This window comes from Adlercreutzia muris (genome assembly GCF_041223505.1).
GTDB lineage: Bacteria > Actinomycetota > Coriobacteriia > Coriobacteriales > Eggerthellaceae > Adlercreutzia > Adlercreutzia muris.
Map to the genome: position 1 here is coordinate 57,672 of NZ_JBCLQK010000008.1, position 57,671 is coordinate 115,342.

39 protein-coding genes and 2 tRNA genes (2 of these 41 cut by a window edge) are annotated in these 57,671 nt (G+C 63.9%); 31 read left to right on the forward strand and 10 right to left on the reverse strand.

What is annotated here, in order from left to right:
* Nucleotides 1-302, reverse strand: the start of a protein-coding gene (locus tag AAK988_RS08510; protein ID WP_160324354.1) for a TraX family protein. The gene continues 421 nt to the left of window position 1, outside the view; only the first 302 of its 723 coding nucleotides appear in the window; it begins with the start codon at nt 300-302; its stop codon lies off the left edge, out of view.
* Between the two features lie 52 nt (nt 303-354).
* On the opposite strand from AAK988_RS08510, the gene AAK988_RS08515 reads away from it, so the two are divergent.
* From AAK988_RS08515 to AAK988_RS08545, 7 genes are all read left to right on the forward strand, one after another.
* Nucleotides 355-1,077, forward strand: coding sequence for a CPBP family glutamic-type intramembrane protease (locus AAK988_RS08515; RefSeq protein ID WP_135970163.1), 723 nt, complete (start codon nt 355-357; stop codon nt 1,075-1,077).
* 10 nt (nt 1,078-1,087) lie between these two features.
* Nucleotides 1,088-1,702, forward strand: a complete 615-nt coding sequence (locus AAK988_RS08520) for a J domain-containing protein (RefSeq protein ID WP_135970152.1) — start codon at nt 1,088-1,090, stop codon at nt 1,700-1,702.
* Between the two features lie 109 nt (nt 1,703-1,811).
* Entirely contained in the window at nt 1,812-3,623 is a 1,812-nt protein-coding gene (gene typA, locus AAK988_RS08525; protein ID WP_369880611.1) for a translational GTPase TypA, read from the forward strand.
* 247 nt (nt 3,624-3,870) lie between these two features.
* Nucleotides 3,871-5,229 carry a peptidylprolyl isomerase gene (locus tag AAK988_RS08530; RefSeq protein WP_369880612.1) on the forward strand — a complete coding sequence of 453 codons (1,359 nt, stop codon included), beginning with the start codon at nt 3,871-3,873 and terminating at the stop codon, nt 5,227-5,229.
* Nucleotides 5,230-5,483: 254 nt separating this feature from the next.
* Nucleotides 5,484-5,575, forward strand: a tRNA-Ser gene (locus tag AAK988_RS08535).
* Nucleotides 5,576-5,663: 88 nt separating this feature from the next.
* Nucleotides 5,664-5,756 (forward strand) — tRNA-Ser (locus tag AAK988_RS08540).
* Between the two features lie 132 nt (nt 5,757-5,888).
* Nucleotides 5,889-6,680, forward strand: coding sequence for an amidohydrolase family protein (locus AAK988_RS08545; RefSeq protein WP_369880614.1), 792 nt, complete (start codon nt 5,889-5,891; stop codon nt 6,678-6,680).
* Between the two features lie 182 nt (nt 6,681-6,862).
* Here the strand turns inward: AAK988_RS08545 and AAK988_RS08550 are convergent, their stop codons facing one another.
* Both AAK988_RS08550 and AAK988_RS08555 read right to left on the reverse strand, forming a co-directional pair.
* Nucleotides 6,863-7,324, reverse strand: coding sequence for an FAD-binding protein (locus AAK988_RS08550; RefSeq protein ID WP_369880615.1), 462 nt, complete (start codon nt 7,322-7,324; stop codon nt 6,863-6,865).
* A 1,309-nt stretch (nt 7,325-8,633) separates the two neighbouring features.
* The gene (locus AAK988_RS08555) at nt 8,634-9,944 is read right to left on the reverse strand and encodes a hemolysin family protein (protein WP_016310092.1); all 1,311 of its coding nucleotides are present in this window, start codon (nt 9,942-9,944) and stop codon (nt 8,634-8,636) included.
* A gap of 392 nt (nt 9,945-10,336) precedes the next feature.
* Here AAK988_RS08555 and AAK988_RS08560 point away from each other — a divergent pair, with 392 nt between their 5' ends.
* Together AAK988_RS08560 and AAK988_RS08565 are read left to right on the forward strand one after the other, a co-directional pair.
* Nucleotides 10,337-12,289, forward strand: a complete 1,953-nt coding sequence (locus AAK988_RS08560) for an MDR family MFS transporter (RefSeq protein WP_369880618.1) — start codon at nt 10,337-10,339, stop codon at nt 12,287-12,289.
* Nucleotides 12,290-12,566: 277 nt separating this feature from the next.
* Complete coding sequence (locus tag AAK988_RS08565; RefSeq protein WP_135970146.1) at nt 12,567-13,508, forward strand: serine O-acetyltransferase; 942 nt, start codon at nt 12,567-12,569, stop codon at nt 13,506-13,508.
* Between the two features lie 86 nt (nt 13,509-13,594).
* Here the strand turns inward: AAK988_RS08565 and AAK988_RS08570 are convergent, their stop codons facing one another.
* From AAK988_RS08570 to AAK988_RS08580, 3 genes are all read right to left on the reverse strand, one after another.
* Nucleotides 13,595-14,794: a Fic family protein gene (locus tag AAK988_RS08570; RefSeq protein WP_151429738.1), complete on the reverse strand. Its 1,200-nt coding sequence runs from the start codon at nt 14,792-14,794 to the stop codon at nt 13,595-13,597.
* A 177-nt stretch (nt 14,795-14,971) separates the two neighbouring features.
* Nucleotides 14,972-17,146 (reverse strand): YhgE/Pip domain-containing protein, encoded by a 2,175-nt coding sequence (locus tag AAK988_RS08575; RefSeq protein ID WP_151429739.1) that lies wholly within the window; start codon nt 17,144-17,146, stop codon nt 14,972-14,974.
* Nucleotides 17,143-19,893, reverse strand: a complete 2,751-nt coding sequence (locus tag AAK988_RS08580; RefSeq protein WP_160324360.1) for a YhgE/Pip domain-containing protein — start codon at nt 19,891-19,893, stop codon at nt 17,143-17,145. Before AAK988_RS08580 ends, AAK988_RS08575 begins: the two co-directional genes overlap by 4 nt.
* A gap of 203 nt (nt 19,894-20,096) precedes the next feature.
* On the opposite strand from AAK988_RS08580, the gene AAK988_RS08585 reads away from it, so the two are divergent.
* From AAK988_RS08585 to AAK988_RS08625, 9 genes are all read left to right on the forward strand, one after another.
* Complete coding sequence (locus AAK988_RS08585; protein ID WP_369873530.1) at nt 20,097-20,693, forward strand: hypothetical protein; 597 nt, start codon at nt 20,097-20,099, stop codon at nt 20,691-20,693.
* A gap of 309 nt (nt 20,694-21,002) precedes the next feature.
* Nucleotides 21,003-25,337, forward strand: coding sequence for a hypothetical protein (locus tag AAK988_RS08590; RefSeq protein WP_369873531.1), 4,335 nt, complete (start codon nt 21,003-21,005; stop codon nt 25,335-25,337).
* Between the two features lie 495 nt (nt 25,338-25,832).
* Complete coding sequence (locus AAK988_RS08595) at nt 25,833-26,741, forward strand: homocysteine S-methyltransferase family protein (protein ID WP_242369719.1); 909 nt, start codon at nt 25,833-25,835, stop codon at nt 26,739-26,741.
* Between the two features lie 408 nt (nt 26,742-27,149).
* Complete coding sequence (locus AAK988_RS08600; protein WP_160325144.1) at nt 27,150-29,483, forward strand: anaerobic ribonucleoside triphosphate reductase; 2,334 nt, start codon at nt 27,150-27,152, stop codon at nt 29,481-29,483.
* A gap of 169 nt (nt 29,484-29,652) precedes the next feature.
* Complete coding sequence (locus tag AAK988_RS08605; protein ID WP_160325143.1) at nt 29,653-31,248, forward strand: helix-turn-helix transcriptional regulator; 1,596 nt, start codon at nt 29,653-29,655, stop codon at nt 31,246-31,248.
* A 121-nt stretch (nt 31,249-31,369) separates the two neighbouring features.
* The gene (locus tag AAK988_RS08610) at nt 31,370-33,868 is read left to right on the forward strand and encodes an FAD-binding protein (RefSeq protein ID WP_160325142.1); all 2,499 of its coding nucleotides are present in this window, start codon (nt 31,370-31,372) and stop codon (nt 33,866-33,868) included.
* A gap of 239 nt (nt 33,869-34,107) precedes the next feature.
* Nucleotides 34,108-35,148, forward strand: coding sequence for a Na/Pi cotransporter family protein (locus tag AAK988_RS08615; RefSeq protein ID WP_242369721.1), 1,041 nt, complete (start codon nt 34,108-34,110; stop codon nt 35,146-35,148).
* Between the two features lie 158 nt (nt 35,149-35,306).
* Nucleotides 35,307-36,038, forward strand: a complete 732-nt coding sequence (locus tag AAK988_RS08620) for a response regulator transcription factor (RefSeq protein WP_135971343.1) — start codon at nt 35,307-35,309, stop codon at nt 36,036-36,038.
* Nucleotides 36,035-37,144, forward strand: a complete 1,110-nt coding sequence (locus AAK988_RS08625; protein ID WP_135971344.1) for a sensor histidine kinase — start codon at nt 36,035-36,037, stop codon at nt 37,142-37,144. The genes AAK988_RS08620 and AAK988_RS08625 overlap by 4 nt, the downstream gene beginning before the upstream one ends.
* 125 nt (nt 37,145-37,269) lie before the next feature.
* Here AAK988_RS08625 and AAK988_RS08630 read toward each other — a convergent pair whose 3' ends face one another.
* Nucleotides 37,270-37,896, reverse strand: coding sequence for a 4Fe-4S cluster-binding domain-containing protein (locus AAK988_RS08630; RefSeq protein WP_160325140.1), 627 nt, complete (start codon nt 37,894-37,896; stop codon nt 37,270-37,272).
* 312 nt (nt 37,897-38,208) lie between these two features.
* Here AAK988_RS08630 and AAK988_RS08635 point away from each other — a divergent pair, with 312 nt between their 5' ends.
* The 11 genes from AAK988_RS08635 to AAK988_RS08685 all read left to right on the forward strand — a co-directional run bounded on the left by AAK988_RS08635 (nt 38,209) and on the right by AAK988_RS08685 (nt 52,297).
* Nucleotides 38,209-39,078: an FHA domain-containing protein gene (locus AAK988_RS08635; protein WP_160325139.1), complete on the forward strand. Its 870-nt coding sequence runs from the start codon at nt 38,209-38,211 to the stop codon at nt 39,076-39,078.
* 39 nt (nt 39,079-39,117) lie between these two features.
* Complete coding sequence (locus AAK988_RS08640; RefSeq protein WP_135971346.1) at nt 39,118-39,531, forward strand: FHA domain-containing protein; 414 nt, start codon at nt 39,118-39,120, stop codon at nt 39,529-39,531.
* Nucleotides 39,531-40,634, forward strand: a complete 1,104-nt coding sequence (locus AAK988_RS08645; RefSeq protein ID WP_160325138.1) for a Stp1/IreP family PP2C-type Ser/Thr phosphatase — start codon at nt 39,531-39,533, stop codon at nt 40,632-40,634. Before AAK988_RS08640 ends, AAK988_RS08645 begins: the two co-directional genes overlap by 1 nt.
* A gap of 7 nt (nt 40,635-40,641) precedes the next feature.
* Nucleotides 40,642-43,428 (forward strand): FtsW/RodA/SpoVE family cell cycle protein, encoded by a 2,787-nt coding sequence (locus AAK988_RS08650; protein WP_160325137.1) that lies wholly within the window; start codon nt 40,642-40,644, stop codon nt 43,426-43,428.
* Nucleotides 43,429-43,528: 100 nt separating this feature from the next.
* A complete protein-coding gene (gene pknB / locus AAK988_RS08655; protein ID WP_160325146.1) occupies nt 43,529-45,496 on the forward strand; it encodes a Stk1 family PASTA domain-containing Ser/Thr kinase in 1,968 nt (655 codons plus the stop codon).
* Nucleotides 45,497-45,738: 242 nt separating this feature from the next.
* On the forward strand, nt 45,739-46,101 hold the full coding sequence (locus tag AAK988_RS08660; RefSeq protein ID WP_236650763.1) for an FAD-binding protein: 363 nt from the start codon (nt 45,739-45,741) through the stop codon (nt 46,099-46,101).
* A gap of 164 nt (nt 46,102-46,265) precedes the next feature.
* Nucleotides 46,266-47,138, forward strand: coding sequence for a mechanosensitive ion channel family protein (locus tag AAK988_RS08665; protein WP_135970385.1), 873 nt, complete (start codon nt 46,266-46,268; stop codon nt 47,136-47,138).
* Nucleotides 47,139-47,609: 471 nt separating this feature from the next.
* Nucleotides 47,610-49,262 carry an ABC1 kinase family protein gene (locus AAK988_RS08670; RefSeq protein WP_369880621.1) on the forward strand — a complete coding sequence of 551 codons (1,653 nt, stop codon included), beginning with the start codon at nt 47,610-47,612 and terminating at the stop codon, nt 49,260-49,262.
* 199 nt (nt 49,263-49,461) lie between these two features.
* Nucleotides 49,462-49,932: a universal stress protein gene (locus tag AAK988_RS08675; RefSeq protein WP_369873534.1), complete on the forward strand. Its 471-nt coding sequence runs from the start codon at nt 49,462-49,464 to the stop codon at nt 49,930-49,932.
* Between the two features lie 307 nt (nt 49,933-50,239).
* Nucleotides 50,240-51,478, forward strand: coding sequence for a hypothetical protein (locus tag AAK988_RS08680; protein ID WP_369880622.1), 1,239 nt, complete (start codon nt 50,240-50,242; stop codon nt 51,476-51,478).
* A gap of 135 nt (nt 51,479-51,613) precedes the next feature.
* Nucleotides 51,614-52,297 carry a PspA/IM30 family protein gene (locus tag AAK988_RS08685; RefSeq protein WP_369873536.1) on the forward strand — a complete coding sequence of 228 codons (684 nt, stop codon included), beginning with the start codon at nt 51,614-51,616 and terminating at the stop codon, nt 52,295-52,297.
* Nucleotides 52,298-52,406: 109 nt separating this feature from the next.
* On the opposite strand, the gene AAK988_RS08690 is transcribed toward AAK988_RS08685, so the two are convergent.
* Nucleotides 52,407-53,294, reverse strand: coding sequence for a LysR family transcriptional regulator (locus tag AAK988_RS08690; protein ID WP_369873537.1), 888 nt, complete (start codon nt 53,292-53,294; stop codon nt 52,407-52,409).
* Between the two features lie 294 nt (nt 53,295-53,588).
* Here AAK988_RS08690 and AAK988_RS08695 point away from each other — a divergent pair, with 294 nt between their 5' ends.
* Nucleotides 53,589-55,337, forward strand: a complete 1,749-nt coding sequence (locus AAK988_RS08695; RefSeq protein WP_369873538.1) for an FAD-dependent oxidoreductase — start codon at nt 53,589-53,591, stop codon at nt 55,335-55,337.
* A gap of 127 nt (nt 55,338-55,464) precedes the next feature.
* On the opposite strand, the gene AAK988_RS08700 is transcribed toward AAK988_RS08695, so the two are convergent.
* Entirely contained in the window at nt 55,465-55,743 is a 279-nt protein-coding gene (locus AAK988_RS08700) for a helix-turn-helix domain-containing protein (protein ID WP_369873569.1), read from the reverse strand.
* Nucleotides 55,706-57,271 (reverse strand): response regulator transcription factor, encoded by a 1,566-nt coding sequence (locus AAK988_RS08705; RefSeq protein WP_369873539.1) that lies wholly within the window; start codon nt 57,269-57,271, stop codon nt 55,706-55,708. The genes AAK988_RS08700 and AAK988_RS08705 overlap by 38 nt, the downstream gene beginning before the upstream one ends.
* 246 nt (nt 57,272-57,517) lie before the next feature.
* Between AAK988_RS08705 and AAK988_RS08710 the strand changes: the two genes are divergently transcribed.
* A protein-coding gene (locus AAK988_RS08710) for an FAD-dependent oxidoreductase (protein WP_369873540.1) crosses the window boundary here: on the forward strand, nt 57,518-57,671 show its start. Its footprint extends 1,640 nt past the window's final position; only the first 154 of its 1,794 coding nucleotides appear in the window; its start codon is at nt 57,518-57,520; the stop codon falls past the right edge of the window.

The window sequence follows — 57,671 nt, forward strand, 5'->3', positions numbered from 1 at the left end:
CCGATGAGCAGGGTGAACAGCACGTTCAGCGACGGGCCCCACAGCAGAAACCACGGCACTTCGGCGGCGACGGCGAACAGCGCCAACCGGGTGGCGTAGCGTCGGATGCTCGAAGTGTGGCGATAACCCTCGCACAGGAGGAAGGCCATGATGGGGAAGGTAAGGCCTCCCAGCGTAAAGAGGATCATCGTAGCCGCCGGAGCCATGACGTCGCCGAAGACATTGGCCACGTGATTGCAGCTCATGCCCGCAATGGCGGCCATTTTCAGGGTGAAAGCCGAGGTTCCGCGCGATAGGGCCACGGGACTCCCTTCCAAGAAGTCGGGTATTGCGGCACCATTATAATGAAGCCCTATGAAATGCTTGCGACATAATGGATGGCCCGCGATCGTCATTCTCGTTCTCTTGGCCGGCGCGTGCGGGGGCTTAGCCTCGCTCGCCGCGCAGGTGCAGCTGGAGTTGGCCGCTGGTTGCAACGGCGCCGCCCTGCCATCCTTTTCTCTGGCTGGCCTTGGTGCCGCCCTCGTCGTGTCGCTCGAAGCGGCCGTAGGTGAAGAGCTGCTGTTTCGCGGGCCGCTGCTATGGGGTTTGGCTGCGATGATCCCTTGGCTGGCCCGGAAGAACATGCCTTTGGCTCGCGCACTGGTCCGGCGCTGGGGCCCGCACGGGGCCACCGTGTTCGCGGTCGCGGTCAGTGCTCTGCTCTTCGGCATCGCCCACCTGCTCCCCTCCCCTGAAACTCCGCTTCCTGCCCTCTCACCAGCTGTCGCGGTCCAGGCGATGCTCAAGGTGGTAGAGGGAACGGCCTTCGGCTCCCTCATGGGCTCCCTGGTCGTGAACAGCCGCTGGTTCGCCGCTCGCGACGGGGCCATATTGCGCTCGCTGGGATTTCCCATGCTGCTGCACGCTGCCTTCGATCTGTTGTACTTCGCTCCTACCTTGGGACTCGGCCTTCCTTTGCCCGACACCTATCTGACGGGGAACGTCCTGGACGAGCTGGGCATGGCGGCGAGCACACTGCTGTTGATTCTTGCGGTATTCGTGGCCGCGCGGTCGAAGAAAGCCCGTTCGTGCTAGGATGGCCCGCATGAACAGAAACGAAGCCCTCAACATACTCGGCCTGGAGGACGACGCCTCGGCCGATGACATCAAGGTTGCCTACCGCGAAACGGTGCAGATCCTGCATCCCGATAAGTTCGCCGGTAACGAGAAGCTCCAGAGTCGCGCCACCGAGCAGTTCAAGCGGCTCCAGGAAGCCTATGAGCTGTTGACCTCGTCGCATGGTGGCCGGCGCGCCCGCGGCTCCTCCGCAAGTAGCAGCGCTCCTCGCTCGTCCGGCGCCGCTCGTTCGTGGACCGAGACCGAGGGCGACGTGGAAGTGGAGTACCTCACCGAGGCTGAGATTCGGGCGCGCCTGTCCGGTATCGCCGCAGCCCGGGCCCAGCTGGTGGCCCAGCGCGACACGGTGACCGACGAGCGCCGCAACGGCCTGGCCATGGCAGGTATCGGCGCCGTGGCCGCCTTCTTCACCATTCGCCGGCCCTTCGGCATCTTCGGGTTCATCGCCGCCATGGCGGTGCCCGCGGCTATTTGGGGGGTTGTGCAGGCTATCAGCGCCCAGCGCAACCTGAACACCCTGAACGAGCACCTTGCGAAGCTAACCGAGGAACGTAAGGAATACGAGGCTCTGCTGGACGAGTGACCGCCCTCACGGCGGGTGGCTTCCCTGCACCGTCTGCGCCGATCATCATTGATACACGCTGCAAAGCGCTATAATTTCTAGGCCCCAAACCGAATAAGAAAGAAGATTCATGAAGCAAGAGAACATCCGCAACGTTGCCATCATCGCCCATGTTGACCACGGCAAGACCACCCTGGTGGACCGCCTGCTGTGGGCGTCGCACGTGTTCCGCGACAATCAGCAGGTGGAAGAGCGCGTGCTGGACTCCAACGACCAGGAGCGCGAGCGCGGCATTACCATCCTTTCCAAGAACATTTCCATCAACTACAAGGGCGTGAAGATCAACGTCATCGACACGCCGGGCCATGCCGACTTCGGCGGCGAGGTGGAGCGCGTGCTCAACATGGCCGACGGCGCCCTGCTCATCGTGGATGCCTACGAGGGCCCCAAGCCCCAGACCCGCTTCGTGCTGTCCCATGCCCTGGAGCGCGGGTTGCGCATCGTAGTGGTGGTAAATAAGATCGACCGCCCCAACGCCGATCCGGAGGGCGCGGTGGACAAGGTGTTCGACCTTATGGTGGAGCTGGGTGCCACCGACGAGCAGCTGGACTTCCCCGTGGTGTACGCCTCGGCCGTGAACGGTTACGCGCGCCTGGCCCCCGATGACGACAACATGGACATGGTGCCGCTGCTGGATACCATCGTGAGCGAGATTCCCGCCCCCGAGGTGGACGTCGATGGCCCGGTGGCCCTGCAGGTGTGCACGGTGGATCATTCCAGCTACGAGGGCCGCATCGGCGTCGGCCGCCTGGTGAGCGGCACGCTGCACGAGAAGGAGCAGGTGCTCGTGGTGAAGGCCGACGGCACCGAGCGCCGCGCCCAGATCCGCAAGGTGTACACCTTCGAGAACCTCGGCAAGGCGGAAGTGACCGCTGCCGACGCCGGCGACATCGTGGCTGTTATCGGTATCGAGGATGCCGATATCGGCGACATCATCACCTGCCCCGACAACCCGGTGGAAATGGCCCCCATCGCCGTGGAAGAGCCCACCATGGCCGTCGTCTTCGAGGCATCTTCTAGCCCGCTTGTGGGCCGCGAGGGCGAGATCGTGGGCGGCCGCCAGCTGAAAGAGCGCCTCATGCGCGAGAAGGAGAGCAACATCTCCATGCGCATCAACGAGCTGGAGGACAAGACCGGCATCGAGGTGGCCGGTCGCGGCGTGCTGCACCTGTCGGTGCTCATGGAGACCATGCGCCGCGAGGGCTTCGAGTTTCAGGTGGGGCGCCCCCGCGTGGTGTACAAGACCGCCGAGGACGGCAGCAAGCTGGAGCCCATCGAGGAAGCCACGGTGGACGTGCCCAACGAGTACGCGGGCAAGGCCATCGAGGTCATGGGCACCGCCGGCGGCATCATGGAGGACATGTCCTCTGACGAGACCATGACGCACCTCACCTTCCGCATTCCCTCTCGCGGCACCATGGGCCTGAAGACCCGCATCCTGAACGCCACCCGCGGCGAGGCCATGCTGTTCCATCACTTCAAGGAGTACGGCCCCTATTCCGGCGAGATGGCCGGCCGCAAGAACGGCGGCATGATCGCCATGTCCACGGGCAAGGCCGTGGCCTACGCCCTGGACACCCTGCAGGAGCGCGGGCGTTTGTTCGTGAGTCCGGGCGATGAGTGCTACGAGGGCATGATCGTGGGCGAGTCCGCCAAGGAAGGCGACATGGTGGTGAACGTCGAGAAGGCGAAGTCGCTCGGCAACCAGCGTTCCAGCTCGGCCGACAAGGCCATTCAGCTGACGCCTCCCATCACCTTCACGTTGGAAGAGGCCCTGGAGTACATCGAAGACGACGAGCTGGTGGAGGTGACCCCGCAGTCCATCCGCCTGCGCAAGCGCCTGCTCTCGGCCACAGATCGCAAGAAGGCCGCGAAGAAGTAGCATCCCTGCTTCGTATCTCGCCCTGCTGCGCTTCCTTATCCAAACCCCGCGTCAATTCATCAGTGTTGACGTGGGGTTTGTCTTTTTCGTAATTGACGAACCGTGAATCAAAAGTGGGCAAATTGTGCGGCGGTTGTTACCGTGCGCGTCCCCATGGGAAAATGCCTTATGAAATCATCTGGGACTGTCTCAAAACGCACCCGCGAAACGAATCCGACGGCCCAGTCACCTATGAGGGAAGGTATGTATGAAGAAGCTGACCTTTGCGAAATCGCTTGCCACCATGGGCCTTGCGGCTGCGTGCATCGTGGGCGTTGTGGGCTGCGCTGAGAATTCCTCCAGCGATGCGCCCGTGTACACCGGTGGTGTGGCCGCAACCGTCAACGGCGTGGAAATCCAGGAGGATATGGTCACCCAGGCCATCCAGGACATTCGCGCCCAGATGAGCCTGACCGATGAGCAGGCGTGGGGCGAATGGCTGGCCGAGAACGACTACACGCCGGAGACCGTCCGCGAGGAAATCATCAACGGCTACGTCGATCAGGAACTCGTGAAGCAGGGGAGCGAAGCCCTGGGCGTGACCGCGAATCCCGATGAGGTGAACGAGTACGTTGATGCCATGAAGGGCCACTACGATTCCGATGAAGCTTGGGGCGAGGCCCTGTCCGCTGTGGGGCTGACCGAGGACGAGTACCGCGAGAACATCGAGCTGTCGCTTGTGTCCCAGCAGTTGAAGACCAAGGTGGCCGAAGAGGCCGCCGAGGCCACCGATGAGGACGCCCTGGCCCTGGCCAACGAGCAGAATTACCTGTCTTCCTTTGACGGCGCGAAGAAGTCGTCCCACATTTTGTTCGATTCCAGCGATGAGGCTACGGCCCAGCAGGTGCTCGAGAAGATCAACGCCGGCGAGCTGGACTTCGCCACGGCGGCTGAGTCCTACTCCAAGGATACCGCCTCTGCGGCCGACGGCGGCAATGTGGGTTGGAACAACCTGAGCAACTTCGTGACCGAGTACAGCGACACCCTGGCCACGCTGAACGTGGGTGATGTGAGCGGTCTGGTGCCGAGCACCTATGGCATCCACATCATCACCTGCACCGAGCAGTTCGATGCCCCTGAGAAGCTGGATAGCCTCGACCAGCTGCCGGCGGAGTTCCAGGATGCCCTGCGCAACGCCGTGAAGACTTCCAACGAGTCTCAGGCCTACTACACCTGGCTCGAGGGTCAGCGCGAGTCGGCCGACATCGTCATCAACGAGATGCCTGAGGGCCTGCCCTACTACGTCGATATGGCGAACTTCCCGAAGGACGGTGCCGACGACGCGGCCGCGACCGCCGTTGACGGCGAGGGCAATCCCGTGACCATCGAGCCCGAGGTCGTGGATGGCGAAGGCGCTGCCGAGGGAGATCAGCCGGCCGAGGGCGATCAGCCTGCGGAAGGCACTGAAGGCGGCAACGCCGGTGATCAGCCGACTGCCGGCGCCGAGGGCGATCAGGCCGCCGAGGGCGAGGCCGCTGAGGACAATCAGCCCGCTGAGGCTGATGGTGACGGCACCAGTCAGCCGGCCGAGGTCGACCAGCAGCCCGAGGAGGGCGCCGCGGAGTAGCGAGCCTCTCTGAACCGAGCGGCGATCCTCACGATTGCAAGCAAGAAAAGCGCCTGCCGGCTTTGCCCGCAGGCGCTTTTCCCATGGGTCGGCCGGGATTATCGGGCCAGTCGGCGCTGCGAGGCTTTGGGTATATTTGACGATGTGGTGAACAGCGGCCCCTCTTGGCCAGACTTCCGCAAAAACTTCTTGCTTGGGACCGTTCCCTGCGCTATACTCCTTAGACGCTTCGCCTTTGCGGGGCATGGCTATGTGGAGAGGTGTCCGAGCTGGCCGAAGGAGCACGATTGGAAATCGTGTATGCGCCAAAAGCGTATCCGGGGTTCAAATCCCCGCCTCTCCGCCAGAGTTAATTCGCGAGCCGTTAAGGCTCGCTTCTATATACGTCCCTATGCGACGTTTGCTATGGCACCGATTCGGTGCATCGCCCCTGCGGAGGGGTGGCAGAGTGGTTGAATGCGGCGGTCTCGAAAACCGTTTCACCGGTAACCCCGGTGACGAGGGTTCGAATCCCTCCTCCTCCGCCAGTTTATTCTCAGGCAAAGAACGAGTCTGCCGTTCGCTGATTTTGGCAACAGAATGAGCAGGTTGGCCATTTTTCCGCAGCTTCCCCTTCCTTACAATAGAGAAAGCAAGACACTCGTCGAAGGATGGCTCCCATGCCGGTTGTTGATGCCCATTCCCATATCTACCCTGCGAAGATCGCCTCAAAGGCCTCGGCTGCCGTGGGCGACTTCTATCGCGTGACCATGGCCGCGCCCGATGCCTCGGCTGAGGCTTTGCTCGCAGCCTGCGAGGGTACGCCTATCACCCATCATATCGTGCACTCGGTGGCCACGTCTCCCGGTCAGGTGGAGACTATCAACACGTTCATCGCCGATCAGTGTTTCATGCACCCCGAGTTCATCGGCTTTGCCACTATGCACCAGGACTATGTGGATGTGGAAGGGGAGATCGACCGCGCTATTCAATTGGGCTTGAAGGGCGTGAAGATACATCCCGACACTCAGATGGTGAACATGGACGATCCGCGTCTCATGCGGCTGTACGAGGTGATCGAGGGCCGGCTGCCCATCGTCATCCACACGGGAGATTACCGTTACGACTACTCGCACCCGCGCCGGTTGCAGCGTATTCTGCGCACCTTTCCACGCCTGAAGGTGGATGCGGCCCATTTTGGCGGCTGGTCCATCTTCGATTATGCCTTGGAGTACCTGGAAAACGAGAACTGCTTCGTGGATACCTCCAGCGCCCTGGAGTTCCTCGGGCCCCGTCGCACGGTGGAACTGGTGCGTGCCTATGGGCCCGACCGCGTCATGTTCGGTAGCGATTTCCCCATGTGGAGCCCCGCCACTGAGTATCGCATGCTGGCGGCCATGCCCTTCACCCCCGAGGAGTTCGAGGCCATCACCTGGAAGAGCGCCATGCGTTTTATCGGGGAGGAGTCTTAGAATTCCGATGGCCCTCGAGGGGAGCTACCCCGGCGGCTTACGCTTTTCGATGGTGGAGCCAGTCAGTGGAAAAGGGAGAACCCCGGCACTTTGCCCAGGCCGGGGTTCTTTACTGTTTGGGCCAGAGGGATCGATTGGCGCGCGGGAAATTCTGAGGGTCCCGCGCGCCAAAATGACGCCGTTTAGGCCTGCTCGGCGAGATATTTGCCCGTCAGATACCCGTAGGTGAGGGCCGCGGCGTGGCTGGCTCCCGACAACGTGAAGGGGTAGTCCTCTACGAAGCGTCCGCCTTGCACGTTGCCAACGGCAAACAGGCCGGGAATGGGCTCCATGTCGTCGTTGAGCACGCGAGCATCGTCGTCGGTTACGAGGCCGCCCATGGTAACGAGCAGTCGCATGCAGCTCACATCTTCCACCGACGTGTGCTTGAGCATATCGTAGGTGATCGCGTAGAAGGGAGGATCGACCACGGGGAACATCTTCTCTGCTGCCTTGCCGAAGTCTTCGTCGACTCCTTTTTCGCACAGCTCGTTGTAGCGCGCGACCGCTGCGGTTAAATTCTGGGTGGCATCGGCGCTGAGCTCCAGCTGGGAAGCAAGCTCTGTAGGGGGCGCTTCGTCCGACGATATAGAGATTGAACACATCGCGTTCGCGAGCAGTCAGGCCCATGCTGTCGCTGAATGATTCAAGGGGACGACCCGAGAGCGAGGTGAGCTTCGCGCCGCCGCTTGCGGACAACAGCAGCGACATGGTTCGATCCTCCAGAATCCAAATGGATGCCACGACGAGCAGAAGGGCCATGAAGAGCATGGCGACCCTGCTTGCGATGTGGGGTCCGAAAAAAGCGGAAGCCAGCAGGGGGAGGGATCCTAAAGTCCCCACACACCAGGCAGTGGCTAAGATTCTCACGCGAGTACCAGGATACAGCCGCCCCAGGAGCAATCCCATGTAGAGGGCGCCGCATTCCAAAAGAGAGTATGCGATGCCGGCCAACACGTAGGCAAGGTAGGTGAGAGTCGATGAGAACAGCACTAAGATAAGAGCGACCAGCGAAAGGGTCGCAACTACTTTCGTCCATACCGACAGATTGAAGTCTCGCCCGTGGTTAAAGAGCCAGAGCACGAGTGCGAGCGATATGGCGGTAATGATGACGGGGAACATCTCGCCTTCTGCCTGCTGCAGGAAGACCGAGTACTGCAAGGATCCCACCACCAGTCCGATAACAAAGAAGCTGCAGAGGATTTTCGCCAGCGAAGACGGCTCGAGGGTAAAAGACCGCTCGGCCTCCGATGCGGAAGGCGCGGGGCGCTGGAAGAGGCAAAGTGCCACCGCAGAGGCTGCCACGCTCATGCCGGCGAGGGCTTGGCACCATGACGCAGACAGAAGCGAGGGGAGAATTGCCGCCGCCGATGCGAGCACCTCGACCTCTATCATCAGCTCGGCAATGCCGATATCGCGCTGGGCACAGACTGCCGCCAGCCAGCAGAAGAGGAGAACGGTTCCCCCGGCAGACATGAGGATGAGTCCGAAGATGGAGAGGGGCTCTCCCGTGCCTTGTACGGCCAGGCCCATTAGGCAGCATGAGGCGCTTGCTATGGCGAGGGGAACACTCGCGAGTGCGCGTCCCCCTCGGTTGCCCGCGATGATCAAAGCGCAAGAAACGAGGGAGGCGACGGCTACGTCTACAATGGTCGCCGGCACGCTGCCTTGTCCCAGGGGAAGATACCAGGAAATCTCGCAGGGCGCCTCAAATGACTGGGCCGCCAGAAGGGCGGAGATACCCGCCACAGCTATCAGGAGATTTCTGCCGAGCCACCGCCCATGATTGCGCTGCAACGGTATGCCCCTTCCTGTTGTGGCCCTGGATCATACGGGGACATTATACATGGGGCCGTCGCTCGGTCGAAGGGCGGCCCGAAGACCGCCCGGATACGAAGCTCTCAGGGCCGCCCGCTACTCCTCGTCGGGGCGGTCGATGGCCATGCAGATGCGGTCGATGCGCAGACGGTCCATGGACAGCACGGTGAAAGTCACCTTGGTGCCGCGATGCTCCAGCACCGCCACGTCGCCCTCGGCGGGAATGCGGTCGAACAGCTTCAGCAGCAGACCGCCGGCCGTTTCCACCTCGTCGGCTTCCTCGGGCTCGAAGCCGAGCAGCTCCACCAGGTCGTTGATGGCCAGGGTGCCGTTGATCTGGTAGGTGCCGTCGGGCAGCTCCTCCACGTCGTCATCGGTGTCATGGACGTACTCGTCGTCGATGCGGCCCACGATCTGCTCCATGATGTCGCTCATGGTGACGATACCGGCCGTGCCGCCGTGCTCGTCTACCACCACGCAGATCTTCGTGCAGCGCTCCTGCATGGTTTCCAGCAGCTTCGCGATGGGAATGCTCTCGGGCACGGCGGGCAGCTCGCGAACGTTCCACTCGCTCATGGGCGTGTCCAGCGCCGTGTCCACGAGGTCCTTGGTGTGCACGAAGCCCACGATGTGGTCCTTCGAGCCGTGGCACACGGGGTAGCGGGAGTACTTGTACTGGCGGATGAGATCAAGGTTCTCCTCCAGCGTGTCCTCGGTGTCCAGGCAGATGACGTCGGTGCGGGGGGTCATGATGCCCTCGGCGTCCTTGTCGCCCAAATCGAAGATGTTGTCCACGAACTCGTTCTGCTCGGGGTCGATAAGGCCGTTTTCCGTGGACTCGTCGATGAGCAGCTTGATCTCGTCGCCGGTGTACACCTCGTGCTCGTCAGCCGGATCATGGCCGAAGAGCTTCATCACGGCGTTGGTCACGCCGTTGAAGATGACCATGATGGGGTAGGTGATGCGGTAGAACACGCGCAGGGGCCCGGCGGTATGCAGGGCGTACTTCTCGGTGGAGAAGATGGCGAAGGACTTCGGGATGAGCTCGCCCACCACCACGTGCAGGGCTGTCACGATGAAGAAGCCTACGGCCACGCAGATGGGATGGATGGCGGCTTCGGGCAGGCCCAGGGCCAGCAGCGGGCCTTCCAGCACGGCGGACACGGCCGGTTCGCCGAGCCAGCCGATAGCCAGGGAGGCCAGGGTAATGCCCAGCTGGCAGGCGGACAGGTAGGCGTTGATGTGGGTCGTCACATCGCGGGCCGCCTCGGCTCCCCGGCGCTTTTCGGCCACGGCCATATCGATCTGGCTGCGGCGCACGCGCACCAGCGCGAACTCGGCCACGACGAAGAACGCGTTCATCAGCAGGAACAGGACAACGAGCAACAAGCAAAGTGCGGTATACATACCGTCATGCACCCTTTCGGTGGATTTCAGGCCGCTTCCCCTTTGGAAGAGCCCCTATCCGTCGACTAAATTACGGGACATATCCTAGGCGATTTCCCGCCGCATCCGCCGAACTGACACCGCTTTACCGTGAACTTTCATAGTGCTGTTGCTTTTCTCCCGCCCGGTCGCGGCCCTTCCGTCCTCTGGCGCTTCGGTTCGGCTTTTAAGTCAGAGTTCCCAAAGGGCTGCGGGCAAGTTGCCAGCCCCGCAACCGTTCGGCGCGGTTCGCGGCGACGCGGGGCCTTGCAGTGGTACAGTAGGTCGGCCCACAGAACGCATATGGCGAAGCGCAGGCAAGAGACGAGTAGCAGACGAGGTAGAAGATGAAATTGTCCCGTAAGCAATGGCTGATGTTGGCGGTGTTGGTGTTCGGCGCCTTCGTTACCGTGTTGAACCAGACGCTAGTTACGCCGGCGCTGCCGTCCATCATGGCGGAAATGGCCGTCGATCAATCCACGGCCCAATGGCTCACCACGGGATTCACCCTGGTGAACGCCATCATGATTCCCATCACGGCATTTTTGCAGGATCGCTTTTCCACGCGCAAGCTGTTCGTGTTCTCCATGGCCACCTTTGCCGTCGGCACGCTTATGGCGGGCGTCGGCCCGAACTTCCCGGTGCTTTTGGGCGGCCGGCTCGTGCAGGCCATGGGCGCCGGCATCCTCATGCCCGTGACCATGACCGTGCTCATGCTGGTGTTTCCCGTGGATCGCCGCGGGTCGGCCATGGGCATCTTCGGCCTTGTGATCGCTTTCGCGCCGGCTATCGGGCCCACGGTGGCGGGTTTCGTCATCGACCAGGCCGACTGGCACATCCTGTTCTACATCATCTTCGCGCTGTCGCTGGTCATCATTGCTGCATCGCTGTTCCTCGTGGACAACAAGGCCCCGGCGAACAAGGGCGACTCGGTGCTCGATCCGCTGTCGCTGGCCCTGTCCACCCTGGGCTTCGGGCTCATGCTCTACGGCTTCTCGGCTTTGGGCTCGGCCGGGCTGACCCTGGTGCCCGTGGCCACTACCGTGGTCGGCATCGCCGGCGTGGTGTGGTTCTTCATCCGCCAGACGCGGCTGCCCCACCCCATGCTGCGGGTTGATGTGCTGAAGAACCGCCGCTTCCTTATCGGCACCATCATCGGCATGCTCGTGCAGGGGGCCCTGCTGGCGGCCGGCATCCTCATGCCCATCTACGTGCAGTCGCTCCACGGGCTGTCGGCTACGGTGTCGGGCCTCGTGCTCATGCCCGGCGCCATTCTCATGGGGGTCATGAATCCCATCGCCGGCAAGTGGTTCGACCGCCACGGCCCGCGCCGCATGGCCATCGTGGGCATGAGCCTGCTGACGCTCACCACCTTCGCCTTCGCCATTTTGAACCTGACGTCGAGCATCATCTACCTCACTATCGTGTACACCGTGCGCATGTTCTCCATGGCGCTCGTGAACATGCCTATCACCACCTGGGGCATGAATGCCCTGGACAACAAGGTGATGAACCACGGCACCTCGGTGAACAACACCCTGCGCCAGGTGGCGGGATCCCTCGGCACGGCCATCATCATCGCCGTATCTACCCAGGTGCAGAATTTCGCCACGCCGGACTTCGGCGCGGCCCAGGGCACCATGTTCGGCATCAACGCCGCCTTCCTCGTGTGCACGCTGCTGTGCCTGGTGGGCCTGGTCATGACCATTATGTTCGTGAAGGACAAGCCCGGCGAGGAAGCGGCCGTGGACGAGGGCGGCACGCGCAAGTCGCTGCTCACCTCCATCATGAAGACCGACGTGTACTCCCTTTCCCAGGACGCCACCGTGGAAGAGGCCATGCGCCTGTTCGTGGAGAAGAACATCTCGGCCGCCCCCATCGTGGACGCCTCGGGCGAGCCGGTGGGCTTCATCTCCGACGGCGACATTCTGAAGCGCCTGAGCCCGCGCCGCAACTCGTTCACCGATCCTATCGTGCTCATCAACCGCACGGTGCCCGACGAGGAAGGCTACGATGAGAAACTGGCGAAGGTGATGCAGATGCGCGCCAGCGAGATTGGTGCTGCGAGCCCCATCTGCGTGAGCGTGCACGCGAATCTGACCGACGTGTGCCGCGTGCTGGCCGAGAATCACCTGAAGAAGGTGCCGGTGCTGGAGGAGGGTCACATCGTGGGCATCATCAACCGCAGCGACATCACCCAGTACTCCATGGCCGCCTATCTGGCCGGCAATCCCGACCGCGCCGTGTACTGCGGCGATGGGCCGAGCGGCCAGCACGAGTGCGTGGAAGAGAAGCAGTGCGATTGCGGTTGCGAGGAGGGGAAGTAGGTCTCGTGGAAGTGCAAGCAGCCCCGGCGAGCGAAGGCAACGGGGCTGCTTGGCTTGGGAAGCCGCATGGCCGGCTTCCGTGCGAGGCAAAGACGCCAGGTGCGCGGGCTGCGATTCGGCGTCGAACGAGCATCTAGTATCTTCGCCTTCGATAGTAGCCCTTTCGCCCCCGGCCGCTGTGTTCAGCGGCGAACCGTCGCCTTTCTGCTATCCTATCGAAAACCGCGGACGGCCGCCTGGGAAGGCGGCCCGTGCCGCCGATCTGCGAGGAGGCCCTATGTTCGGAGACAATCTGGAGCGCATCGTCGCCGCTATCGAGAAGAACTACGAGGCGGACGAGATCTTCTTCACGAAGCCGGGACGGCGCTTCCCCAGCCGCACGGCTATCAAGGGACTTATCACCGAGCTGCGTCGCGTGCTGTTTCCCGGCTACTTCGGACCTGAGATGCTCTCGCCCTCCACGAGTCCCAGCTACTTCATCGGCCAGACCCTCATCGACATCGAGAGCGTGCTGCGCCAGCAGCTGATTCTGGCGCTCACCTACACCTCCGACGAGCGCGACGACCTCATTGGCAGCGGCAACCACCTATGCGGCGGCTGCACCTCCGACACCATCTGCCAGCAGACGGCCGACATCTGTACGAAGTTCTTCGACGCTCTGCCCGAGGTGCAGCGCACGCTGCTCACCGACGTGCAGGCGCTCTACGACGGCGACCCAGCGGCGGGTTCCAAGGAGGAGGTCATCTTCACCTACCCGGGCCTGTATGCCATCTACGTGTACCGCATCGCGCACGTGCTCTATGAGCTGGGCGTGCCCATCATCCCCCGCGTGATGACCGAGATCGCCCATTCGTCCACCGGCATCGACATCGGTGCCGGCGCGACCATCGGCGACTACTTCTTCATCGACCACGGCACGGGCGTGGTCATCGGCGAGACCTGCGTCATCGGCGAGCATGTGAAGCTGTACCAGGGTGTTACCCTGGGGGCCCTTTCCACCCGCGGCGGCCAGCGCCTGGCCGGCGTGAAGCGCCACCCCACCATCGAGGACAACGTGACCATCTACTCCAACGCCAGCGTGCTCGGCGGCGAGACCGTCATCGGCGAGGGATCGGTCATTGCCGGCTCCACCTTCGTCACCTTCTCGGTGCCCCCCAATTCCCGCGTGTCGGTGAAGTCCCAGGAGATCTCCGTTCGCCAACCGGGCGAGCGCGACTAGGGACGCGAGCTCGCGCTCTGGTCGATGCCGATCCTTTCCGCCGCCACGCGGGCCGCCGTTGGGTTCGACTTTCTTTCGGGGAAAGATTAAACTCCTGCCGCGAGCCGGCGTATGCCGGCCATGCTCGATATCTCGTCGAGGACGGCGATCAGCTCAGAGGCTTGATAGAAATCCCCTCGCTGCGCATTTCCAAGGGGCTTCAGTATGCCGTATTCGCAAGCTCTGCTGATGATGGAAGTCGCCGCCCTACGGGTTACCCCGAGCCCGCTTGCCACGTAGTTGGAATTGACGACGGGCTGCTCAACGAGCAGCGCAGGCAGTTCGAAAATACGAGATCCCGAGCGCTCTCTCATGCGGGTCGCCCAGTCTTCTACGAGATCTGCGATGGCGCGCGATGTTTTTTGCCCGACAACCAAGGCCAAGTCAATCGCGCCGCAAACTTGCTCGATGATGGGTGTTGGGTCGCCTTGCTGGTAGCTCGAAAGGGCGCTCATGTAGTCGTCGATGTCATGCAGCAAGCCTGCCGATATGGGCACCGTTGCATGGAGAAGGACGCCGTCGCTGCGCAGCATGCGGTGGAGAAGCGTTCGCCCTGTTCTCCCATTCCCATCGATGAAGGGATGTATGGTCTCAAATTGGGCATGGGTAAGGGCGGCCTTGGCGAGAGGGTCTATATCCTCCGTTTCCGCGAAGATGCAAAGATCTCCCAGACACGCATCGATGCGACCGGGCACAGGTGGGACAAAGAGCGCTCCGTGCGGGCTGTAGGGGGTGCCACCGATCCATACCTGTTCATTGCGCAACTCTCCTGCAAAATCGAGGGAGGCTTTCTTGAGGAGTTGGCGGTGAATTTGCCGAATGCCGTCGATCGTGAGGTCGTCCTCGAGATGAAGCGCGCATCGCATGGCATCGATGTTTCCCGCAATCACGAGAGCGTTTGACGGCGCGGTGGACGAGAGCTCGGCCAAGGCTATATTACGCGCGCTGGAGGTGAGGTTTTCAATCTGGGAGCTTGCGGCCGATTCGCTGCGTAACAGGAGGCTGGGGAGGTTGAAGGCCAGGGAGCTCTGATGCTCGTCGAATCGGGCAAGACGCGTTCGGGCATCAGCGAGGCGTTCAGCGAGTTCGGCTGAGATATCAGGTCGCGCATGGCGGATTTCGGCTGGTATGGCGGCCCGGTAGGTGGGAGTGATCTTCCTGCGGCGGGATTTCGGGATGAGGTAGGCATCCTCATCGCGCAGATGCCATGAAACTTCCTCGGTGGTTATGGCTGGCCAATCGCTCATGAGGATCCCCTTTCGGTTAATTTCGCTTCCGCACTATACAGTTAGCGGAAGCGAAATGCAATTCGCTTCCACTAACTAAAATTAGAGGAAGTGGATCTTGCCCTCGGGCGGAAGGATCGGCGACGCCGAGATGGCTGCCCTGATAGCCCTCGCTCGCTGCGGCTAGGACTGCGCGATCTACAGGAACTTCGTCTCGGCCAGCTTGGCGAGCACCCAGTTGTTCAGGCGCACAACAGGGCGGCGCAAGGCGAGGCCCAGGATGAGGCTCGGCACGAGGAAGGCGGCCAGCAGGCCCATCTGCACGAGGTACTGGTTGCCGTAGATGCCGGCCATGGCTCCTTCCAGCGCGGGCATAGAATGGGCGAAGGGCAGCCAGGGGTAGATGGCATCGAACAGCGGCGCCGACAGCATCTGCACGGGCATGAGGCCGCCGGAGCCGGCCAGCTGCAGCACCAGCCCGATGATGGCGATGGCCTTGCCGATGTTGCCGAAGCTGACGGTAAGGGTGTACACGAGGCTCGTGAACACCACGGAAGCCAGGCAGCAGGCGGCCAGGTACAGCACCAGATGCTCGCATTCCACGCCGAGGAAGAACACGTTGCCGAGCCCCACGACAAGGGCCTGGGCCAGGCCGATCAGTCCGAACACACCGTAGCGGCCGAGGTACAGCTCGGCCGGCCGGGGCGCGCGGCCGAGCTTCCTCGCGAGCGCTTGCTGGCGCGTAGGAGACACGTTCACGCTCATGAGCGCCACCATGAAGATGGCGCCGATCCACAGGCAGAGCGATGTATAAAAGGGGCTCATGGCGCTGCCGTTGTCGGCCATGGGGTACACGGTGTGCTGCTCCAGCTTCGTCGGAGCGGCGATGAATTGGGCGATAGCGGCCGGGTTGTTGCCGATGATGCGCCGTACCTCGTCGATGTCGCCGGCGCTCAGCGCCTGGTGCAGATCGTCGCGGGCCTGGGTCAGCTGGCTGGCGGCGGCGCGCAGCGTGTCGGCCGTTTTGCGCAGGGATTCCTCGGCCGCATGCAGGCTCGAGCCGAGGGAGTCGGTGGAGTCGCCGAGACCCGCGGCGGTGCTTTGCAGGGAGGCCGCCAGCGTCGAGGTGTCGTCACCCACCTTCTGCAGACTGGCTGAAAGGCTCTCGAGCTCGCCCTTCAGCTGATCGTTGTAGGTGGCTCTTGAGGCATCGAGCGTTTCTTTCCCCCTCCCGATGGCATCGGTCACCTTTTGGCGCGCCTCATCGAGTGAGGCGGTGTCCTTGCCGATCGCCGCCTCGGCGGCTTGCAGGCTTCCCTCCAAGGTTCCAAGCTGCGCGATGACCCGATCGAGGGCGGCTAGGGCCGGGCTGCTCGGGTCGGCTGCGGCCAGCGTATCGCGCATCGACTGGTAGGCCTGCTGCAGCGACTGCACATCGCTTGCGGTGGCAGCGAGCACCTCGCGGGCGGCCACAGGGTCGCTTTCCATAGTGGCGAAGGCGGTATCGGCCGCTTGGGACACGGCGCTGTAACTCGCATCGGCAGCGTCGAGCGCCTTCTGCGCTGCATCTGCTGCACTGGCCAGGCCCATCTGGGCGTCTGCCAGGCCGTCGCGTGCCTCGCTCACCAAAGGCGCCGTCTCGTCCGGTGCGTCGGCGGCCTCCTTCAAGATGGAGCCGGTGGCCGTCACGAGCGAGTCGGTGGAGCCTACCAGATCGGCATAGGCCCCGGCCTGATCGGCCGCCGCCTCCACTTCGCCGATGGCCTCATCGAGCCGATTCCCAAGACTCTGCCCGTAGGCGAGGATGCCCTCGCCGCTCATGAACGACGTGAGACTGCTCGTAGTGTCCAGCGCCACCGACGCTACTGTTTCCGTGAAGGTCTCGTCGATCGTCTCCTGAAGGGTATTCGCGCCCGTGGAGGTTACGCGCTGGGCAATGGCGTTCTCCTTCTCGTTGTCGTAGTAGACGATCTTGGGCTCGGCGATGTCGTCGGAGAACACCGTCATGAGATCGGCCGAGAACTCCTTCGGAATGACAAGGGCCGCGTAGTACTCGCCCGATCGCACCCCCGCCACGGCCTCGTCGGCGCTGACGAACTGCCAGTCGAACTTGTCGTTGGCTCGCAGCTTCGCGATGATCTGGTCGCCGGCGTTAATGCGCGATGGCAGCAGGTCGGATGCGTAGCCCTCGTCCTGAGAGGCCACCGCCACCTCGATATTGCCCGTGTTGTCGTAGGGGTTCCAGAAGCCCAGGGTCGTGAACCAGGCGTACATGGGCGGCACGAGGGCCAGACCCATTACCACAATGGCGGCAATGACGTTCTTGAATAGGTTCCGTACGTCACCGGAGAAGATTTCCCAGATCATTCTCATGCGGAATCACCACCCGAAGGCTTTTCGGGGCGGGAGGTCTCCGGGCATTCCGATTCGCTCAGACAGCCCTTGCTCGTCGAAGCGGCCCACGGGGCTGTTTCAACGCTCTCGGAGCTCGCTCGGCCAGAACATCCGGAGCCCTCCCGGAACTTTTTCTCTGCTGCGATTCCCGTTGCCTGCGAGGCCCTTTCCTGCAGGTCGGCTGCACTCAGGTTCGCCAGGGCCAGCTGGCGGGTAAGGTTGGCGTCCAGGTAGCTGATGATAATGAGGTAGGCGTCCACGGCAATGATGCCCGCCACCATGGCCATGAGCATCAGCACCCGCGTGTTCACGTCGGCGTGCACCAGCACCATAATGGCGAAGGTGATGGCCGGCTGCGCTATGAGGGCCGCCCACCCGATGCGTCGTAGCAGGGGATAGCGCCGCCGGAAGCGCTCGGCCCGCGCGACAAGCGTATGGCGGAACGTGTCGGTGTCCAACAGGGCGCGGATAAGGGTGCGCGTGCGGAAATGCCCGCGGGTCTCTCCGGCGGCCTTTGCCGTGGGAGTGACCGGCTCGGCCAGCAGCAGGTCGGTGGCGCCGAGCTTCTCGTCGAACATGAGGTTCAGGTTGAAATCGGAGCGGCCCACCACCAAACCGATGAAGAAGCCGAGCGGCACGAACAGGAGCCCCAACCAGAGCATGTCGTATAAGTAGTCCAGCCCGTAGAAGCCGCCGATGGCCTCGCGCATGGCATCGATAGAGTAGGTGAAGGGCAGCATCGGGTGGATGAAGCGGAAGAAGTCGGGCATCATCTCAATGGGGAACATGCCCGAGGATCCGGGAATCTGCACGATGAGCAGGATGACGGCTACGGCCTTGCCGATGTGGCGGAAGGCGTAGGACAGGGCGAACATGAGGTTCACGTCCACGAACACGGTGAGCAGGCCCGCCCCGATGAAGGCCGCCGGGCTCTCGCATTGGATGCCCAGCACGAGGTCGCCCGCGCAGCACACAAACCCCATGGCCAGGCCGCACACCACATAGAACAGCCAGCGCCCGAAGTAGGCCTGCACGGCGGTGAACTCCGGCAGTCCCTCCGGATCCACCCGCAGCTTCACCATGGCCATGAGAATGAAGCCGGCCACCCACAGCGCCAGGTTCGTGAAGAAGGGCGCCACGCCGCTGCCATAGTTTCTCACGGGGTACACAAGCTGTGTGTCCAGGGCCACGGGCGCCGCCATGAAGCTGCCGATCTCGGCGGGGTCTGCTTTCAGATATTCTGCTAGGCTCCTCACGGCCGCGGAGTTCTGCAGGGAGCTAAGGTCGGTGAGCGAGCGGGCGAGGTTGTCCTCCATGGTGGCCAGGGAATCGGAGGTGGTCGCTAGCGAGGCTTGGGAGGATTCCAGCGTGTCGCCCAGCTCCGCGAGCAGCGAGCGCGCCTGGTCAAGGGACGGGGACAGGCCGCGCAGAGCCCCTTCCAGGGTGCCGCAGGCCTCTACCAGCGCATCGAGGCTGCTCGTCAGGTCGGGCAGCACGCTGCTCTGGAATGTGCCCGCGGCGGCGCGGACGGCATCGGCCCCCTTGCCAGCGGCCTTGTCGAGTGCATCGGCTTCGTCTTCCAGCGCCGCGGCCGTGGCGGCCAGGTCGTCATTGGCGGTGCGCAGGGCGCCTGCGGTGGCGGTCAGGCGCTCGTTGGCGGAGCGTGCCTCGGCGAGCGCCTGGGCTACGGCGGGGTTGGCGCCGGCCGCACCGGCTTGCGTCGCCAGATCGTCCACGAGCGTCTGGTTGTCGGCAAGCAGCGTCTCGGCTGCGGCGAGTGCCGCTCGTGTGGCCGCCTCGGCGGCTGCCACGTCTCCTCTTACGGTGCCGAGCGCGCGCTGCGTTCGGGTGGCGGCGGCTGAAAGCTGCAGCGCGCCGTCGGTGGCTTCCTGGGAAAGTGCGGTTCCGTAGGTGTTCGCGGTGCTCCGCACGCTGGCCAGCAGCTTCTCCGATTGGCCGACAGCCTCCAGCAGATGGGGCACGTCGGCCTGCAGGCCGGCGAGCGTGCCGTCGGCGCGATGGGCCGCTTCGCGGGTGTCGCCCACGGTGCCGACGAGCTCGCCTAAGGTGGAGCGCGTCTCAGCAATGGTGTCGTGCGCGCTCCTGATGCCGCTGGTCAAGCTGCTCTCAGCGGCATCGCCCCTGTCCTCAGCGTGGGCGCCGACCTCCTGGGTGGCATCCACCACCTTCTCTGCCACAGTCTTCACGAAGCTCTCGTTGATAGATCGCTCTATAGCCGTAGCCGCCGCGTCGGTCACCTTCGGCGCGATGGACGACGGCTTCTCGTCCACGTAGTACTCCAGCGTGGGCTGGGTGAAATCTCCGGTGAGCACGCTGGCGAAGTCTTCGCTGAAATCTTCGGGAATCACAAGCGCGGCCCAGTATTTTCCTTCGTATACGCCGTTGATGGCACTTTCGCGATCGGTGAATTCCCAGCCCATATCATGGTTGTCGTGCAGCTGATCCACCACGCTGCGCCCCACGTCCAGCCGTCCCGCCTCGGGGCTGTCGCAGCCCGTATCCTCGTTGGCCACGGCCACCTTCATGGCGGCGGTGTTGCTGTAGGGATCCCAATTCGCCACCACCACGTACCAGGCGTAGGCCGACGGCATCGCGATCATGCCCAGCACGATGACCAGCGCCACAGGGTTGCGCATAACGCGCTTCACGTCCCGCGCGAAGATGGCGAGGATCACGGAGAGATATGCGATCGCACGTTTGATCATGGGTGGCAAGACTTCCCAACCTACTAATACATTGCTGAAAATTATCTTCGCCCTCATCGATTGGTTGGGGCGCACCACCCGTTTGTCAACGCCTTGTGGCCGACCAGTCAAGGAAGCTGCGGTACACTGCGGGCATGCATCAAGGAGCGCCGGTGTCGGCAACGTCGCCGCGCCGCATTCCCAACTGAGAAAGGAGGCCCGCCGTGGCCGACCGTACTATTGAAAACGACAGCACCGATGTCCCCGAGATTCCCGAGGAGCTCGAGCGGGTGCTCGTGTTCGCCCTGGACGAGGGCAAGGAGAAGCTGCAAAGCGGCGAGGACCTCGTTCCCTTCACCGCGCTTATCGTGAAGGACAACCTGTTCTTGGAAACCCATCCCGGCGAGAACGCCGAGGAGTGCTTCGCGGCTGCTGAGGCTAACGTGCGCGGTGCCCGCGGCGCCGGCGGCTACGCCTTCTGCTACGACGGCTACATCGAGACCGACGACGGTGTGAAGGATGCCATCATTGCCGAGGGCGGCCAGCCTGGCGCCGAGGACGGCTATGCCGTGGCCTATCTGTATACGGTCGACGACGATGGCAACTTCACCTTCGAGGCCGAGCCGGCCTACATCGGTGAGGCTCCGAATTTCATGGAGGCCCTGAAGGAGCCGGTGGCCTACGCCGCCGACGAGATCGACGAGAAGTACGCCGCCGCTGGGGACGATGGGGAAGATGCCGGCGACGAGTGCTGCGGCGCCCACGACCATGCGGCCAGCGAGGGCCATTGCGGCTGCGGCTGCCACGGCGAAGCGGAATAAACCGGCTGAAGAGGAGGACGCTCTGCTTCATGGGGAGCCCTCCTCGGCTTTCCAGCCCAGAAACAAAAATTGCCGATTGCCGCCAAGTCTCTTATTCCACGAAGATCGCTTGCTTATGACCAATGCGAAAGGCTCGAAAGCCGGAAAATCGTCATTGATTCGTTGCCTCGAAGTTCGTTTGCCGCTACATTGGTCTTAGGTAATTTCGCCCCTGTTTCCTGATGTCGGGGGTTGGCTAAATGTACCGCGCACCCACGCCGCTCATCGGGCGGTCGCGCGAATGCGCGAGCTGAGGAATAGGAGCGTCCCGTGAGACAAGTCATCGCTGCAACGCGCCCCGCAAAGCGGGCCCTTTTCGTCAAAGTCCTTGCGCTTTTTACCGCTGTCGCCCTCGCAGCAGGCCTCACGACCCTGCCGGCTATTGCCGATGACGATGCCGCCGCGCCCCGCGCGACGTCGCTGGGCGGCTACACCACGGTGCCGAAAACCTACCTGAAGGAAGTCGGTAAAGAGTTCCAGGGCGCCGCGACGCCCAAGACCAACAGCCTGGGCGATGCCGCCATCCCGGGTGCCTATACCTCCATTGTGGGCCCCTACCAGTTTAACATCGCCGGCAACACGAACACCCGCGGCAAGTCGAACACCACCATCGGCACCCAGCTGCACAGCTCCGTTGACCCTAATGCCGAAGCCGAAGCCGGCTATCGCCTGGAAAAGACCACCTCTCCGGCGGCAAATGTGGGCGGCGAGAAGGAGACCGCCCCGCGCAGCAATTCCAGCTCGGCGGTGCTGAAGGCGCCCGCTGGCGAAAACGTACGCATTCACAAGGCCTATCTCGTCGTGGCCGCCAGTCACTACAAGTCGCTCATCTCCGCGGCGAGCCCCCTTTCCACCAACGGCGTCACCTTGAAGGGCCCCCGCGGCGGCATGATTCGCCTCTGGCCCGAATACCTCTTCAACGAAGGGGATACGCGCACGTCGGCCTTCTTCGATGTGACCGACTTCGTGAAGGAGCAGGCCTACGGCATCTACACCGGCATCAACATCCCCTTTACCGCCCGGGATTCCACCGTGAGCGGCGACTACTTCGGTGCCTGGAAGCTCATCGTGATCGAAGAGAACCCCGCCGTGCCCGTGCGCATGCTGCGCTTGCTTCTGGGCGGCACCGGCGTGGTGGACGGCGCTACCACCCAGGTGGAAATCTCGGGTGAAGGCCTCTCGGTGGCCGACAATCCCACCGGCGAGCTGGTCATGTCCATGGACGGCTCCGACTATATGGACAGCACCCAAACCATGGGCTATACCACCGACCAGGGCAGATCGGGAAGCATTTCCAATCCCCATCACCCGCAAGACCACTTCTACTCCTTTGTGATCGACCATAAGGGGGCGTGGGTCGATGTGGATCCGGCTCCTGCCGCCGGCAACACGAGCGCCTGTACGAGCACGAAGCGCACCTGGCCCCAGGCCAACACCGACCTGTGCGTCATGGATATCAACGATGACGACAACGGGGGCAGCCTGGAACTGAATGGCGGCGAAAAGCAGGTGATCGTGAAAGCCTCCACCAACAACAACCCCACTATCCTCAGTGCCCTCGGCCTGGCCATCGACATCGTGGTGCCCACCTTCGAAACTACCATGATCATCACCAATCTGGATCGCCACTATTCCTCTGATACCGAGAACTACAACCCCCATGTGCACTATGCCCAGGAGGGAGACCGCCTGCGCTCGACGGTGCTGGCCGTGAACAAGTCCCCCGAGGATAAGAAGCAGCTGGGATTGAAGAACGCCACGCTGACCATCGAGGTGCCCGCCATGCGCACGGTGAATCTCGATAGCGACGTGATCGCCCGCTACAAGAGCTACGACGGCAAGGAATCCTACGACCTGAACGTGAAGGGCCTGGAAATGGTGGACGGTGTGCCGGTCATCACCGTGCAGGCCACCGACGATACGGTCATCACCCGCACGGGTTTCTTCGAGGTCATCTTCGAGGGCACCGCCAAGGGCAGCGAGACCTACGTGCCCTATTCCAACAGCGCGTCGCTGAAGGGCTCCTTCGTGGACGAGAACGGCACCCACCACGAGGACATGGTCATGGAGAAGCTCGGTCTCGTGTACAAGACCACAGCCTCCGACATTCTGCGCTTCCCCGTCATCGCCTCTTCCAGCGGCAGCGGTACGTTGACTGTCACAGGTGAGAACGGCGTGGGCGACAGCTACCCCACCAACGGCTCGGTCACCGTTACTCCCACGCCCGACGCGGGGCACCATGTGCAGTCCATCGTCATCGACGGGGTGGTGCGCGACGACCTGATCGGCAAGGACAGCTTCACGTTGCCCATCGACGGGCAGGCCCACGACATTCGCGTGGTGTACGAGCCCGACAGCCCCAACGATCCGCCCGCGGACGCGGAATTCATCCGCATCGATACCAAGGGCGACAAGGGCGTGGAAGCGCTCACCGAAACCCGTACGGTCAAGCGCGGCGAATCGATGACCATCACCTGGGCCGCCAAGGCCGGCTACCGCATCCATGAGGTGCTGGTAGACGGCATTCCCTATGCCAGTCCCGCCAGCGGCACCCTCACCCTCAGCAACATCGCCGTGGGGCATACCGTGGAAGTGCGCACCATCAGCGACTATTACTCGATCCAGACCATCGTGCGCGGACCCGGCGAGATCAGCGCCGGCACCACGGTGCCGAAGGGCGGCAGCTACACGGTGAATTGGAACGTGAAGGACGCTGCCAAGGACAAGGCGGAACTAGCCTACGTGTACATTGACGGCGTGAAGAAGTACGACAGCCATGCCGTTGAGCATGCCGAGGGCGCCTTCGAGACCTTTACCTTCGATCAGGTTACCGCTGACCACAAAGTGGAAGTGGTGTACAAGGAATTCGATGAGAAGTTCGGCACCGACGTTCCCGACCAGCCGACCGATGACGGCTCGTTCGTGGTCGCCACCCAGCTGGTGGGCGGCCCCGGAACCATTTCGCCCTCGGTCGAGCTGGAGAAGGGGTCCGCATCCGACGTGGATGTGACGTGGACTATCGGAGACGGCTTCTATCTGGATAGCGTAATCCTGACCCAGGGAGCCACGCGCACGGTGCTCACGGCAAAGGACAACACCGTCAGGCTGCCGGCCGTCAGCGCCGATTGCACCGTCCAGGTGGTGCTGAAAACCGAAACCGAGCGCGATGAGGTGACCTATGCCATCGACACCTCCATGGTGGGAGGGCCCAGCTCCATCACGGGATCTATGGCGAACTTGAAGCCCCATTCCAGCGGGCATGAGGTGGTGTGGAAGGCTGCTGAGGGCTATCGGGTGGCATCGGTGCTGGTAGATGGCGTGCCCCGCGACGACCTGCTTTCCTCCGATCGGGTGCGGTTCGACGATATCGCGGCCAACCATTCGGTGATCGTCTCGGTGCAGCCCCTCAAGACGCTGGACATCACGGGCTTCTATTCCATCACCGTCACCTGCGAGGGCAACGGCACGGCCGGCAGGTCGGCCAGTGTTCCCCAGAACGGCTCGCACACGGTCAGCTGGTCGCCTTCGAAGGGCGAAGATGTCGTGCGCGTATTGATCGACGACATCGAGCAGCCCGGCCTGGTATCTGGGGCCGCTGCGGCATTGGCGAGCGACGCCGGCGCTGCTGCGCCCTTCTCGCTGATGAACGGTGCGCTGCCGGCCCTTATGCGCTCAGCCAACTCGTTCAGTTTCGCGAACGTGGGAGCCGATCATCGCGTGCATGTGGTATTCAGCGAGCACACGGTCCCGGCCGACACGCGCTTCCGTATCGACACCTCCATCGAAGGGGGCGAGGGCACTATCTCCGACGCCAGTATTGTGGACGGCGGCGACAGCCATACGGTCGCCTGGACCGTGGGCAACGGCAGTACCGTGGCCAAGGTGTACGTAGACGGCAAGGAGGTGGCTGTCCCCGCCGACAACCGGTGGACGTTCGACGACGTGGCGGCCAACCACACGGTGCGCGTCGTGCTGACATCGACCGAGAAGCCCGAAGTGAAGCCCGAGGCACCGAACGGCTACCACAGCATCATCATCGAGGGGTCGGGCGCGGGCACCGTAGGAGGTTCGGCCCACGTGCCGGCCAAGGGAAGCCACACGGTGACGTGGAAATCCAGTGACGGATCGCGGCCCCAGTACGTAATTGTCGACGGCGTCGTGCGAACCGATCTTTTGGACAAGGACAGCCTCACCTTCAGCGACATTGCCGCTAACCACACGGTGTATGTGGTATTCGAGGGCGGCTCGCTGCCCGAGGGGTTCGACCCCAATGGCAACGGCAGCGGCAACGGCCCGGGCGGCCCGGGAGAGGGCGATAGCGACAACGGCGGCCATGGCGGCGCGGGCAATGGAGACAACGGCGGCAATGGTGGTAATGGCGGCACGGGAGGCCCCGGCGGCACCGGGTCGGGCGACGACGGCGGAAAGGGCATCGGCGGTGCCGAGCATTCGGATGCCGAGAACGGCACGAATGCCCCCTTCCTCACGCGCCTTGCCCAGACGGGCGACCCCCTTGCGGCGATCGCAACAACTGTCGGCCTCGTCGGCTTTTTAGCCGCGGCGCTTCTCGTTGCAACGTGGCGGAGGCGTAGCGCGGGCGAGTAGAGCGCCTTCACCGGGTCCAGAAACAAAATTGCCGGCGGGACCGATCACTGTCCCGCCGGCATGCTCATCGTCGCGAGCATTCGACATCGCCCAAGAATCATAGCTGCCTAGGCCGGTAAGGCGGCCCTGGCAACCTTGGCGAAGATCGCAGAGAAAAGAAGTGGCGCGGTGAGGAGGGGTGCCTCACCGCGCCGGAGGAGGGGGTAGCGGCATCGAGTGCCGCAATCTGCTTTCAAGGGGATGAAGCAGAGCGATGGAAGCAGGGGAACTTCCAAATCGCTGATACGAATAATAAAGCAAGACTTGTTTTCCTGTCCATAATGTGTATCGCATCCACAAGAGAGCGGCACAATTTTGGCGGTGAATTGTAATCTGAGGCAATTCGATCACCGTTTGCCCCGATCACAGGCCCGCTCACCCTCGAAAGTCGCCAAAGGGCCTCCGCGGCAACTTCCTGTATCATGGAGGGGAAAACTTCGCGGAAAGGAATTCCCTATGGCTGATATCGCCCTGCGCTTCTTTAAGGACATGCTCGTCGTCTCGTCTCCCGTCGCGGCGGCCCTGGCCCGCCAGGGCGTGGCCGATCCGCGCGACCAGGCCCTCGCGGTCATCTTGGAGCCGGAAACCGTGGAGGACATCTATCGCTTGGAAACGGTGGCGGGGCCCCAGATGCTGGTGACCCCCTTGGCCGACTTCGCCCCCGCTCGCCTGGCGGCCCTCGGCATGGAAGGGAGGGGGACCGAGCTGGCCCAGGCGTCTCTGGCCATTCCCCGCGCCTTCAAGCCCCAGCACCTGCTGGTGGAGATCGGGCCCTGTGGGCTTCCCCTCGATCCCTCGTCCAAGGGCTCCCTCGTGGAGAATCGCGACCAGTACGTCCGCGCCGCCGCCCTGTTCGGGGCCGAGGAGTTCGACGCCTTCTTCCTGAATGGCTTCACGGTCATCGATGACCTGAAGTGCGCGCTCATGGGGCTGCGCAAGGTAAGCGATGCTCCGGTTTTCGCCTCGGTGGACGTGACCGCCGACGGCATGCTGGCCTCCGGCCGCGGCACGCTGGCTGAGGCGGCGGCGGTCATGGCCGACCTGGGGGCGTCGGTGGCCGGCTTTGCTACCCTGGCCGACCCCACTGCGGCGGAGCGCCTGGCCGATGGGGCCCGCGAGGCCCTGGCGGCCCAGGGGGCCGACCTCAGTCTCATGGCCTCCCTCGTCGTGGCCGAGCGCGATCCCCGGCAGCAGGGCCCCACGGCCGAGAACCCCTACTACGCGCCGGACACCATGCTGGCTGCCGCCGGAGCACTGCGTTCGGCCGGGGTGCAGTTCCTTCGCGCGGCGGGCGATGCCACGCCGGCCTATACCGGCGTTCTGGCCGCCGCCACGGCAGGGCAGGATGTCGTGGCGGAAGTCTAGGCCCATCTCCCAATCCGAAAAAGCGAACGCGGGGGCATCGCCGCCCCCGGTGATGCCCCGGCCATCCGCGGTGGCAGGCCCTCCTGCATGGGGTGCTTGCTGACGCGCCGTCACCTCTCATCGAAAAAACTTCTGTAGTTTTCGGCCGCGTAAAAACACAACTTGTTCGGTTGCTATCGAACGGTCTGGCGAGTACTATATGTATCCGCCAAATGAACCTACTAACACAATATATAGTGGTTCTGCTGGTGAATAACCTGTGGAAAGCCTGTGGGCAAAACAAGGCGAAACAGCGGTTTACCTCTTGGAAGCATCGAAGTCCGACGATGGGGAAAACATTGTCGGACTTCCGTATGTTGTGGTTGGCAAGGCGCGGCAACGCGGCACAAGAAAGGAAGTACAGCGGTTATGCTCAAGACCATCATCAAGCGCGACGGGCGCACGGCGGAGTTCCACCCCCAGAAGATCGCCGATGCAGTGGAGAAGTCGTTCCAGGCCTGTGCGGCCATGCAGGATCGTGCCACCGCCGAGCAGATCGCCGCGACGGTCGTCGAGAAGCTTGAGAGCGGCGCCATCGAGGGCACGCCCACGGTGGAAGGGGTGCAGGACCTGGTGGAGGAGACCCTCATCGAGTCCGGCTTCGTGCAGACCGCCAAGGCCTACATCCTATATCGCGCCGAGCGCAGCCGCGTGCGCGACGTGAACTCCCGCCTCATCCAGACTTTGAAGGACATCACCTTCTCCAAGGCCGCCGATTCCGACATGAAGCGCGAGAACGCCAACATCGACGCCGACACCGCCATGGGCACCATGCTGAAGTACGGCTCGGAATCCGCCAAGCAGTTCTACGAGATGTGCGTCATCGACCCGCGCTACGCCAAGGCCCACCGCGAGGGCGATATCCACATCCACGACATGGACTTCTACACCCTGACCACCACCTGCTGCCAGATCGAGCTGCGCAAGCTGTTCAAGGGCGGCTTCTCCACCGGCCACGGCGTGCTGCGCGAGCCCAACGACATTTCCAGCTACGCGGCCCTGGCCTGCATTGCCATCCAGTCGAACCAGAACGACCAGCACGGCGGCCAGTCCGTCTGCGACTTCGACTACGGCCTGGCCGTGGGTGTGCGCAAGACCTTCCGCCGTCTGTTCAAGAAGCACATCGCCGAGGGCATCGACCTGTTGACCGACATCGCCGACGACCGCGACTTCGCCGAGAAGACCCTCGCCCGCATCGAGAAGGAGACGGGCACCATCGCCTCGCTGGAGATGGACGCCGATTTCCGCGCCGCCGTGGTGGCCGCCCTCGTTGAGGCCGGCGCCGATGAGGCCACGGCCGACCGCATCGTGGCCTACGCCGAGAAGAACGCCTCGCGCGACACCGACCGCCAGACCTTCCAGGCCATGGAGGCTCTCGTGCACAACCTGAACACCATGCACTCCCGTGCTGGCGCCCAGACGCCCTTCAGCTCGGTGAACTACGGCATGGACACCTCCCCCGAGGGCCGCATGGTCATCAAGAACATGCTGCTGGCCACCGAGGAGGGCCTGGGCTCTGGCGAGACCCCCATCTTCCCCGTGCAGATCTTCCGCGTGAAGGAAGGCGTGAACTACAACCCCGAGGATCCGAACTACGACCTGTTCAAGCTGGCCATGCACTGCTCGGCTAAGCGCCTGTTCCCGAACTTCAGCTTCTTGGACGCGCCGTTCAACGCCCAGTACTACAAGGGCACCCCGGAGACGGAGATCGCCTACATGGGCTGCCGCACCCGCGTCATGGGCAACGTGTACGATCCCGACCGCGAGGTCACGCCCGGCCGCGGCAACCTGTCCTTCACCTCCATCAACCTGCCCCGCCTGGCCATTCGCGCCAAGGGCGACATCGACCTGTTCTTCGACCTGCTCGACTCCAAGCTGCAACTGGTGACCGGCCAGCTGGACGAGCGCTTCGAGATCCAGGCCCGCAAGCACGTGTACAACGCGCCGTTCCTCATGGGCCAGGGCGTGTGGATCGATTCCGAGAAGCTCTCTCCCACCGACGTGCAGCGCGACGTGCTGAAGCACGGCACCCTGACCACCGGCTTCATCGGCCTGGCTGAGTGCCTGGTGGCCCTGACTGGCCAACACCACGGTCAGTCGCCTGAGGCCCAGCGCCTCGGCCTGGAGATTGTGGGTCACATGCGCTCCTATTGCGACCGCATCTCCCAGGAGCGCGGCATGAACTATTCGCTCATCGCCACGCCCGCCGAGGGCCTGTCGGGCCGCTTCGTGCGCATCGATCGCGAGCGCTACGGAGTCATCCCCGGTGTGACCGACCGCGACTACTACACCAACGGCTTCCACGTGCCGGTGTACTACGACATCTCCGCCTACGACAAGATCGCCCTGGAGGCGCCCTACCACGCGCTCACCAACGGCGGCCACATCAGCTACATCGAGCTGGATGGCGACCCGTCGGACAACCTGGAGGCCTTCGAGAGCGTCATCCGCTACATGAAGGACTGCGGCATGGGCTACGGCAGCGTGAACCACCCCGTGGACCGCGACCCGGTGTGCGGCTACAACGGCATCATCGAGGACGTGTGCCCGAAGTGCGGCCGCTCCGAGGACGCCCACAACCAGCCCTTCGAGCGCATCCGCCGCATCACCGGCTACCTGGTGGGCACCCTGGACCGCTTCAACGACGCCAAGCGCGCCGAGGAGAGCCAGCGCGTGAAGCACGAGGTTCCCGCCGCCGAATAGCCGTGGCGCTACCTATTGCTCTCAAGAAGGGACGGCCTCCGGGTCGTCCCTCTTTTTGTGTTGCGCTATGATAGAGGGAGGACATAGATGCTGCCTGCGGCCGAGGACGGTTGCCGCGAGGGCGCTACCGGGAGGGGATGGCGAGATTGGCAGAAAGCACGGAACGGCGATGAGTGACGCGACGGGGATGACGGAGCGGGATGGGGTGGATGTGCCCAAAGGGGCACTGGCTCAGGAACAGCTACGGGAGACGATCGGGTTGGCACTCGTGCCCTTCCGATGGGACTTGCTGGGATTTGGGCTCAGCCGCGCCCAGGCTACGGCGCTGCTGGCTTTCGCGGCCAATGAGATTTGGATTTCGGGCGCCTCGCTCGCTGTGCAGGAAGTGGTGTTCATGCTGGCGGCTGCAACGGCTTTGGCCATCGCGATGTTCGCGAAGCGCCGGGCGGACCTGGCCGCGCCCGTCGGGGCGGTCGTAGCCTTTCTTACCGTGGGTGTGCTGGGCATGGTGTCCATTATGATCGGAAAGTTCGACGGCTCGGGAGTGCTGCTGGTTGCGGGGTTTTCGCTGGCCGGCGCGTCGGCCGGCTTCTTCGAAACGGCCTGGGGGCCGAAGTTCGTGCGACTATCCCAGGCGGGCATTCAGCTGTACACGCTGTTCGGAATGGCGGTATCGTCGCTGTTCGGCATTATGCTGTCGTTTCTGCCGGGGAACGGGTTTTACCTGGCATCGCTGACGCTGCTGGGTGTGCAGGCAGTGCTGCTGCTGGTGCGCCGCCGCGCCGACGAAGCGGCCGGGGAAGGGGGTGGCAGCGAGGCCTCGTTGCCCTCTACCGGCGCGGCCGCGGTGACCGCGTCGGGTCTGACCCCGGCCGACCGCGTCGCCCAGCGTGATCGCGGCCCCGCGCGCACAGTGCTTGCGATTCTGGCGACGACCCTGGCGTTCTCGCTCATCTACAACATGTTCATCACCCTGGCCTACAGCTCGCTGCCCTCCGATGCCGCATCGCAGATTCGCTTCTGGGCCAACCTGCTGGCTGCCTGTGTGATCATCTGCTCGTTTCTGCTGCTGCGCCCGGTGCGCCCGGCGACGCTGTTCCATCTGGTGCTACCCGTGGTTACTCTGGGCTTCGTGCTGTTTCTGCTTTCTCCGGGTCTTTTGGGCGAGGGAGCTCTTATGGCCTCCAGCATCGGCCGCAAGTTCTTCGACATCTTCGTGTGGATCATTGTGGCCGAAGCGGCCTCGCTACCGAGTATCGGCGCTTGGCGGTCCTTCGGCTTGCTCACAGCGGCGAAGAATCTCGGGTACGGCGTGGGGTTGCTCGGCGCTCATGCGGCCCTGGCTGCCGTGGATGCCGATATTGTGCAGGTGGCGGCTATCGTGGCGGTGCTCATTTTGGGGCTTGTGGTGCTGCTGTCGTGGCTCTTCCCCGAGCGCATGCTCAGCCGCCTGTTCCATACGGCTCCCGCCGCGCCCGCTGCCGGCGCCGTTGCGCACGAATCCGAATCGGCCTTCGAGGCCAGCATCGCTCGTGTGGCCGAGCGCGGGCGCTTGACTCCGCGCGAGTGCGAGGTGATGGGTCTTCTGGCTCGCGGACGCAACATTCCCGCCATTGCCGAGAAGCTGTGCATTTCGAAGGGCACGGCGCATACCCATGCGACTCACGTGTACCAGAAGCTGGACGTGCATCGCCAGCAAGAGCTGATCGAGCTGATCGAACGCGAGAAAACAAAGAACGTTTCCCCTGTTCAAATCGGTGACTAGACGAGTTTAGTAGAGAAGTTTCGCGCCCATTTTCCAAAATACACGCCTTTGCCAGATGCATCGATGCGCGCCCTTTCCCTAGGATGGGGGCCGTTGGAGGCCGTAAGACAAAGGAGGAGTTATGGGAGAAATGCTCAAGCACGGAGGCCTGTCGCGCCGCAGCTTTCTGAAGGGCGCCGCGCTCGGCTTAGCCGGTGCGGGAGCCGTGGGGGCTGCGCTGCCCTTGGCCGGGTGCGCTGGTGGCGGCACGGACAAGATGGCGGCTACGGGCGAGGCCACGGCCTCGGCTACGGTGCCCGGCTTCGGCGGCGATGTGACCGTCGAGCTTACAGTGGATCGCGGCTCGGGCAACGTGGTGGCCGCGACCATCGACGCACCCATGGAAACGCCGAACCGCGGCGGCCGGGCGGCCACGGTGATGCAGGAGGCCATGGCCGAGAACGCTACCATTGACGTGGATGCCGTCAGCGGTGCCACGGTGACGTCCGAGGCTATCAAGAGCGCCTCGGTGCAGGCCTACAATGAGGCCATCGGCGCCGCCGAGGATGCGTCGTCGGCGGTGATGAAGCCCGGCACCTATACCGGCTATGCCAAGGGTTACTGGCAGATTTGGGATCTGCCTGTGACCATCACCGTGAACGATCGCTCCATCTTGAAGATCGAGGTGCCCGACGATCGCTTCCAGCACGGCGAGACCGAGGTCATTCTGCAGAGTGTGAAGGACCTGCTGTTCCCGCGCATCATCGAGAATCAGTCCGTGGCCGTGGATGCCGTCACTGGTGCCACCGCCTCCAGCAACGCTGTGAAGTCGGCCATCACCCAGGCCCTGAAGGAGGCCCTGGAAGCGGGCGGCTCGAACCCCCATGCGGTCAGCGCCTTCCAGGTGGCCCCCGAGAAGCCCGAGCCCTCCGATCCCGAGACCATCGACGTGGATGTGTGCGTCGTGGGCATGGGCACCGGCGGCATCATCGCCATGAAGCGCGCCTGCGAGTGCATCCGCGCCATGAACGGCGGCGGTCGCGTGAGCCTGCTCGGCATCGACCGTGCCGGCAAGTACGGCGGCAAGTCGGCGCTCACCCACGAAGGCTGCGCCGTGAATCCGCCGCAGTACATGGAGGCCATCAACGGTGGCGAGCCCTTTGTGGACGCCGAGCGCTTCAAGGAGAAGTGGAAGCACTTCACCACCACCGACGGCACCCAGATGGCGAAAGAGGATGTCATCGACCTGTTCTTCGCCGAATCGGGCAATACCATCGACTGGCTGTACGGTCAGGACTGGATCTTCGGCAGCATGGGGAAGCCCAACCCCATGACCGAGGGCCTGACCAGCTACAACGTGGCGCTCACCTCGAACACCGATGTGGGCACCTACGAGGATCGCCGTGCCGTGCTGGACACCTACTACAAGCAGATGCTGGCGGCGGTGGAGGCCCAGGGCGGCCGCTATATGCTGGAGACCGAGGGCTACGAGCTGATCACCGAGGGAGATCGCGTCACCGGTGTGAAGGCGCGCAACCTGTACACGGGCCAGGAATACGTCATCAACGCCAAGGCCATCATCATGAACACGGGCGGCTTCAGCGCCAACCCCGACATGGTGAACGAGCTGCTGGACGAGCCGTGGCGCGGTGAGCGCAAGCGCATCGGCACCGATCAGGACACCGGTGCCATGATCCAGGCCGCCCTGAACATCGGCGCGGGCACCTTCAACATCGGCATGAGTCCCAATGTGATGCACGTGACCTGCGACCACTGGCTGAGCCGCTACCCTATCAATTTCTACGACGACGTGCTGGACGGGCGCACGGGCCGCTATAAGACGTGGACGCTGAACAACATCCCGCTGGCCTGCGGCATCACGGCCGATGCGATCATGGTGAACCAGGAAGGCAAGCGCTACATGGACGAGGCCCGCTACGAGAGCTTCTCCGCGGACATCGACAGCGAATCGTGGCCCTGCTTCGCCGCCGGCAGCTCCTTCTACACCATCCTGTCCGACGAGGTGCTGTCCACCATCGCCAATGAGGGTTTCAACAACATCCCGAAGTTCGAGGGCTACTGCTCTCAGGGCGACATCCCCGCTGAGATGCCCGTGCCCGAGGTGTACGAGGGCCTGGAGTTCTCCATCGAGGAGGGCATGGCGTGGAAGGCCGATACGCTGAGCGCTCTGGCCGAGCAGATCGGTGTGCCCGCGGCCACATTGGAAGAGACCGTGGCTGCCTACAACAAGCTGGTGGAAGCTGGCGCGGACACCGATTTCGGAAAGGATCCGAAGTTCCTGAAGAAGATCGCCACGGGCCCGTTCTACGCGGTGCAGGTGTTCAACGCCTCGTTCTCGACGGCGGGCGGCCTGGATGTGGACACGCAGATTCGCGTGCTGAAGGACGACCACGCGACCCCTATCGAGGGCCTGTACGCCATCGGTGTGGACTCCATGGGCGTGCTGCTGAACCCGAACCACAACTACGTGGGCTTCGGCGGTGTCGCCCAGGGCTGGCTGTGGACGAGCGGTCGCTTGGCCGCCGAGGACGCGGCCCGCTACATCAACGAGACCTATGGCGGCTTCACCTACGTCAGCCCTGCTCTCGTGGATGTGGAAGCCAAGTCCACGGCCCGTTAGCTGGCACTTTTCCAATCCTCCCTCCCCAGGAAACCGCGCCCCGGCGCGGTTTCCGCGTTTGAGGGGCAGGGAGGCGCCGCGCCGAGCCCAGGAGATACGGGACGCCTCCTCCCTCGCAGCAAATTTTACCTAGGCTTTACGATTGCCTTACTTGTTTCACCCATGGGTTTCGTAGGATGCATCGCGCAATGACAAGAGCTGCGCGGGCATCGTCCGGGCGGCGCGAGAAGGAGACGTGGGTGGAAGAACTGTTGCAGATCGGGTTGGGCTTGTTCGGCGGCTTGGCTTTGTTCCTGTATGGCATGAACCTCATGAGCAGCAGCCTGCAAGAGGCCGCGGGCGAGCGCATGCGCTCCATTCTGGCTGCGGTGACGAAGAATCCGCTGGTGGCGGTGCTCGCCGGCGCGGTGGCCACGGCGGTGCTGCAAAGCTCGTCGGCCACCACCGTCATGACCATCGGCTTCGTGGCGGCCGGTCTCATGAACCTGCGCCAGGCCATCCCCATCATCATGGGCGCCAACATCGGCACTACCATTACGGCCCAGATCATCGCCTTCAAGCTGTCCGACTACGTGCTCGGCATCGTGCTCGCGGGCTTCATCGTCATGTCCCTGGCGAAGCAGTCGAAGGTGAAGCTCACCGGTACAGCCATTTTCGGCTTCGGCCTTTTGTTCCTCGGTATCGACACCATGGGGGCCGTTATGAAGCCCCTGGCTGAGAACCCCGTGTTCACTGACATGATCGCCCAGGTCACCGGCGTGCCGATTCTGGGGGTGGCGGTGGGTACCATCATGACCCTGGTCGTGCAGAGCTCGAGCGCCACCATCGCCGTGCTGCAGAACTTCGCCGCCCAGGCCGGTCCCGACGGCGCCAGCGTCATCGGCTTGGAGGGGGCCCTTCCCATTTTGCTCGGCGACAACCTGGGCACTACCATCACGGCTCTCCTAGCCGCTGTCGGCCAGAGCCGCGATGCCAAGCGCGTGGCCCTGTCCCACTGCATCTTCAACCTGTCCGGTTGCCTGCTGTTCGTGTGGCTCATCGGCCCGGCAGCTTCGGTGGTGGCAGCCCTCACTCCGGGTCCCGAGATCGAGGTCATCGCCCGTCAGATTGCCAACGCGCACACCCTGTTCAACGTGACCATGACCCTGCTGTGGCTGCCCCTGGTGTCGCTCATGGTGCGCATCGTCATGGCGGTGCTGCCCGACCATCCGCGCCGCCCCCGCCGCCCGCGCAACCCCGTGGCCGAGACCCCCTTCGCTCCCGACACCGCCGCAGCATAGGCTCTGCAGCGGCCAATGGCCTCGGAATCTGCCACCCTGCGCTTAGAATCTGCTTCCTGGAGGCGAGGCCCCGTCAGCTTATTGACGACTTGGGGCCTCGCCTCTTCCGCGCTGGCGGCATGAGATACAATGCGGCACGCAGACGAGAAAGGACTCCCATGGCTGCGCCGGCACTCATATATTACGTAGAAGACGATGAGCACATTCGCGATCTGACGAGCTATGCCCTGCGCCACGCCGGCTTCGAGGTGCGGGCCTTCCCCGATGGATCGGGCTTCATCGAGGCTTGCCGCGAGAAGGCTCCCGCCGCGGCGTTGCTGGACATCATGCTGCCCGGAGAAAGCGGCCTGAGCCTCGTGCAGCAGCTGCGCGCGAACGCAGCCACCGAGAACATCCCCGTTATGATGCTCACCGCCAAGGGCACCGAGTTCGACAAAGTGTGCGGGCTCGACGCCGGGGCCGACGATTACCTGGCGAAGCCCTTCGGCATGATGGAGCTCGTCTCGCGGGTGAACGCGCTTCTGCGCCGCGCCGCCCGGCCCGCCCAGGGAGCGTCGGGCTCTCCGGCTGAGGAACTTGGCTGGCTGTCCTGCGGGGCCATCTCCCTGTCGCCCGAGGCGCGCACGGCCACGGCAGCCGGGGTGGAGCTGCCCCTGACCCGCAAGGAGTTCGACCTGCTGCGCATTCTTTTGGAGCATAAGGGCCGCGTCCTCACCCGCGAACAGCTGCTCGAGCGGGTGTGGGGCGTAAGTTTCGTCGGCGAGACGCGAACGGTGGATATGCACGTGAAGACGCTGCGCAAGAAGCTTGCCGCGGCAGCGCCCGGTGCCGAGGGGGCCATCGGCACCGTTCGCGGCGTGGGATATCGGATGCGGGAGATCGCACTATGAGCGAGGTCGAAGGCGCCGGGCGGCCGGAAGCCGTCGATGCCGCAGGTGCCGCTCCCAGCCTGTCCGGCCGCATTTTGCGGAGCGTCCTTACCTTCACCATCGGGGGCATTGTGCTGCTCACGCTTATGCTCGCGGGTATTTTCTACGCCACGATGATGCAGGTGCCCAACTCCGCGGCTGTCATGGCCGACTTCTTCGGCGGCGATTTGACCGTGTGCGTGGTGGCGACGCTCATCGTGGGCGTGGCGCTCGCCTTTGCTGTGTCCCGTGCGCTGACCGTCAGCATTGTGCGCCCGCTCGACGAGGTGGATCCCGCCGACCCGTGGAAGGTGCCGGTGTACGCCGAGATGCGCCCGCTGCTCGCCCGTATCGACTCTCAGCAGCGCACCCTGCGGGCCCAGAACGAGGAGTTGGCCCGCGCCGAGAGCCTGCGCCGCGACTTCTCGGCCAACGTGTCCCACGAGATGAAGACGCCCCTCCAGGTGATCTCCGGCTATGCCGAGCTTATGGAGAACGGCCTCGTGCCACCTGAGGACGTGCCGCGGTTCGCCGGGCTCATCCATCAGGAGTCCCAGGCCATGCGCGCGCTCATCGACGACGTGCTCACGCTCTCGCGCCTCGACGAGCTGCCGCCCGATGCAGCCGTCATTGCATCCGTAGAGGTGCTCGGCGTGGCCCAGCGCGCCGCCGGGCGCCTGACGAAACTCGCCGACGAGCGTGCGATAAGCGTGCAGGTGAAGGGCGCTCCGGTCACGATGATGGGCAACGAGGGGCTCATGGAGCAGATGCTCCACAATCTCATCGAGAACGCCATTCGCTATAACGACGAGGGTGGCCATGTGTGGGTGGAGGTGGACGGCTCTTCAGAGGGCGTTACCGTGCGGGTGGCCGACGACGGCCCCGGCATTCCCGAGGCCAAGCGCGAGAAGATCTTCGAGCGTTTCTACCGCCTGGAGAAGAGCCGATCGAAGGAAACCGGTGGCACGGGCTTGGGCCTGGCCATCGTGAAGCACGGTGCCCAGCGTCACGGAGGCACCATCGAGGTCGGCGGCAAGGAAGGCGAGGGCGCTACCTTCACCCTCCGCTTCCCGGCAACGGCTGATTAGCGAGGCGTCGGCGGGTTTTTCGCGACTGCCCTTCCCTGCTGCGAGAACCCATGTTGCCATGATAGAGAAATTTCCATTTCACTATCATTTCACTATTTTGAGAGTGCGGCAATAGCTGAGGCTCTCTACCAGTTCGAGGGCTTCTCCAGGTTGAAGTCGGTGGGCCGCCAGAGGGTGACGCTGCCCGTGTGCCGGGTGGCGGGCACGTCGATGAGGCGCTGGTTGGAAGAGCCGCACCATTTCAGCTCCAAGGATTTGCGGCTTTCCACGAAGGGGCCGTCCACCAGCACGTCGATGGCATCCAGCAAATCTCCCACGGCCAGATCGGTGGCAATGCCCTCGGGCAGCGCCTCCCCGGCCAGGCCGGCTTCCTCGCGCCGGGCTCGCTCGGCGCGGGCTGCCTGCGCCCGACGCAGCAGGTCCTCGTACAGGTACCCCGTGAATGACCACACGCCGTAGCCTCGCTCCTTCAGCGCACGGGCCAGCACGGCGCAGGCCTCCGGTTGCTCGAAGGGCTCTCCGCCCGAGAGGGTCACGTCGTGCACGAGGCCATTGGCCTCGATGTCGGCCAGCAGGTCGCTGATGGCCGTGACGGTGCCGCCTTCGGCCGGCTGGCTGTCTGGGTTGTGGCAGCCAGGGCAGCCGTGGGAGCAGCCCTGCACGAACACGGCATAGCGCAACCCGGGCCCGTCCACAATGGAATCGGGCACGGTGCCGAACAGGGATATGGTCAGGTCGTTCACGTCGCTCATAGGGTCCTCGTTCATCGTGCGGGCCTCGCAGCCCGAGGCACTTGTATCGGTTACGGGCCATCATTATAGGCTGCGCGGGCACCTCGTGTTCCGCAACACAAAGACGGCACGAAACCGTCGCCTCCGCCTTGCCTACCTTGCCGCACGGCGCCGCCCTACTGCGGAGGCTGCCTGCATCGGCTGTCCGCCCCGTTTGCTGTGACGATTGCGTAAGGTTGGGGGCTTGTTGACCCCGCGACCAATGGTTTATGGCAAAATGAGCCGATGTGCATTTAGTCGCAGCTTAAACATGGTAGAAACAAGGAGAAGCACATGGGACTCCTCTCAAGGTTCGAGGGCAAAATGGAAGACACCGTGGAAGGTGCCGCCGACCGCATGGGCGCGGCTCCGCTGTCTCCCGTGCAGATTGCCAAGAAGGCCGAGAAGCAGATGCGCCGCGAGAAGATGGTCGGCGCAGGCAAGCAGTATGCTCCCACCCTGTACACCGTGCTCGTGAACGCCGACGACGATCGGCGCCTGCTGGGCTATTACCCCACGCTGGCCGGCGAGACCGAGACGTACCTGTCCGCTAAGGCCGCTGAGTCGGGCCTCGTCATGGACGGGCAGCCCCTCGTGCGCTTCATCGTGGACGACGATTTGCGCCACGGCAAGTTCGACGTTATTGCCGAGATGGTGGCCTCTCCCTTGGTCGAGCAGCTGCGCCAGGAGGAATACGCCCGCTACGGCATTCTGAACCAGGGCGGTCGTCCCCAGGCCGCCGCGCCCATGGCTCCGGTCGCCGGTTACGGCTATCAGGCGCCGGCCCCCGCGCCGGCCCCCGCCGCTCCCCAGACCATGGACTTCAACGCGGCCCCTACCGACTATGGCTACGACGAGTACCTGGCCGACGACGAACCGCGCCAGGCCTATATCTACGACATCACCAACGACCGTGCCTTCACCCTTCCCGGCGACGCAGAGACCATCGGGCGCGAGTCGAAGAACGATATCGTCATTCCCGACATCAACGTGTCTCGCGTCCATGCGGAAATCCGCCAGGACGAGTCCGGCGCGTGGATTCTCACCGACCTGGGATCCACCAACGGCACCTTCGTGAACGGCCGCCAGATCAAGTCCGCGGCCCTTTCCGATGCCGACCGCATTATCGTGGGCACCACCAACCTCGAATTCCAGCTCATCTAGCCGCGCGTCCGCGGCCATTCGAGCTAAGGAGGATTTCCGGTGATCGATCTCGTACTGCTCATAGCGCGCCTACTGTTCGTGGCGCTGCTCTATCTGTTCCTGTTCGCCATCATGCGCACGGGCATCGGCATGGTAAAGGGCTCCCGTAAGAAGGAGCGCTCCTGGACCGTATCGGTGGAACGCGGCCCCAAGGAGCTGCGCGGCGTGTCCATTGCGGTGCACGGCCCCGTTATCGTGGGGCGCTCGCCGGGGGCCGACATCGTCATCGGCGCCGGCTACGTATCGGGGCGCCACGCGCGCTTCCAGCTCATGGGCCAGAACCTCTTCGTGGAGGATTTGGGCTCGAAGAACGGCACGGCAGTGAACGGCCGGCCCGTCCACGACCCGGTGGCCCTGCGGGACAAGGATCTCGTGACCATCGGTGACGTTGACATGCGCGTGAGGAACCAGTAATGGCGAAGGTCAAGGGTCGTAAGAAGGTTCAGACGCCGTTCGGCAGCCGCACCGATGTGGGCTGCGTGCGCGACCATAACGAAGACTCCCTGGTGGTGGCTCCGCCGCTGTACGTGGTATGCGACGGCATGGGCGGTCACGCCGCCGGCGAGGTGGCCTCCGAGATCGCCGTGGACGTGATTGCCCGCAGCGCCCCGGAGCATGCCGACGCGAGCGCCCTGGGCCAAGCGGTGGAAGAGGCGAACCTCGCCATCATCAAGGCCGCCCGGGAAGGGATGGGCCGGGCCGGCATGGGCTGCACCTGCACCGCCGCAATCTTGGAGAAGGAGCGCCTCGTTATTGCCCAGGTGGGCGATTCCCGGGCCTACCTTCTGCACCACGGCAAGCTCCAGCAGCTCACCCGCGACCATTCCCTTGTGGCCGACCTCATCGAGGCCGGGCAGATCACCGAGGCCGAGGCTCGGGTGCATCCCCAGCGCTCGGTCATCACCCGGGCCCTGGGCAGCGATCCGCGCACCCAGCCCGACCTATTCGAGATCAATGTGGAGGCGGGCGATCGCCTGCTTCTGTGCTCCGACGGCCTGTCCACGATGTTGGAAGACTCGGAGATCGAGAAGATTCTCGTCAGCGCGAGCGACCCTCAGCGCTGTGCGGCCCAGCTGGTGAACGAGGCCAACGGCCTGGGGGGCTACGACAACGTGACCGTCATCGTGGTGGATGTGACCGGCCTGGCCGAGCAGCGCCGCCGCAAGATGACCCGCCGCTCGCGCGTGACGGCTGCCATGCTCATCCTGCTGCTCGTGGGTATCCTGGCCGGCTGCGGCTACGGGTTCAACTACCTGGCGAGCAATGCCGCCTACCTGGTGGAGCAAGAGGGGAAGGTGGCCATTTACCAGGGCGTTCCCGGTGAGCTGTTCGGGTTTACGGCCCACAAGCTCGTCCGCGTGACGGACGTGGCTGTGGACGATTTGCAGCCGGGGGTGGCGAACCGCCTGCGCGAGGAGACCATCAAGGTGGCAAGCGTGGACGACGCCGAGCACCTCGTGGCCGAATACGAGGCCGACATTGCCGGCCGCACGCCCGACGACGGCGCCGTGAGGTGATGGCCCCGTGACCCGCCGCAACATCGAGCTTTTGCTCCTGGTCATCGCTTCGCCTATCGTCATCGTCCTCTTCGCGATGATGGTGGTGACCGGCGGCCAGGAACTATCCGTGAACACCCTGGGCGTACCCCTGGGCATCTTCGCCGCCTTCGTGGTGGCCCACATTGCCGTGCGCTGGCTCGCTCCGGCGGCCGACCCGGCCATCTTGCCCATATCCTTCGCCCTGTCAGGCATCGGCATCGCCTTTGTGACTCGCATTGTGCCGGATCTGGCCGTGCGCCAGGTGATCTGGCTCTTCGCGGCCGTGGCAGTTATGGTGGCGGTGCTGGCCCTCGTGCGCAACCTGGACAAGCTCGCCAACTACAAGTACACCCTCATGATCGTGGGCATTTTGCTGCTGCTCTCGCCCATGCTGCCGGTCATCGGCGAGGAGTCGGGCGGCGGCCAGCTGTGGCTGCGCCTGGGGCCCTTCTCCTTCCAGCCGGGCGAGATCGCGAAGATCCTCATCGTGTTCTTCATCGCGGCCTACCTGGCGGCTAACCGGGAGATGCTCTCGGTGTTCACCCAGAAGGTGGGCCCGCTGCATCTGCCGAGCCTGCCGACGTTGTTGCCTCTCATCGTCATGTGGGCCCTCGCCTTTGTCGTTGTGGTGCTGGAGAAGGACCTCGGCCTGGCCCTCGTGCTGTTCTCCGTGTTCGTCATCATGCTGTATGTGGCCACGGGCAAGAAGCTCTATCTGGTGGCCTCCATCGGCCTGGCGGCCATTGCCGCCGTGGCCCTCTACTTCATGATGGGCCACGTGCAGACCCGTGTGAGCATCTGGCTCGATCCCTTCGCGGCGGCCCAGGGCGGCGGCTTCCAGCTGGTGCAGTCGCTCTTCTCCATGGCCGACGGCGACCTGTTCGGCACCGGCATCGGCCGGGGCATGGGCGGCGAACCGGTGGCCGCAGGCGGTATTCCCGTGGCCGAGAGCGACTTCATCTTCCCGGTCATCGCCGAGGAGGCAGGGCTCATGGGCGCTGCCGGCCTGCTGCTTCTGTACCTGTGCTTCGCCATCCGCGGCATCGTGACCGCGGCCCGGGCGAAGTCCGATGTCAGCTCGTTCGTGGCCGTGGGCCTCACGTCCATCATCGTGCTCCAGGCTTTCATCATCGTCGGCGGCGTCACGCGCCTCATTCCCCTGACAGGCATCACGCTGCCCTTCGTCAGTCAGGGCGGTTCGTCCCTCATCGCCAGCTTCATGATCGTGGCCTTCCTGCTGCGCTGCGGTGACGAGGGCACCGGCGTGGGCGAGGAAATGCGCCAAACCGGAGCGATCGGTTCTCACGGGGCCGATGCGGTGCTCGGGCGCGTGGCCCTGGGCAAGCGGCTGACCGGCACCATGATGATCTTTTCGCTGCTGTTCGCCGTATTGGTGGCCAACCTCACCTACCTTATGATCATCAAGGCGCCCGAGTACCAGAACATGCCGAGCAACAACCACACCATCGCCCGCGAGGCCCAGATGGAGCGCGGCACCATTTCCACCGTGGACGGCACCGTGCTCGCCCAGTCAGTGCGCCAGGAAGACGGCAGCTATCGGCGCGAGTACCCGGCCGGCACCCTGGCGGCCCACATCGTGGGCTACGCCTCGCAGAAGTTCGGCACCGCCGGCATCGAGGCGGCTTACAACGACGCCTTGCGCGGCGAGCAGAACTTCGCCAGCTTCACCGACGTGGTGAACTCGCTGGCGGGCATACAGACCAAGGGCAATGACGTTGCCCTGACCATAGACTCCCGCATTCAGCAAGCGGCCCAGGATGCCTTGGAGGGCCAGGTGGGCGCCGTCGTGGCCATGAATCCCGAGACCGGCGCCGTCTACGCCCTGGCATCCTCGCCCACCTACGACGCGGCCGACTACGAGGCGCTGCTCACGGCCGCGGCCGAGGGCGATGGGAACGATTCCTCCGAGCTGTACAACCGCGCTACCCAGGCGCTCTATGCCCCCGGCTCCACCTTCAAGATGGTCACCCTGGCCGCAGCCCTTCAGGACGGCATCGCCAAGGCCGATAGCGAGTACGATTCGCCCGGCGAGATGGAGATCGGCAACGCGCCCGTGACCAATGTGAAGAAGCGCTCCTACGGCAAGATCACCCTGGCCCAGGCCATGTGGTACTCTTCCAACACCGTGTTCGGGCAGGTGGGCGTGCAGCTGGGCAGCGATCTGCTCGTGAACATGGCCTGCAGCTTCGGCTTCAACGAGGCTATCAACTTCGATCTGCCCCTAGCTATGTCGCTCATGCCCGATCCCGCCGAGATGACCGAGTGGGAGACCGCTTGGGCCGCTTGCGGCGAGCCGGTGGGCGAGCACGAGAGCCCGGCCGGGCCCCAGGCTACAGTGATGCAGATGTGCCTGGTGGGCTGCGCCATTGCCAACGAGGGCGCCATCATGCAGCCCTATCTGGTGGACGGCATCTACAACGCCAACGGCGAGCGCGGCTTCACCCCGCTGCCCGTGAAGCTGAAGCAGGCCATCGACCCTAAGACGGCGGAGGCGGAAATCGAGGTCATGAAGGGGGTCGTGGTCGAGGGCACTGGCGGGAAGGCCGCCATCGACGGTGTGGAGGTGGCCGGCAAGACCGGCACCCACGAGCGCGGCGACGGCGACGACGACAGTTGGTTCGTGGGACTTGCCCCCGCCGATGACCCGCAGGTCGTGGTGGCTGTGGCCATTGAGCGCGGCGAATCGGGCGCGGGGGCCCAGGCAGCCCATGACGTTATGGAGACGGCTCTCGAAGTGGCGGGGGTGCTGTAGTACAATGGCTAGACTCATACGAGTCCGCATCGAAACGCAAACGCAAACGCACTAGCACGTGGAACGTTAAGGAGTAGCAATAGTGACCGGACAGGGAACAATGACGGGCAAGGTTTTCAGTGGCCGTTATGAAATAAAGGATCGCATCGGCATCGGCGGCATGGCCGAGGTGTATCGGGCCCAGGACAGCACCCTCGGGCGCGTCGTGGCCGTGAAGGTGATGCTGCCGCAATTCGCTGCCGACCCCTCCTTCACCCAGCGGTTCCGCCAGGAGGCCGCCGCCGCGGCGAATCTCCAGAGCCCCTACATCGTGAACGTGTACGACTGGGGCCAGGACGACGGTACCTACTACATCGTCATGGAATTCGTGCGCGGGTCCGACCTGAAGACCGCCATCCAGCAGCGCGGCGCCATCAACCAGCGCAAGGCCGCTGAAATCGGCGGCCAGGTGTGCCAGGCCCTCACGGTGGCCCACAACCAGGACATCATCCATCGCGACATCAAGCCCCAGAACATCATGGTGCAGCCCGACGGCAATGTGAAGGTGATGGACTTCGGCATCGCGCGGGCGAAGAACTCCGTGAACGATAAGACCTCTGCGGTGCTGGGCACTGCCCACTACATCTCGCCGGAGCAGGCCCAGGGCAAGGACCTCACGGCTGCCAGCGATATTTACTCGCTCGGCATCGTGCTCTACGAGGCCGCTACGGGCAAGCTGCCCTTCGACGGCCCCGATGCCGTGTCGGTGGCCATGCAGCAGGTGAAGGACGAGCCCGTGCCGCCGTCAAGCATCAACCCGGACATCGATCCGGATCTCGAGGACATCATCATGGTGGCCCTCGCGAAAAATCCGGCTGAGCGCTTCGCCACGGCCAACGACATGCGCATGGCCCTGAACGACTACCTGGCCGGACGCCCCGTCACCCTGCCGGGCGGTGCTGGATTTACGAGCGCCCGCACCCAGATGATGGGGGCCGTGGGAGCCGTGAACACCCAGGCCGCCACCGCGGTCATCGGCGGCATCGACGGCACCCAGGCCATGCCCGGCATTGTGGGCGCCGGGGTGGGCGGCATGGTGTCGCCGAGCGCCACCGGCGGCTTCCCGCCCCAGAACTTCCATGCGGCCCCTCCGCAGAAGAAGAGCAAGAAGCCCGTTATCATTGCGCTCGTGGCCGTGCTGGCCGTGGCGCTCATCGCCGGCATTGCCTTCGCTCTGTCCATGGGCGGCGCGGCACCCACCGAGGAAGAGGTGGACGTGCCCAGCGTGGTGGGCCAGACCCAGGATGAGGCCGAATTCGCCCTGAAGGAGGCCGGGTTCACCGTGAAGGTAGAGCCGAAGGTGGACGAGGGCACCGAGGAGGGCACCGTGCTCTCCCAGGATCCGTCGGGCGGCAAGGCTGCCAAGGGCTCCGAGGTGAAGATCGTCGTGGCCGTGGGCCCCGAGGAGAAGGAAGTGCCCAGCTTGGCGGGACTGTCCGAGGACGAGGCCAAGGCAAAGGCCAAGGAGTACGGGTTCACGGCGGTGCTGCGGGAGAGCAGCTTCTCCGAGGATGTGCCCGAGGGCCAGGTCATGTCCCAGAGCCCCTCGGCCGGCAGCATGGAGAAGCCGGGCACCCAGATCGAGTACGTGCTGTCCAAGGGCAGCGAGTTGGTGAACGTGCCGAACGTCATCGGCCTGTCCGAGGAGGACGCCATCGCGAAGCTCCAGAGCGAGGGCTTCGGCGCCGACGTGAAGGCCCGCGAATACAGCGACACCAAGAAAGAGGGCACGGTCATGAAGCAGGACCCCCTCAACGACAAGGTGGCGCCGGGGTCCACGGTTTCCATCACCATCTCGAAGGGCCCCGAGCCCGCTCCCGAGCCGGAGCCCGACCCCGATAACAATGGGGGCAACAATAACGGGGGCAACAACGGCGGCAACAATAATGGGGACAATAACGGCAGCGGGGCGAACAACCCCGACCAGCCCGAGAACCCCGATGGCGGGAACAACCCCGACCAGGGCGGCGAGGGAGGCCAAGGCGGTTCGGGCAGCAACCCGGGCGGCACCACCCCCGCTGCGGAATAAAGCTACTATGCGATTGGGCGCCGCACTACGCGGCGCTCTTTTTGTGGTCGCAATGGCCGCAGGCACTCGGGGATAGGGTGCACCCCGCACACGAGGCCGCCCCGGTGGATGCCGGCCGCCCTCCAGAAGAGGCCGCCCTTCGGGGATGGCCCTCCTCTGGGGATGCCGGCCACCCCCGAAGGGCAGGGGCCTAGGCCCTTGCCGCTCTAGGCCCGGAACAGGCCGATGACGTCTTGCTTGGAATGGACGCCGAGCAGCAGGCACGCAAGGGTAACGGCCTCCGTGGCGGCATAGAACCCCACGGCGGCAAGGACACCGACTTCTCGAAGGTGCCCACGCGCCTGTTCCCCGTGGAGAACCCGCCGTTCTACGCGGTGCCCTTCGGTGATTCGGGCATGCTCGTGCTTATCGGCGGCATCGACTGCGATGCCCAGTGCCGCGCCCTGGACGCCGAGAAGAACCCGGTGCCGGGCCTGTTCGTGGCTGGCAACACCATGGGCGGCCGCTTCCTGGTGGACTACCCCGTGACCGTGGCCGGTGCAAGCCACTCCATGGCCATGTCCTTCGGCCGCCTGGCCGGCCGCGTGGCCGCTGTCGGGGAATAGGGGACGAAAGCGCCGCGGCTCTCGCTGGTGCCAAATGCGGTTGCGCTGCGGGCTGTGGCGGCTCGGGCGTATCTGCGGCGAAGGTTTGTCGCGCTTTCTGCAACGATACGGTGAAGACCGCAGGCCCCCTCTCGTGCGAGAGGGGGTCGTTTTATAATGAAGCCATGGAACAGCTCTTCGACATCTTCGAGAAATTCATCCACGCCGACTGGTTCAATTCCCTTATCGGTGCGGCCATCATTTTCGCCATCACCTTCGTGGTGTGCCGCATCACCGTGTACTTCGCCCGCCGGCTGCTGAATCGCACGTCGCTTCTGCCTTCCAGCTCCATCTTCATCAATGTCATCCGCGCTACGGTGTGGCTCATCGGCATTGGGTTCGTGCTCTCGCTGTGCTTCAACGTGAACGTGAACGGCATGATTACCGGCCTCGGTGTTGTGGGTATCGCTATCTCCCTGGGCTTTCAGGATACGCTCTCGAATCTCATCGGCGGTTTGCAGGTGAGCCTGTCGCGCTCGGTAGAACCGGGGGACAACATCCGCATGGGCTCGTCGGGCGTGACCGGTGTGGTGAAAGACGTGACCTGGCGCTACACCACGGTGGTGGACAGCTCGGGCAACCACACGAACATCCCCAATGCTGTGATGACCTCCACGGCGGTCACGCGCCTCGCGCCACTGAACAGCGTGTCCATTGCTCTGATCGTCACCACCAACAGCGAGCGGTTGACCGCCACGGCCCATCACATCGAGGATGCGGCCGAGAAGGCGGTGTCGCGGGTGAGCAAGATCAAGAAGGGCCCCTCGGTGAGCTTCAGCGCCATTACCGAGCATGGGTTCCAAGGAGCGCTGAGCTTCACCATTGCCGATGCCAGCAAGGCCGGCAATGCCACCGATGCGGCCATTCGCGCCATTGCGCCCTACGTGCACAATCACCTGGTTGAAGAGGAGATGGACAGTCTCTCCGCCCCGGCCGAGGCGAATGCGGGGCGGCCCGCGGCGGTTGAGAGGGAGCCTATCGAGATGCCGCAGGCATAGAAATGTCCCGCCCCCGCCAGAGGATGAACCCACCTCACAAGGTGGGTGCTCGCATCTGGGATCCTGGCTTTCGTGTCAACGGACACGAATCTCCATTCCACCAGCTTCTAAAGCTCCCTCAGTTCAATACGTCGGTCCATCGCAGTGTATGGCGGGAACAGGACTTGAGTTAAGTATACGCGAAGTTGTGCCGAGGGAAAGTCTTGACAAAATCCGTTACCAAGTTTTTCTTCAACGCGGCGAGGATGCGCGTGGCGCGGCCCTGAGTGGGGGATGATGAGACCGGTGCGGTCCGGCGGGGTCCTGAATATTGCGGTCGGTGCGACCGGTGTGACCGGATCATTTTCAGCTCAGCTGCTCGGACCCTGCTCGTCGCTCCCGCTCGGCGGCAACGACTCGGCACCAAGTCAATAGTTCACCAGCAAGGTCCACTTTCCGCACGATAGTATGAGCGGGCGGAAAGGAGGGCCTATGGCCACGTTCGAGGAATTTCTAAAGGTCGCTGAGATTTCCCTGAAGGACAAGACCTCCCACAAGCGCATGGACGAGATTATCCACATCATGCGCGAGTACCACGTGCTGCGCGGGCTTACTCCCGAGCGGGCCGTCGAGGTGCTCCAGGCCCTCGGGCCCACCTATGTGAAGATCGGCCAGCTGGCGTCGAACCGCTCCGATCTTTTGCCCAAGGCCTACTGCGATGCCTTCGAGCGGCTGCGCGACGACGCGAACCCCATGGCCTTCGACCAGGTGATCGAGCAGATCGACCGTGCCTACGGGAAGTCGTGGCACGAAGTGTTCGCCTCCATTGACCCGAAGCCCTTAGGGGCCGCCTCCATCGCCCAGGTGCACAGGGCCGCCCTCCTCGACGGCACTACGGTGGCCGTGAAGGTGCGCCGACCCGGCGTGGCCGAGTCCATGGCCGAGGACATCATGCTCATGAAGCACCTGCTGGCCTTGGGGGAGTTCGCCTCCAACGCCCACCGCGATATGCTGCTGTCGCTGGAGGGCTTCGTGGAGGAGATCGAGCGCACCACGGCCAACGAGGTGGATTTCACCCAGGAGCTGGGCAATCTTGTGCGCTTCCACGGCGAGCTGGCCAATGAGGAGGGGGTGACCTCGCCGGTGGCCTATCCGGCCTATTCCACCGAATCGGTGCTCGTCATGGAATTCGTGCAGGGCGTGGAAATCTCCGACACGGCGGCCCTGCGCAGCCGGGGCATCGATGTGGACGCCCTGGCCGGACGGGTGTGCCAGAGCTACGTGACCCAGGTGCTCGACAACGGGTTCTTCCACGCCGACCCGCACCCGGGCAACATTCTCGTGCGCGATGGTGAGGTGGTGTGGATCGACCTGGGCATGGTGGGCACGCTCACCGTTTCGGAGCGTATGCTCGTGGGCAAGGCGTTCACGGCCGTGGCCACCGGCAACGCCTATCTGCTGAAAGAAGCGGTCATGGGGCTCGTGCGGGTGACGGGGCCGGTGGATCACGGGGCTCTGCTCGCGTCGCTGTCGCGTCTTCTGGCCAAGTACAGCACCGCCGAGCTGAAGGAGATCAACGTGGGCACGGTGCTCACCGAGGTCATCGAAGTGCTGCGCGACCAGAATATGGTGATGACCTCGTCGGTAACCATGCTCGCCCGCGGCTTTGTGACCCTTGAGGGGGTTATCGCGCAGATTTCGCCGTCCACCTCGGTTATTGAGATCGTGTCCAAGCACGTCATTGCCCAGCAGGGCGATCCGAAGATGCTCGGCACGCGGGTGCTCGATCTGGTGGTGTCGAGCGCCGCCTCGGTGGAGGCTCTGGCAAAGCTGCCCACCCAGCTGTCGAACACGTTGGAAATGGTGGATCGCGGCCAGATCAAGGTGAACGGGTCCGTCGATGTGTCCTCCCGTATTCTGGCCACGGCCTACGCCTCGGTGGGGCGCTTGTCCCTGGCGCTGCTGTCGGCGGGGCTGTTCATCGGGTCCTCCATCGTGTGCACCACCGCCATGCAGCCGCGGTTTTTGGATGTGCCCCTGCTCGGCGTGCTCGGCTACCTGGGCGCCTTCGTGCTGGGAGGCTATACCGTGTTCCGCATCATGGTGTCGCGCCACCGCCTGCTCAACGACGAGGAACCGCGATAGAGGGTCGGGGGCCGTGCTGCCGGGCACGAGGGCGCAGGCCGCCGGCGCTGCGGTCCATAGGGCGGTGCGCGGTAACGCCGCGTCTACAGCTTTCCGGAGCCGCGGGCGGGGCGGCGGCGCGTGATAAAATGACCCTGCAACTTATTTATTGTGAGTTGGCGGGTTAGCATTCGCGCGACCCGGGGAATAGGAGGCCGTTATGTACAAGAAGATTCTCGTCCCCTACGACAAGTCCGAGCCGGCCCAGCACGCGCTGTCGGCGGCCCTCGATCTGGCTGCCGGGGTGCCCGACGCCCAGATCACCGTGCTCTCGGTGGTGGATTGGCACGACTTCAACGCTGAGACGTTCAAAATTGCCTCGCGCATGTCCGGCGTCATGGGCGACACCATGGACATGGACGTGATGGCCGAGGTGGAGAACGAGGCCATCAAGGCCGACACCGATGCCATCGCCGAGAACATCGCGCCTTTGGTGGGCGACGCCGAAGGCATTGCCATCGCCGTGGTGAACGGATCGCCCCACGACTCCATTACCGCCTATGCCGACGAGGGCGGCTATGACTGCATCGTCATGGGCCACCGCGGCCTGGGTGCCGTGCGCGCCGTGCTCGGCAGCGTGTGCTATTCGGTGCTGCACAAGACCAACGTGCCCGTGCTTATTGTGAAGTAGCCCGTTCCCGCCATTGTCGGCGGACGACGGCCGCTCTGGTGCTGCGGCGTGCCCCAAAAGTGCGATCTGCTCGTTCATAGCGCATGTTTGGGGCGGCAAACGCACCTCGGGGGCCTTCGGGAAGGTAAGGCCTGCCCCGAAAGTGCGATGCGCCCGGGCAGATCGGCGATTTGTGACGGGAAATCTGCGCGAGCGGGGCACAACGAGGGTAAAAGCGCCCCGATTCCTCGAAGCGCCTGGGCGCATCGTTCATTTGTGGCAGGTTCTGTCCGGGAAGCGGGTGGAACGCGAAACGTAAGGAAGCAGAATGGGTCGTTCAGGTGGCGGTGGCTTTTCCGGAGGCGGTGGCTTCGGAGGCGGGTTTGGAAGCGGCGGCGGTGGCTTTGGCGGCGGTTTCTCCGGCGGCTCCGGCCATGGCGGCCGCTCCGCTGGTGGTTCCGGGGGCTCCGGCTTCGGAGGTCCGGGATTCGGCGGGGGCTACCATGGGGGCGGTTACTACGGCGGTGGCTTCGGTGGCGGTAGCTTCTGGGGCGGCCTGCTCGGCGGCCTCATCGGCTCCAGCCGCAGCGGAGGCGGCGGCTCGATGCCTCCGCAGATGCCGCAGTCGAACGGCCCGCAGCAGCCGGGTCCCGGCGGCTCTGGAAACGGTGGCGGTCCGGGCGGCTCGCAGCCGGGCTCGGGAGGTCCGGGCGTGCCTCCGTCCGGATCGGGCGGCTCGAACTCGCCTCAGCGCAAGTCTCCCAACAGCGGCCTCGGCACCGTGTTCGTGGTTCTGGCGGCGGTGCTGCTCGTAGTGTTGCTGATGGTGGCCCTCGGCGGCGGCAGCTGCTCGGGTGCCGATATTCCCCGTTCCACGGTGGAGCGCACGGCCCTCGCGCCCGGCTCCGCGAACGAAACCGGCTACTTCACCGACGAGGACGGCGATTGGATTCACGATCCCGCCAAGCTGGAGCGCGGGCTGCGCCACTTCTACGAGGAGACGGGCGTGCAGCCCTATGTGTACATCCTGCCGAACGGGTCGGTGCGTTCCTATCAGGAGCTGCAATCCATTGCCGAGGAGAAGTACAGCGAGTTGTTCACCGATCAGGCCCACTTTGTGCTGGTGTTCTGCGACGACGGCAACGGGCGCTTCAACGCTGCGTATTGGGCCGGGGCGCAGACAGGATCTGTGCTCGACGACGAGGCCATCAACATCTTCAAGGGCTATCTGAGCCAGAACTACGACGACATGAGCCTGTCCGAGGAGGAGATATTCTCGAAGGCGTTTGCCGACACCGCCGACCGTATCATGGAGGTGACACCTTCGCCGCTGCCAATTATCGCGGTGTGCGGAGCGGTCATAATTGTCGCCGTCGTCGTGTTCGTTATCGTGCGCAACCGCCGCCTGGCCAAGCAGCGCGAGGCCGAGCGCATGGAGCAGATTCTGAACACGCCGCTGGAATCGTTTGCCGACGGCGAGCTTGAGGACTTGGAAAAGAAGTACACGGCCTCGGCTACGGGAGCCTCGGACGCACCGCCCGTACAACCTACGAGGCCCCCGCAGTAAGAAGGTCGGCCCCGGCCACGAAAGGCCTCCGGGGTCGCCGAAGGGAGCACCGCGCCCGCTGGCGCTTGCCGACAACGTCCCGCTTCCGCGCGGGGCAACCGAACCGGGCCGATTCGGCCAGATAGGAGATGCACCATGGGTATCCTCGATCGCTTCACCTCCATCGTGAAGGCGAACATCAACGAGCTGCTGGACAAAGCGGAAGACCCCGAGAAGATGGTCGACCAGTACCTGCGCGAGATGACCGAGTCCCTCGCCGAGGTGCGCGAGGCCACGGCCGGTGTCATGGCCGAGGAGCGCCGCTGCAAGAAGCTCGTGGACGAGAACCGCGCCGAGATGGAGAAGTACGAGGAGCTGGCCCGCAAGGCCCTGGCTGCCGGCAACGAGGCCGATGCCCGGGTGTTCCTGGCGAAGAAGCAGGAGCTGGCAGGGCGCAGCGAGGGGCTCGTCGTGGCCTTTGAGGGCGCCAAGGCCAATGCCGACAAAATGCGCCAGATGCACGACAAGCTGGTGGCCGATATCGAGGAGCTGAACGCGCGCAAGGCTGCCATCAAGGCCAAGGCCGCCGTGGCCAAGACCCAGTCCAAGGTGAACGAGATGACCTCCGCGAGCGATCGCGCCGAAGGTGCCCGCAGCGCCTTCGACCGCATGGAGGCCAAGGCTGACGAGATGCTCGATCGCGCCAACGCCGTGGCCGAGCTGTCCGAGAGGCCGGCCGACCCCACCGAGGACTTGGCCAAGAAGTACGCCGAGGCCGGCGCCACCGCCGCCGTGGACGACGACCTGGCCCGCCTCAAGAAGGAAATGGGCCTGGAATAGCGTAGTTTCCCCGCCGAGCCCGAGGGCCTCGATCCTTCGGGCTCGGCGGCTTTATGCCAGGCTCTCCGCGCGTATTCCTTGAATCCTGGCAACTCGACGGCGTAGCGGCCTACTGCTCGGCGAGGTATTCCCAAAAGGCCTGGGCGGCGGCGGAGAGGGGCTCGCCCTTGCGTTTGACGGCATAGGTGCCGAAGGGGACATCGGGGCGCAGGGTGACGGGTACAAGGGGGTAATCGGGAATGGGCTCGACGTTCTCGCTGGGTGGCAGGCCGAACATGAGCGCGTCGTTTTGTAGGGCAACGCCAGTAAGCAGATCGATGTTTGACGTGGTCATGAGCACATTTGGCGCAACGCCGAGCTCGGTGCAGGTTTCCATGAAATAGCGGTGCAGGTGGTCGCGCTTACCGAAGGTGACGAAGGGCTGGCCGTCCAGATCGCGGGCCTCAAGATGGTCGCGCCGGGCGAGGGGGTTGGCGAGGGGCACGTGCACGTAGGTGCCGGTTTCCACGATGAGGGCGTAATCGAAGTCGCCCAGGTACGCGGGGGCCGATCCCACGATGCCGATGTCGGATTCGCCGGATTTCACCATGGAAAGGGCCACATCGGTGGGGGAGCTCTCCACGGAAAGCAGCATGCCGGGATGGCTCTCGGCGAAGCAGTCGATGAGGTCCTTCGGAAGCGTGAGCGCCGCGCCGGGCACGAGCGACACCGATAGCTGGGGCACTCGCTCGCTCCGGCCGCCCTCGCCGAGGTAGCGACGCTCCAGGGCGCGATAGGCCTCTACCACTGGCCGAGCGTCGGCCATGAGGGCGCGGCCGGCTTCGGTGGCCTCCAGGGAACCGTCGCGGTTGGCCACGAGGGGCTCTCCCACTTCCTGTTCCAGGTTGTGCACGGCCTTGCTAAGGGCCTGACGGGTGATGAACAGCTCGTCGGCGGCCTTGGTATAGCTTCTCAGGCGCACGACGGCGATGAAGTACTCGAGTTGGCGAATGTCCACGGCTTCCCTCCCTGTCGGTCGTGGCGCCTGCCGGCGGTGGGCAGGCAGGCAGCTCCATTCTTACCGCAACTACGGCAGGGGAAGCAAGCAAAAATCAGTTGCGGTCGGGCAAGCGGAAGATGCTTTGCCAACGGGATAGCCGCCGTTAAGATCGACGGTGCCCGCACGGGCCCAACGCAAGGAGGCGCCGGGCGGAGCGGGCGCCCGCTATGGAGCGGGCGAGGGAAGGCCCGCACAGGATCCAAGCGCAGAAGAGCGCAGGGTCGGGCGGGCCGCGATTCAAGGAGGGATATCATGACCCAAAGTCAGTTTTCTCGTCGCGACTTTCTTAAGATCGGCGCCGTGGGCGCCGCTGGTGCCGCCGCAGCGGGCCTTGCCGGCTGTGCGCCCGCGGGCGACAAGGCCGCCGGTACCGCCGACACCGGTGCCGCTGCTGGCAGCGAAGGTGCCGTCAGCACCAACGATGTGGTGCTGAAGCTCGGTGACGAGCTGCCGAAGTGGTCGTTCATGGTGGCGCCCGATCCCATTCCCGAGGATCAGATTACCGAGGTGAAGGAGAACGATATCATCGTCGTGGGCGCCGGTATGTCGGGCCTGACCACAGCCGTTGCCGCCGCCGAGAAGGGCGGGAAGGTGACGCTGTTTTCCGCTTCTAGCGGTCCCATCAGCCGCGGCGGCTCCAACTACGCTCGCAACTCCAAGGTGATGGAGGAGTTGAAGGTGGAGCCCTTCAACCCGACGCCGTTCTACTACCATGAGATGCGCGCCGCCTCCTTCGCCGTTGACCAGCGCAAGTGGATGCGCGGCTACAATGAGTCCGAAGAGGCCATGAACTGGATGATCGACATCGCCAACGAAGCGGGGCTGCAGGTCATCCTCGAGCGTGACAATAATTTCGATCTGGGCCCCCACTACGCCCATGCATTCTCGACGCTGGGCGACTCGGCCATGGTGTCCACGGGCCAGCAAGGCGCCGTGGAGGCCCTTGAGAAGAAGGCCCTGGAATACGGCGTGGAGATTATCTACGACATGAAGGCCGAGCAGCTTATCCGCGAGGACGGTGGTCGTGTGACCGGCGTCGTGGCCAGCAAGATCAACGGATCGGGCGAGGGCTACGTGCAGTTCAACGGCAAGTACATCGTGCTGGCTACGGGCGACTACTCCACCGATAAGGAGATGCTCGCCTGCTACTGCCCCGAGGCGCTGCAGTACGTGGGCTACGAGCAGGGCGAGACCGACTACAACACGAGCTTCCAGATGGGCGGCATCTACGGCGGCGACGGTCAGAAGATGGGCCTGTGGATCGGCGCGGCCTGGCAGCACGCGCCGGCGGCTCCCATGTACCAGGGCGGCTGGGGCGGCGGCCATGAGCCCTGCGGCTTCCACTGGGGTCTGAACGTGAACACCCGCACCGAGCGCTACCAGCGCGAGGACGTGTCGGCTCCCTACACGGCCCACTATCTGCTGTCCCAGCCCGACAACATCGCCTACGGCATTTGGACGAAGAACTACCCGCAGACGATCATCGATCGCGGCCAGGAGTGGTTCCTGTTCGGCAGCGACTACACCCTGCCGCCGAAGACCGCCGAGGAAATGATCGCCATCTGGGACGCCGGTGTGGAAGAGGGCTCCTACTACAAGGCCGACACGCTGGACGATCTGGCCGGACAGCTCGATCTTGACGCTGCGAAGCTGAAGGAGGTCGTGGCCCGCTACAACGAGCTGTGCAAGAAGGGGGTCGACGAGGACTTCTACAAGGATCCCACCTACCTGGTGGAGATCGAGGAGACGGGCCCCTACTACGCCGCGAAGAACACCTGCACGTTCATGACCATCATGGGCGGTTTGCGCACGAGCGTGGACATGGAGGTGTGCGACGAGGACGACGAGCCCATCCCGGGTCTGTTCAACGTGGGCTGCATGGTGGGCGACATGTACGCCAATGAGTACAACTTCGCCATCCCCGGCAACAGCTACGGCATCAACTGCCTCACCTTCGGCTACACGCTCGGCCATCGCCTGGCCGCCGGCGACTTCGAATAAGCCGACTTCCCGCCGCCGGCGCGGCTCGCTTCTCGTGGGCTGGGCCGGCAGCCGGAGCGCTATCACGCTCCCAAGCGCGACCCCTCCCCTGAGCGCGGACGTCACCCCTCCCGGCGTCCGCGCTTTCTCATGCCCCCTCCTCTTGTCGTCCGAGACCATCCTCTACGAGGTCGATAAGCTCCTGCTGGGTGTGCACATCGAGCTTCATGTAGATGTGCTTGACGTGGGTCTTCACGGTGCTGTACGACAGGGTGGGCTGGTCGCTGATGGCTCGTCCGTTACGGCCGCGGGCAAGCAGGGCGCACAGTTCCACCTCGCGCTTGGTAAGACCATGCTGCGTGCCGCCGCTTTGCTGCGGGGTGGAGGGGCTAGCCAGCTCGAAGGGCCTCCTCCCTGGAAGTCGGATGTGGGCAACTCAAAGGGCTCTCCTCCCCTCCGTAGATCAGATCAAGGGCCTCTTGCGCAGATCTGACATGCAGCTTCTCGTAAATATGGGAGAGGTGCGTCTTCACGGTGCCCTCCGACAGCACAAGTTGCTTTTGGATGACCGGCCGGGAACGTCCTTGGGCGAGTAGGGTGAGAACTTGGGCTTCCCGCGCAGAGAGGCCATGCCGCTGTCCGACAAAGCAGCATCGCCGTTCGATGAGCTCCACCACTGAGGCTCCATTGCTTTCGATTGGGATCTCGGGCTCACCGTCGAGGGCGTACTCGTTAAGCTCCTGGGTGGAGGTGAAGCGGGGCAGGTCGCGTTCGTAGAGAAGTCGCGGATGGACGGCCACAATGAGGATGAGCAGATAAGAAACGAATACGAGGACAAACGATGGAGCCGCAGCACTTGCCTCCAGCAAGGCTATCCAAATGAGGGAGAGGACGCTATAGGGGGCGAGGGATACGCCGGCGAGGAAATAGGGGTTTCCTCCGGTCTCCCCAATTGCTCTGGAAAGAACGACCCAGAGCATGATATGGGAGAAAAACTCTATGGCACTCTGCACGATGTCGAAGGCATTGAGCCATGTGGGATCAAGGCTCGGTTGTAGAGAAGCAAGCGTGATGCTGGCGGCTATGACGAGGAAAGCCGGCTGGTATCGATAACTGAGCGGTCTCTCAATCAAAGGCAGAAGGAAGGTCGTCGTGAGTCCGACCAACAGGAGGCAGGCAAGGGCCGTCTGGCTGAGAGCGGCGGCGGTGTCAGTGGCGGCCAGCAGGGTGCGCAGGCTGCCCCAGTTGCCCACCGAGCTTGCTGCGCCCATAGCGACAATGGCGATGCCGGAGGAGGCTTGGAGCAGGTACGTATGGAGGCGTGCCTTGCGCGAGAAGGATGCACGGAGAGGGGCAGCTGCGGGGCTTGCATGTTTTTGGCGACGAGCGAGTAGCAGCGACCCGAACGCGGCGAGGGGACAGAGGAAGCATACGGCGATTTGTGCCGCTGCCGTAAGGAGGTGAGTGGTGATAACGCTGGCAAGCTGCTCCGCCACCTGCGATCCGATAATGAGCGTGACGACTCGCTGCGCCGATGCGGTCTGAGCGAGGGTGATGTAGAGCGTGGCAACAGTCCAAAGATAGCAGAACCCCAGGGTAAAGGAAGCGCCTCCGCCCAGCAGTAGGGGATTGAGCAGGGTCTGGTTGTATGCGAGGGCGTAGCAGAGAGTGCTGAAGCTCATGAGCAGGGGAAGGCACAGCTCGAAAGCGCGGCTCAGGCCCGAGATGAGTCTTGCGGCGACGAGGAAGAAGAGGGACGACGCAATAGCACCACCGTAGTAGGCGTACCTCATGAGCTCAAAGGAGGCATTGGTGTTTGAGGGCTCAAGGAACACGGCTCCGTAGCCGGAAAGATTCGTCCATATGCCCATGATAACTATGGCCCCTGCGAGGGAGAGCAACTCAAGGCGATCCCCTCCTAGCTTGCCTTGCCTTTTTGCTTGACGTGACAGCATCCGATCCCTCCTTCTCCTCGGCATGATGATTCGACCGCATCGGCGGTCGTTCATGCGCTTCGGATTATAAAAACCCTGGTGCTGTGTATCATCGTCCAACCTGGACGATAGTAGTTCGCCCGTTCACAATCCTCCGAACACAGCGATGCAAAAGGCTTAGTCGCCGCCTAACTTGATCCTAGGTAAACCGTACTGCTATACGGTCTACCTGCGAATTCTACAGGGAAACGAGAAGGAGGAAACGAGATGAGAGAGATCGCAAGCGTATCACGGCGTGATTTTCTGCAAAGAACAGGCGTTGCGGCCGTCGGTGCCGCTCTCGGTGCAACTGCCTTGGGCATGGTGGCTTGCTCGGACGGCAGTTCGTTGGCTGAGACGAGCGCTGGATTGGAAGATTCGT

Excerpts from the sequence above, each read along its gene's own strand:
- AAK988_RS08515 (WP_135970163.1), top strand. The coding sequence starts at position 355 with ATGAAATGCTTGCGACATAATGGATGGCCCGCGATCGTCATTCTCGTT.
- AAK988_RS08520 (WP_135970152.1), top strand. The coding sequence starts at position 1,088 with ATGAACAGAAACGAAGCCCTCAACATACTCGGCCTGGAGGACGACGCC.
- typA (WP_369880611.1), top strand. The coding sequence starts at position 1,812 with ATGAAGCAAGAGAACATCCGCAACGTTGCCATCATCGCCCATGTTGAC.
- AAK988_RS08530 (WP_369880612.1), top strand. The coding sequence starts at position 3,871 with ATGAAGAAGCTGACCTTTGCGAAATCGCTTGCCACCATGGGCCTTGCG.
- AAK988_RS08545 (WP_369880614.1), top strand. The coding sequence starts at position 5,889 with ATGCCGGTTGTTGATGCCCATTCCCATATCTACCCTGCGAAGATCGCC.
- AAK988_RS08550 (WP_369880615.1), bottom strand. The coding sequence starts at position 7,324 with ATGTGTTCAATCTCTATATCGTCGGACGAAGCGCCCCCTACAGAGCTT.
- AAK988_RS08555 (WP_016310092.1), bottom strand. The coding sequence starts at position 9,944 with ATGTATACCGCACTTTGCTTGTTGCTCGTTGTCCTGTTCCTGCTGATG.
- AAK988_RS08560 (WP_369880618.1), top strand. The coding sequence starts at position 10,337 with ATGTTGGCGGTGTTGGTGTTCGGCGCCTTCGTTACCGTGTTGAACCAG.
- AAK988_RS08565 (WP_135970146.1), top strand. The coding sequence starts at position 12,567 with ATGTTCGGAGACAATCTGGAGCGCATCGTCGCCGCTATCGAGAAGAAC.
- AAK988_RS08570 (WP_151429738.1), bottom strand. The coding sequence starts at position 14,794 with ATGAGCGATTGGCCAGCCATAACCACCGAGGAAGTTTCATGGCATCTG.
- AAK988_RS08575 (WP_151429739.1), bottom strand. The coding sequence starts at position 17,146 with ATGAGAATGATCTGGGAAATCTTCTCCGGTGACGTACGGAACCTATTC.
- AAK988_RS08580 (WP_160324360.1), bottom strand. The coding sequence starts at position 19,893 with ATGATCAAACGTGCGATCGCATATCTCTCCGTGATCCTCGCCATCTTC.
- AAK988_RS08595 (WP_242369719.1), top strand. The coding sequence starts at position 25,833 with ATGGCTGATATCGCCCTGCGCTTCTTTAAGGACATGCTCGTCGTCTCG.
- AAK988_RS08600 (WP_160325144.1), top strand. The coding sequence starts at position 27,150 with ATGCTCAAGACCATCATCAAGCGCGACGGGCGCACGGCGGAGTTCCAC.
- AAK988_RS08605 (WP_160325143.1), top strand. The coding sequence starts at position 29,653 with ATGAGTGACGCGACGGGGATGACGGAGCGGGATGGGGTGGATGTGCCC.
- AAK988_RS08610 (WP_160325142.1), top strand. The coding sequence starts at position 31,370 with ATGGGAGAAATGCTCAAGCACGGAGGCCTGTCGCGCCGCAGCTTTCTG.
- AAK988_RS08620 (WP_135971343.1), top strand. The coding sequence starts at position 35,307 with ATGGCTGCGCCGGCACTCATATATTACGTAGAAGACGATGAGCACATT.
- AAK988_RS08625 (WP_135971344.1), top strand. The coding sequence starts at position 36,035 with ATGAGCGAGGTCGAAGGCGCCGGGCGGCCGGAAGCCGTCGATGCCGCA.
- AAK988_RS08630 (WP_160325140.1), bottom strand. The coding sequence starts at position 37,896 with ATGAGCGACGTGAACGACCTGACCATATCCCTGTTCGGCACCGTGCCC.
- AAK988_RS08635 (WP_160325139.1), top strand. The coding sequence starts at position 38,209 with ATGGGACTCCTCTCAAGGTTCGAGGGCAAAATGGAAGACACCGTGGAA.
- AAK988_RS08645 (WP_160325138.1), top strand. The coding sequence starts at position 39,531 with ATGGCGAAGGTCAAGGGTCGTAAGAAGGTTCAGACGCCGTTCGGCAGC.
- pknB (WP_160325146.1), top strand. The coding sequence starts at position 43,529 with ATGACGGGCAAGGTTTTCAGTGGCCGTTATGAAATAAAGGATCGCATC.
- AAK988_RS08660 (WP_236650763.1), top strand. The coding sequence starts at position 45,739 with ATGGACGCCGAGCAGCAGGCACGCAAGGGTAACGGCCTCCGTGGCGGC.
- AAK988_RS08665 (WP_135970385.1), top strand. The coding sequence starts at position 46,266 with ATGGAACAGCTCTTCGACATCTTCGAGAAATTCATCCACGCCGACTGG.
- AAK988_RS08670 (WP_369880621.1), top strand. The coding sequence starts at position 47,610 with ATGGCCACGTTCGAGGAATTTCTAAAGGTCGCTGAGATTTCCCTGAAG.
- AAK988_RS08675 (WP_369873534.1), top strand. The coding sequence starts at position 49,462 with ATGTACAAGAAGATTCTCGTCCCCTACGACAAGTCCGAGCCGGCCCAG.
- AAK988_RS08680 (WP_369880622.1), top strand. The coding sequence starts at position 50,240 with ATGGGTCGTTCAGGTGGCGGTGGCTTTTCCGGAGGCGGTGGCTTCGGA.
- AAK988_RS08685 (WP_369873536.1), top strand. The coding sequence starts at position 51,614 with ATGGGTATCCTCGATCGCTTCACCTCCATCGTGAAGGCGAACATCAAC.
- AAK988_RS08695 (WP_369873538.1), top strand. The coding sequence starts at position 53,589 with ATGACCCAAAGTCAGTTTTCTCGTCGCGACTTTCTTAAGATCGGCGCC.
- AAK988_RS08705 (WP_369873539.1), bottom strand. The coding sequence starts at position 57,271 with ATGCTGTCACGTCAAGCAAAAAGGCAAGGCAAGCTAGGAGGGGATCGC.